Raw genomic sequence first — 55,971 nt, 5'->3', positions numbered from 1 at the left:
GAACCATTCTCGTCGGTGTAGCCGCCTGCGCCCTCTTCGGAGGTCTCACGGGCACGGCTGGGGCGGAGGGGGTTCCACTCACCGCCTCCGAGGTCGACGCGGCCCCCGCCGACGTGCCCGTGACCACCGGTTCGGCGGAGGATCTGGGCAACGCGATCGGCGCGGGCTCGGTGAGCACCGGCAGCACCGCGGCCCAGCTGGGCAGCGCCTTCGGCAACGGGTACTGGGACGGGGTGCTCGGCAGCCTGTCCGCCAGCGCTTCCGCGCGCTGATCCAGGCCGGAACAGGGCAGGGCCCGGCGCTCGCCGGGCCCTCGAGATCCGTACGCGCACGAGGTTTCACACGATCGGAACGATGGTCGAGACGCCGGCGAGCGTCACCGCCGCGAGCATGATCAGCACGACGGCCGAGCCGCTGTCGGTGAGCCGGGAGACGATCAGCGCCGCTCCCACGAAGCACAGTGAGGGCAGGGTGGCGACGGCATAGAGCGTGCGTGCCAGCACCGCCGCGGCCGACACCGCCGCGAACCGAACCCCGTGCGGCGCGGTGAGTTCGCGAAGAAAGCAGTTCTCGTCCGTCCTCTCGGTCGGCTCGGACCGCGCCGCCCGCTCGAGCATCCGGGCGCACAGGCGCAGCACGGCGTCCTCGAGCCCGATGCCCAACTGCGCGGCCCGCATCCGGGCCATCTCCAGAGCGAAGCCGTCCCCGGCGGGAGCGGGATCGCTCAGGAATTCGTCCAGCACCATTCCGCTGATGGCCTGTTCGCGATCCAGAACCCGATCCGGAAGCCAGCTCAAAACCCATTTCCCGCCCGCCGCGGTCGGAATGTAGTGCGCGGTTTCGGGTGTGGTGTCACTGGTGATCAACCACTCGGTTATCTTGAGCGCCATAGTGTTTCACCTCGGTCGTTTCTCGATCGGTACACCTGCAAATCTAAGATCGCGAATCGGTGGCATCCACCGAATTGCCTGCCATCGTGGGGCAATTGCCGGGGCAATCTGCCAATTGTCAGGCGCTGTCCCGAATCATCCGAACCCTGGTGGCATCTCCTGCCACGAACTACGCTCGAATGACACACCGTGGGCATCGGTAAGGGGCCGGGGATGGCACGCGCTGGTTCGGTCGGCGAGCCGATCGGGGAACTGATTCGCAGACTCCGCAGGGAGCGCGGCCTGACGCAGCAGACGCTGGCAGAGCGAGTCCAGTGCTCCCGCAGTCTCATTCAGCAGATCGAGAGCGGCGCCCGGATTCCCCAACTGTCCCTGCGTGAGCGGCTGAGCCTGGTCCTGGGGGTGAGCCTGCCCGCCACCGGCCGCGTCACCCATCCGCCGGACGCCGTGGACGCCGGATTGGACGCTCTCCGAATGCGATTCAACGTCCTGCTCGGGCGAGACCCGGCCGCCGCCACGCGGGCACTCGACATCGCGCAGAGTTTGATCGAGGCCGAGCAGGCGCCCGCACCCCTGCACGCCATCGCCGTCCGGCAGCTGCACCGCGCGGAAGAGGCGCTGGCGCAGGTGCCCTCGAGCAGCGCCACCATCTGGGAATGGAACACCGCCAGCGACTGGCTCACGATTCTCCAGCAGGCGACCCGATCGGTGCACGCGGTCCACGTGGCGGGCCTGCGGTCGATCGGGGGCGAGGTAGGCGACGCCTATCACGCGGCCATGGTCGAGATCGCCTCCCGCAGCGGCGCGGCCCGGGTCGACCTGCGCCGGATCTACGTCCTGGACGCCATCGAGGAACTGTGGCCGTACGAGGACATGCTCTGGCGACTCACCCGCGCCGGCGTGGAGAACCTCATCATCAAGGGCGAGCACGCCCGCGGCGCGACCGGCATGTTGATCGTCGACGACCGCTATCTGGCGCTGGGCGAATACGACCATCGCCGCGAAGGCCGGGTGGCCACCCGCTTTTCGGCGCTACGTCACGATGTCACCTTCGGCAGTCGCCGCTTCGACAAGCTGTACGACCTGAAGCGTTCCGGGGCCGCGCTCTCGGTCGACCGGGTGATCGGCGCGGCGCCCTTCACCAGGTTCGAGCGGCTCGGCGACGCGAACTGTCGCGAACTCTTCCGCGCCGCGCTCACCGAATCGTGGGCGGCCATCCCCGATCTGTGATCGCTACCCGCACTGCCCGGCGTCGGAGAGCCGAATGGCCTCCTGCAGCACGGCTCTGCCCTGACCCGGCGCCAGGGTCCAGTCCGGCTGACTCTCCAGGACCGCGAGCGCCCCATCGGTCCCGTGCTCGCGAACCAGGGTGATGTAGCCGGGGCACTGGGCGCGAGCCATCGAATCGATGTTCTGCGCGACCGGAACATCGGTGGTGGCGGGCGTCGTGGGCTCGGAGGTGGGCGCGACCGTCGGCATCGGCTCGGCGCTGACCGGAACCTCGGTCACCGGCGGCGCTGTCGTCTCGGTGAGAGGCACGGGTGGCAGCGAGGATTCCACGAGCGAGGGCACCGCCTTCGCCGCGTACGCGGCCGACACCGGGGGAGCGGTGGTCGGCTCGACTGCCGCGGGCGCGGTGCTCGAGCTGCTGGTGGGCGTCGCGGACGTGTTCACGGGCTGGGCGACGGCCTGATCCCGCCCCGGATCCATCTCGATGGCGATCAGCACGAGCGTGCCGACGAGCAGGACCGCGCTGCCGGCGGCCGTCAGGATCCGGGTGGTGCGGGAACGCTTGGGCGGGGCGGGGATCGGTTGCCTCGCGGGCTGCGGCGGGGTGTCGCCGGCTGCCGGGGAGGCAACGGGTACGACGGGTGCGTCAATGCTGGGCACCGGTTCGGCGGGGGCCTCGATTGCGGAATCCGCGCCGGCCGCTCCGGAATCGGCGATGGCCACCGGGGCGGGCCGCCACATCGGCGCGGCCGGAGTCAACGTCGCGGACGCGGCCTCGGCGAATGCCCGGCAGGTCGCGAAGCGCTTGCCCGGATCCTTGTCCAGCGCCGTCGCGATCACCGCGTCCAGCCCGGCGGGCACGCCCCGCAGCGTGCTCGGTGGAGCGGGATCCGTGCCCAGGTGGGCGGCCATGACCGCGGCCGGATCGGCGCGCGGGAACGGCGTACTGCCGGTGAGTAATTCGTAGAGCACGCAGGCCAGTGAGTACACCTCGGACCGTTCGTCCGGCACTCCGCCGGAGAATCGCTCGGGCGCCGCGTAGGCGAAGGAGCCCGAGACGTCCCGGGCGGCATCGCCGAAGGCCGCGGCGAGCCCGAACCCCGTCATCGACACCCGATCATCGCGGCCGACAAGCAGATTCGACGGCCGGATGTCCCCGTGCGGAACACCCGCCGACCGGGCGTACCACACCGCCTGCGCCGCCGCCGCGATCAACGCGACCGCACGGCCCGGATCGATGACCCCGCGCGTGAGCAGCTGCCCGGCGCCGACACCCTCGACGAGTTCGCTTGCGATCCACAGCGGTTCATCGACAGGCGTTCCGGTGGCGAGCACCCGCGCGATGTTCGGGTGGTCGAGCCGCGTCGCCGTCCGCGCGTAGCTCGCCCACGCACGCGCGCCGGCAACGGATGCCGCGACCCGCGCAGCGCACACGTCGTCGAACACCTTCAGCGCCACCAGCTGGTCGCCGGCATCGCGGGCCAGATACACCGAACCCGTGCCGCCCACCCCGAGCCGGCGCTCGACGGTGTACCCGGCCACTACATCTCCGCGCAGCAACGGCACGCGAACCTCCTACCGCTCGTCGCCCCGGCAGACTTCACCATGGCATGACGGTGCGCAAGCCTACCGAGCAGTCTGCACAACAGCGAACCTCGATCCCGATCAGCGCGAATGGTCAAGGGGGAATACCGTCTAGCCCTCTATCGGCCGCCGCGAGTCGAGCCGGGCGCGGTCGGCCGCCGCGCGACCGGCGTCCCAGCCCTCCGCGCTGCGAATCGCGATGCCCCGGCTGCGACTGCGCGGGAACAACGCCTCGAACGCGGCGTTCACCGCGACCTCGTGCGAGGCCAGCACCGGCAGGAGTCGTTCGGACTCGGCCGATTCCGCGATGGTCGCCGCGGTGGCGGCGGCGAGCCGCTCGCCGATCCGGGTGGCGTACGAGACCAGGAACGCCTTGCGGAAGGCCCGGCTACGCGCCTGATCGCTGCGGGAATCGGTGTTCCCACTGGCGATCATGGCGCGGGTGGCCTGCACCAGCAGCGAGGTGGACAGCAGTTCCACCGCGTCCAGGTCGGCGTCGTCACCGACTATGGTGACGAATCCCCAGTCCGAGGCGAAGATCGCGCGGCACCGGTTGGCCGTGGCGACGACGTCGATGAGCAGCGCCTTGGCGTCGACGTAGGGCGTATCGAGCCAGATGCGCCGCGCCCCCGGCAGATCCGGCGCCGCGGTGTCGGCGTCGACCAGCACCCGGTCCAGGGCGTACTTGGTCATCAGTTCCTGCGCCTTGGCCGAGAGTGCTTCGGCCTCTTCGGGAAACGACGTCGACTCGGCCTTGGCGAGCAGCCCCCGCACGCGGCTCAGGGCCTTCTCGTCGATGTGGTGCGGCGTCTCGGTCCGCGGCCGCGCCGAACCCGGCAGTGCCCGAATGCGTTCCATCCTCGGCAGCGACACCAGCAGCGCGAGCGCCTCGACGACGGTGGTCAGCGCCTCCTCGCGCGTGAGCATCTGCTCGGCCGTCCACTGCTCGAAATGCGTGTCCGTCCGCGACCACCGGATCCGCGCGTCGATCTCCTCGAGCTGCGCGAGCCAGGTCTCGTCGACGGTCTCGCGCGCGAACGGCTCGCTATACACGGCGATGAAGTCCCGCAGCAGTCCACGCGCGAACTCGTCGACCCGCCGCCGGGCGGCCTGCCACACGTCCGCCGGCAACCAGCCGTTCTCGAAGACCAGGGTGATGACGCGCTGCCCCGCCAGTCCGACCGCGTGCGCGACGTCGTTCGCGAGCTGCTCTTCGCCGGCGAGCTGCGCTCCGAAAGTCCGCGCGAACACCGCCCCCGAGTTCCCGAGCCGAACCACCTGCAAAGCGACCTCGACGAGCGCGTTGGCGAGCTCGGGCGCGGTGGGCGGCCGGTCCTCGCCCCCGTTCAAAATCGCCCAGAATTCCGTCCCGCCCTGCCGGGCGGCCAGCTTGGCGGCCCGATGCTTGCGATTCGGCTTGGCCACGGTCGGGGGTTCCTGTCCTGGTGCGAGCCCGGAATACAAAAAAGACCCGGTGTGAACCGGGTCCTTCTCGCTGTTCTGGTGCGCGATACTGGGATTGAACCAGTGACCTCTTCCGTGTCAGGGAAGCGCTCTCCCGCTGAGCTAATCGCGCTTGCTTGGTGCCTCTTACTAAGAGGCGGCGACGGGAATCGAACCCGTGTGCACGGCTTTGCAGGCCGTTGCCTCACCACTCGGCCACACCGCCAACCCAGGCCGGTTGGCCTTCGAGCGGATGACGGGATTCGAACCCGCGACCCTCACCTTGGCAAGGTGATGCGCTACCACTGCGCTACATCCGCATTCTGTCCCCGGCGCCTCTCGGCTGTCCGGCTGACGAGAAGAACATTAGCCGACGATGGTTGCGGACAACAAATCGCCTGGTGAAAGGGGGTAAATGTGAACTACAGGGGTGTAGTTCGTGACGTGTGGGGGTGGGGTTGGGCCCGCCGGGAATCTGCGGGGGTGGTCGGTGCTTGCGGGTTCTCCCGCCCGCGTGGGCGGAGGCGCGGGTTGCGGCGCGGTCGGCGCCGGCAAACTCGCAGCCGCCGTAGGGGTAGTTCGCCGCCACGGCTCTGTCGCCACAGTTGCTGCTGCCGTGGGCGGCTGGATCGGGCACGGCTATCCCTGTGTCGGGCTGCCCGCTGGAGGGGAGGCTTCGAGGTGGGCACTCCGGACATGCCGCCCTGCCCGGTGTGTCTCCCCGGTAGGAGGTCGGTTTTACGCCGTTGTGCACGCGATTTGGTGTGACGCCGGGGGTGCGTGTTAATGTTCTTTCTCGTTCGGACCGGCACAAACACCGGCCCCGGACACCCGCCACAAGGCACCCGCACGGTCTCATAGCTCAGCGGGAGAGCACTCGCCTCACACGCGAGGGGTCGCTGGTTCGATCCCAGCTGGGACCACAGTAAAAAGCAGGTCAGAGCCCTAAAGGTCTCTGACCTGCTTTTTTTCGTGCCACATAGGTCGGCAAAAACGGGGTCGGCGGCCCCGGGAAGTGATTTCACGGCGGTTCGGTCTCATCGCGGTTTGGGAATCTCCGATCGCGATCTGGGTCTGCCCGCGGAGGCGGTAAGCCCTGAGCTGTGCTGCCGGGCAAACGACACTCGGACACCCCCAGGCACGAAAGCCGTGACCTACTTGTACGTCGTGCTGTCGATCTACCTACCTGCGGGCTCAGTTGCTGATCGCACTTTGGCGCGGCGAGGGAACTGGCGATGATCCGTAGATTTCGAATGCAGACGTAAAGCGCTTCCCCGGGGATGGAGTCTATGGGATCGCTTCCTCGGGAGGCTGGTCGGAACCAGCGACCACGATCGGTCGTTATATGCCTCGAAAAGTTAAGCGAGAGAGGTCAAATGGGCAAGCGGAATACTGAACCAGGCCGGTCGGAGATGTTGGCCGATCGAAAGGCGCGCCGAACCGCACGACGCGAGGCGGAGGGATTGCCGCCGCTAGAGACGATGAGCAAGGGTGCGAAGCGGCGCGAGCGGCAGGAGGCAAGGGCGGCGCAACGCGTAGCCCAAGGGCTACCACCGACGAAGCCGCGCAGCGCGTACGAAACCTACATTGCGTCGTCGTGGTGGGTGAACCGTAGGCGCGACTACTTCACCAAGCATGAGAAGAAGTGTGCGGGATGTGATGCTAGGGAAGGGATTTCGCTTCATCACAAAACCTATGCCAGGAAGGGTGCTGAGTTGGACAGCGACCTAGTGCCGGTCTGTCAGCCATGTCACACTGCAATTGACGCCTACCATAAGGCAAAACAGTCGGGCAGTCTTGCCGTGAACACGGATATCGTTCTCGCACATGTTCGGACCACAGGGGAGCCTGGTGCCCACCCATTGGAGACCCCATCGCAGCGCGAACGCCGACGTAAGAAGGCCGCATCAAAGGCTTTGTCCGGTTCCAAGCCTCGACGTAGCACGCGAGGAGAAGAGTACGACGTATATATTGCATCGGATGTGTGGGCGCAGCGGCGGCGCGAGTATTTCAAAACTCATGAGAAGAAGTGCACCGGGTGCGAAACTACTCTGGATATCACGCTGCATCACAGGACGTATGTCAGGTCCGGTGCTGGTCGCGAACTGGATTCCGACTTGACTCCGGTGTGCCGGGCTTGTCACTCAGCGATTCACTCGTACCACAAGCTGAAGCTCGGACGGTTGGAGGACGCAACGGACACCGTAATTGAGTACATCCGCGTCACAGAGCTGGCGGGCTCGTACCCTGATATCAAACAACAGCGGCGCGTGCGGAACAAGAAGCGCAACAGCAAGACTCGGATCGCTACGGCGAAGAAGGGCTGAACTCCACAGTATCTTTCGTACGGACGAGTGAGGCTTCGCTTCGCACTTTTGGCTTGCACGCCCGTAAGCGCCTGTGGGTAGACTGCTGTGCGACTTCCGCCTGTCGGGCAGCGATCGCGTAGACCTACGCAGCGGGCTCCACCAGCGCCGAAGAAGCTTTCCCGCCTCAGTGACAGCGTTGCGCGGTGCTGGTCACTCCCTGAGCAGTGGTCTGCGCTGTTGTCCAGCAAGGTCGTACACGCCTGGCTGGGACTGGCGGTACGGCGCCGTCACCGCTGTGCCTGCCGTAGCTCGTGACCTCGACTACGACCGGGGTGGGTTCGAATACTGTTTCTATTCTGTTATTCCAGCACCACCCGAGATTGCCGACGCAGCGCCACGCCGAAGGAATGTGCTGGCATGTATGTGCCCGCCATGAGCCCCATCACGGACACTGCCGTGCTATCGGTGCCCCAATTTCGGTGTGTGGTTCGCCGATTGGTGCCCGCTGCAGCGATAGGTAAAATCGAAGGATCTAAAATCGAGAACCTTCGTCCAGGCTCTATGGAATAGCTCACTCGGCATGTGGCACTCGCACCACGATAATGCCTGCGACGTTTTCGGGCATGTTCATTGCGAGGCGGTCCTGATCGTAGCCCCCGCTCATGATACCGAGGACATACGGAGGCGGCGCTTGCAGCAGAGGTTCGAGCGTGTGCGCGAAGTACCTAAGACCCCAGTGTCCAATGTCGTCGGGGAAATCACCGAAGACCGAGCCAAGTCGGTCATGGTCCTCATTGTGGTTCCTTGTGAGACTAGTTGATACTGCGGCGAACTGGTTGTTGCGAGCCCTCAACACTAAGTCGATCATAGAACGAGTGACTGCTCGCGTTCCGTCCTGTTGGGTTCGTAGGAAGTCAGACAGCTCAGGCGGGAGCTGATTTCTGAGCGCGGGGCGGAGCGGTACGCTGGCCGGGGAGCCTGTCCAGAGATCCTCCAACGCCACAGACTGCCTATAAGTCGACGTCGCGTCGTAGACGAACCGTTCGTCGGCAAGTAGTGCCGGCATCAGGGAGACGGTGCGCTTTATACAATGAATGCAGCGCACGCGCCGGTGAATGTCCGTGCAGGACTCCCACTTTCGGTAGTCGCCCGTTCCGAGGTAGAGCGCGTATACCGGCAGGAGACCCAGCGCGGCTGCAGCGGAATGAAGCGCCTCGCGTTGCGAGCTGTAGCCGAAGTCGAAGTTCCATGCGGTGTTGGTCACGGTTACTCGCTTCGCCTGAACGAGCATTCCATAAGCGCCCGTACTATCCACCCACCACCAGACCCAGTCCGCACCACTCAGAGCTTCGGCTGGTTGAGTAAACGGAACAACGTTGACTGCCCGCGCGGTGTGGGCTGTCACGATCTCGGTGATGGTCGTCTCGCCCCACCTCAGATGCGCCCGCTCGCACACCGCCATGTGTCGAACGGCTTGTATACGGGCCCATCTGAACGCTTTTGGGACGGTCGTCATGGTCACATCTTCCTGCGTCAAGCAGCACGGGGTCCGGCGCGCAATGCTCTCTGTGGTGATCGCTTGCCACTTCAACGTAGTGACAGCCCGAGACTGGGACAGGGTCAATCAGTGCCGGATGGAAGATCCGCGCTGCCTTGTAGAGTGCTGCCACCGGCGATGATGGGAAGAAAGCAGTTGGGTTGGAAAGCTGGGCAAACAGTGTTGTTGGCTTCAATTTCATCGATGGGCCGAACCGCATGGACATTTTCGCTGTCGATGCCAGTCGGGATGTCAAGACTGCGGCGAGCTGGGTAGGTTGGGCTGTCTGCGACGAGTTGGCGGCCAGCAATTCCAAGGCAGACGTGACTATCAGTCTGTCTAGGCAGCGCAAAGCCTCCGAGGCCGCGATGTGGGTAGCTTTTGCGGCAGAAGAACTTTGCTCATGCTATAGGTAGCGAACGTAATGAGTGCGGTTCCTGGGACTGATCGGCAGTCATCGGAATTTGTCTAGTTCCCGCCGAAGTATCGACCATCGCTCTGCAAGCACCTGACAAACGAGAGCGTGGTCTCACGCTGTAAGCCAGTCGCGTCGAAAGCGCTCACGATCAGTGATGGGGCAGTGGGACCATACCCATCCTGCAACGCCGGTTGCCATCGCGATCGCATGCTCGGACAAGTTCGACACGGCGGCAATCAGATCGTCTTTCGAATGGTTCTCTACGATCGCCGTCGTGCTCCTGGGAGGGACATGGCGGATGTGGATAATATCACCGATCACCTGGTAGTCGTAGTGGGCAGAAGCATTCCGGAAGATCGGCCGGATGTTCTCAGCCAGCGCCGGACATTCGGATGCCAGTGTGCTCCGAACCATGCTGAACGGAGCTCTTCCTGCGGTGCTGCGGTCGAGTACGGAGATATCGCCGCGTGCTACCTTCAGCGAGTCGAGCACGAGGTTTCCGTAGGCTCGGTAAGGACCTTCAACCAGTTTGGCACCGACATCGAGCAGATCGTCGACCCATCCTAGGCGAGTTCGGTCAGCATCGAGTATTAGTGTCAGTCGCTCGTGCTGCACGATCAATTGGCGCCAGGCAATAGAGCACGTCTCCAAGAATATGTCGAAGTCGCCAATCCAATGGGTGGTTGTGGCGGTGGCATTGTCGAACGCAGTACGAACTGCAATCGATCGGCGTTCGCGCCGCTGTGGATCGTGCATCCCTCGGGCAACAGCCGCGATCGGGATCAGCGGCCGAAGCATTACGGAGTCTCGCTTGGCTACAGTGGCTAGTTCGGGGAACACCGAGACAAGGGCGGATCCGCTCGAAGTGATGTCGATTGGATTCATGAGCTTGAGGCCAGCAACGATCGTCTCTTGTGCCAAGTCTAGCTCCGCTTGGCCGCGGCGCATTCGTTCCTGCGCGACTTCCACGGTTGGTGCGCTCAGCGTTGTGCAGAAACCAACCGCAGCAGCGCCGAAGTGTAAGACTCCACTGGTCAACACGCGGTGTGTGGAGAGGAGAGCTGGCGGAGCCGGAACGGATTTGAGTTCCGCTGCGACATCCAGCATTTCGTTAACCAACGTCAGCAGGTTCGTCCACGCGGAGATTGTCTCGGCGGCATTAGGTTCGTCGAAGTCACCCTCGCCCATGCGTTTCGGAAGTCGATCGGCCCAGTCGAGAGCGGATTCTACGGCCTTCATCTGCCAACGTCGAAAGTCCTCGGTCGCCATGCGATCGCCGCTATCGGTGAACGCCAGAGTCTGTACGTACTCGAGCCGTTCTTGGAGCCGGACCAGGTCATCCCCGTAGTGCTGTGCACGAAGGCTTGCGGCTCGATCAACAAGCTGCAAGTCAGCCCCGCATGCGGTGCACTGGTCTGTCGATCCTCTCGCAGTCCCAACAATCTGCCCGCAGCCGTCACATCCAAAGACGGTGAACCGAATTTGAAACCCGTTGGCAGGCTTAGGCTGCTGACCGGATCGTAGTTCGTTGGAGCCGCAGATTGCGCATTCGCTCAGGTTGTCGCTGGTCAGTCCGCTGCCACATGTTGCGCAGTGCTGCATTCGGTATGCCTCCGGGCAGTCTCGATTTCACAGGATGCCCGCTGTTGTTGATCTGCGCGACAGGCCTCCGATCCAGGTCGCAGTCTAGTCGCATCAACAGCTCGTTTGCGGGCAGTGTCGGCCCAGCGCTGACTACCTGAACCGAAGTCCCGACGACCACCAACGAACTGAGGATGACTCCGAACACCGCGCGGAAGACGTCGTTGAAGTGCGGCGGCGATGAGGACCGGTGTCGCGCGCGGCGCGGGAGACGCCATGCCCGCGGGATACCGCGGTGCCGGCGTGCACTATCCGAGCCCATCGAATATATTGGCGGTAGCTGGTCGAGGTCTGTTCGCCGAACAACCGCAGGAAGTGGGAAGTGGACAGACCCAGTTCCGCCGCATGGGCTGCAGCGTGATGGGACAGCGCCGGATCGAATCAGACCAGCTTCCAACGGGATTCGTGATTATTCATCCTGGATGCGGCCTCGTGGTCGAGTGATCTTCTTCCGGAACAGTTCGATGTCGTCGACATCGCGGAGCGCTACTGGGTCGGCAACGAGAACGCGGTCTGCCTCGGGCAAGTGCGAGATCCGCGCGGAGGCAACGACTGCGGATATCAGTGCTGCATCGAGCGTCCGCAATCGCTCCAGGAGCAGAGTCAGTGCTGCTACATAGTCCGAAATTGCGTGGGCGAGAACTGCCAGTGACTCGCCCGCCTGCGCTCTCCAGAATCAAGCTCAGCTCGCGGCCGTCGGTCTCGATACGGAAGTCCGAGTTCAGTTCGATGCCAGCATCGTCAGTTGCGTGGATCGTCGGGGACGTCAACTCAAGCTCCTGTGTTTCGAATCAGTGTCTGATCGAAACCTGCACTGCGGCAGTGAGACTGGAGTCTTCGAAGATCGCGGGAAGGGGTTGGAATGCTGGCGAAGCAGGGTGAGGCGTACTCGACAGCGGCCCGTTCGGATGCTGCGTGGCCGTGAAATGCGCATTCGCACCGAAGGGACAGCTGGGCCGCGCGCCAGTCAGATTGTCGGATTCAGCCGCCGGTCGAGCCACGTTTGGATGTCATGGACTGCCGCCTGTGCCATCCGGGTCGGGTGGCCTGTGAACCCGTGGGGTGAGCCGGGATAGACACGGAGATCGACATCCGCCCCGGCGGCCGACAATCGAGCAGCCATGGCCAGATTGTCGTGAAGCAGAATGTCCTCGTCTCCGACGACCATGAGGACCGGCGGCAGGCCGGACAGGTCGGCGTAGATCGGGGAGATGTCCGGGTGTGTGCGATCCGGAGCCGAGCCGGAGTAGGCGGCGAGGAAGTACTCATCGGCGATCAGACGTCCTGCCGGTGTCTGTGCACTCAGGTCGTAGGTTCCGAACTGCAGTACGGCGCCGGTGAATTCGTTGACCCCGCGATCGCGCAGGCGCAGCAGAGTCGTCATCGCGAGTGTCGAACCGGCCGAGAACCCGCCGACGGCGAGCTTCGTCGTGCCGAAGCGGTCCTGTGCGTTCTCGACGAGCCAGAGTGCGGCGGTCTCGCAATCGTCCGGAGCGGCCGGCCAGGGATGTTCGGGGGCGAGGTGATAGTCGACGCTGACAACCGCGACGTCGAGGGCGTCGGCGAGGCGGCGGTTCGTGACGTCGCTGCCGGCGGCCGAACCCATGTAGAAGCCGCCGCCGTGGAGTTCCAGGAACACGCCTTTTGGCGCGGCGTCCACCGGAGTGTGGATCCGCACCGGGACGGTGCGTCCGTTTGCGGTGGCGAGCTCCTCCGCGGGCGGCGGACTCGCGAGGGCAGGCTTGGCGGCGCCGGCCCGCATCGCGCGCAACTCCTCCGCGCCATTGGGACCTCTTCCGGCCGTGCGCTTTTCGTAGAACGAGCGTGAGTCGTCAACCAGAGGCAAGAGGCGAGGATCGATCAGATTGGCGAGTCCGAGGTCCATGGATGATCACCGTACGGATCGCCAGGCTCCTCGGCATCGCGGCCCCTTCGGCACGGCCGATTCGGCAGGTTCGCGACGGCCGGGAGTGCGGACTGACACGTCGACGGGCGAACCTCGAAGCCCATGACGCTGATTACCCGAACTGAAGACCCGACCCCACCAACGAACTGAGGGTGACCCCGAACACCGCCCGGAAGACATCGCTGAAATGCGAAGGCGACGAGAACCCGGCATCGCTCGCCGCGCGGGAGAAATCGCAGCCGCGCGATACCGCGGTGGCGGCGTGCACTATCCGAGCCCACTGGATGTATCGGCGGTAGCTGGTCGAGGTCTGTTCGCCGAACAACCTCAGGAAGTGGGAAGTCGACAGACCCAGATCCGCCGCATGGGCCGCAGCGCGATGGGCCAGCGCCGGATCGGCGCGAATCAGACCGGCCACCAACGGTATTCGTGCGTCGATCGGGCGACCGTCCGGCAGACTCGCCAATCCCAGCAAGGTTTCGACGTCGACCGCCCCGCGGGAAACCGCGTCGACCAACAATTCTTCGCGCGGGTGGCCGATTCCCATGGGCCCGTGCATATCCCGCAGACTCGCGAAATCTCGGGCGGACCGGTTCGCTGCGGGATCGAAATAGCAGAGCAGTACGCAATCGCCGAGCGCATGGACCCGATGGGTCGTCCGCGCCGGAATCACCGCGCTGCCGACAGCGATATCCGGCAGTCCGTCGGCCTGCAAAACCACCGGCGCGTCCACACCGACGACGAGCTGCGCGGTCGCGGTGGAATGGAAGTCGCCCCTCGGCGGCGGACCCAGATAGAGGCAGTGCCCGTCCCGCACCCATGCCATGGGTGTCACGACCGACCACACGTTTCTGGAAGCGCCCCACCACCCATGACTGTGACGATACGGGCGCGCCCGACACGGTGTCGTGGGCGGTGGGAGAGGCAGTTGGGAGAGGCAGTGATGGAGTCCGAACCAGATGCGTTGCGCCGATGGCACAACGGCGGCGAGATGATCGAACTGACTGTTCGCGGGGCACGGCGGCGAGTATTCGTCCGTGTCTCGGGCAGCGGGCCCGCGCTACTGCTGATGCACGGTTTTCCGGCGTCGTCGTTCGAATGGGCGGAGCTGGAACCGGAGTTGGCCCGGCGGCACACCGTCGTGGCCTTCGACTTCCTCGGCTACGGCGCGACCGAGAAACCGGCCGATCACCGGTACAGCATTTTCGAGCAGGCGGACCTGGTCGAGGCTCTCCTGGCCAAGCTCGAAATCCAGGACACGTCGGTGGTCGCTTACGACTATGGCGGGATCGTCGCCGCCGAGTTTGTGGCCCGCACCGTCAAGACATTCACGATCACGCGGTGTGTGCTCTTGAACCACGGGTTGTATGCCCGGCTGTACCGCCCGCGACCCATTCAGAAGCTGACCCTTTTACCCGGCATCGGCAAATTGCTCGCATACGCGCTCAACGAGCGACTGTTCATCCGGTCGTGGAGCGAGGTGTTCTCGGATTCGCACCCGTTGGACCCCGCCGTTGCGGCGCTGCACTACCGAGCATTGCGCGCCGGTGCTCCCGGCCGGGACATTCACCGTCGCCTGCTGCGGTACATCCCGGAACGCGCGGCGAACCGTGAGCGCCTCGAAACCGCTATGGCCACCACCGATGTCCCGCTCTCGTTCCTGTGGGGGATGCGAGATCCGGTCTCCGGCGCGGCGATCGCCACCGAACTACGGCGCGAGCGACCCGATACCGACTTGGTCGAATACGCCGACGCAGGTCATTGCCCGCACCTCGAAATTCCCGACCGCGTCGCCGCGGACATCATCGCGCGGACGGCGCCCGCTCGACCCTAACGGCGCCTGAACCACGAGACCACTTGCTACTCAGGACAATCGCTCGGTCAGCCGCACGGTGACCTCATCCCCGTCACCCTTCCCGATCTGCTGTCGAATAGCGGCGGCGACAGGAAGTTTGTGGGTGCCGTCGCCGAGCGCCATGAACGAGGAGGTGAATGCGACACCGTCCACCGTCCCTTTCACTTTGACCAACCCTCGGGTCCCGAATATGCGGGCCGAGTCGGGGAGTTGCACACACGTCCACGTGTCGCCCGCTCGAACCTTTCCGAGGACGGCGTTGAAGGTGATGTCGAGTGGTCCGGGTGCGGTGGTCATGATGCTCCTGTCGAGTTCGGCTCAGATGAACAGTCCGAGTACCGCGCCGCTGATGACGAGCTTGAGGATCCAGTCGGACATGTGAACGAGCGCGGTCGGGATGGGAACGTTCTCGTGGACGACGGCGCCGCTGAGGATGGTCACCGGCAGGACCGCGACCAGGGCGCCCAGCGCGGCCCCGGACCCGACGCCGTGCCGGTCACCGGCGATGAGCAACGCCGCGAGTACCGCGGCCGCGGCGAGCCCGCGCAGCAGGCCGAACGCGATCTGCGCCGGCATCGCGATTCCGGGCCGTGGAGTGCTCGTTCGCGAGATCAGCGCGGCCACGGGTGGTGCCGCGTACAGCATCGCGCTGACCAGGAACGAGACGATCGCTGCGGTTACCACGCCGGCTACGACGTTCATGGCGGCACTCCTTAGTACTGGATAGTACTAAAATAGAATTCCTTCTGAGTACTGTCAAGTACTAAAATGCCCGTCATGAGCAGTGCACGCCGTGGCCGGCCGTCCGGAAAATCCGGCACCGAACTATTGGCCGTGGCCCGTGAGGTGTTCCTGGAATTCGGGTTCGCGGGCGCGTCGATGGACGAGATCGCTTCCCGTGCAGGTATTTCCAAGGCATCGCTCTACCGCGAGCACCCGTCCAAGGCCGGGCTGTTCGCCGCGGTCGTCCAGGACTGGGCGGCCGCCGGCCGTCACGCGATGCGACCCGCGCTGACCGCGCTGGAGTCCGCCGAGGACATCCGCGCGGGCCTGCTCGCCTGGGCGCGAACGCTGCTGGCGGGCGTGCTCTCGCCGGTGGTGGTCGAAATGCGCCGCCTGGTCACCGCAGAGGCCGCCCGCAGACCCGAGATCGGGCAGACCTATCTGCACGAGAGCTGGGGCAGGAACCTCACCGACCTCGCGGCGACGCTACGTGCACTGAACGCGCGCGGAAAGCTGCGGATCTCCGACCCCGGGACGGCAGCGGAACAGCTCACCTGGCTGGTCGTGGGAGCGCCCTTGAACGCCCGGATCCTCGATGCCGATGCCCCGCCCGCCGACACGGCCGACGCCGCGATCGATCTCTTTCTGGCCGCCTACGGTCCGGTTGAGCCACGCCGGAGCTCGTGAAGTCCTGTCGGCACAACGTCTTCCGGCCGACCGGAGTCAAGCCCCCGAACCCGACTCGATTCCGTGAGAGCGCGTGCCGTCGGTGACGAAGGGCGAGCGCTCGAGCCAGGCGCAGCGCCGCGTACTGTGCGACACGGGCGCGGTCTTCGAACACGCGGACGTGTCCACACATCGTGCGCGTGACAGCGCCGTGAGCGGTCGGAGGCCCAGTTGGAGCGTGAGATCACCGCGCCGGTCGACCTCTGTCGACTCGACGGCGGCCTGAACCCGGCGGCAGTCGGGTGGACGCGGCAGCCGTTGCACCGGGCCAACCTGCGGGGCTGGGGGCGGTGCAAACGGTGGGAGTACTGGGGGATCGTCACGCCGAGCCACATCATCGGCATTGTCGTGTCCTCGCTGGATTACGCGGGGGTGCACGGGATTTACGTGCTGGACCGGGAGACCGGCGAGGAGACCGTGCGGGACGCGGTGGTGCCGCTGGCCCGGGGCACGGTGCTGGCCGAACGCAGTGGCGTGGGGGTGACGTCCGCGCGCGGTGGCGGGGTCGAGATCGAACTGCGGGAGGACGAGGCGGGCAGCGCCATCGAAGCGAGGGCCCGCGGCGTGCGGGTCTCGGTGTGGGTGCCGCGGCCGGCCGGTCACGAGTCGCTGGGTGTGGTGGTGCCGTGGAGCGAGCGGCGTTTCCAGTACACCGTCAAGGATGTCGGGCGGCCCGCGTCCGGGTCGCTGACCCTCGGGTCGGAGGTGTATCCGATCGAGGAGGCTTTCGCGGTGCTCGACCACGGCCGCGGGAAGTGGCCGTACTCGATGACGTGGAACTGGGCGGCGGGCTGGCGGCCCGGATTGGGAATCCAGTTCGGCGGCAAGTGGACCGGGGGGACGGGCAGCACCGAGAACGCGATCATGGTCGACGGTCGCGTCCAGAAGATCGGTGAGGAGCTGCGCTGGGAGTACGACACCTCGAACTGGCTGGCGCCGTGGTCGATCACGGGGGAGCGGGTCGAGGTGGAGTTCCGGCCGTTCCACGAGCGGGTCGCGACGTCGAACCTGATCGTTGTCGCGGGCGAGACGCACCAGTGCTTCGGCCATTTCGCCGGCCGGGTGCGCGCGGACGCCGGGTGGCTGGATCTATCCGATGTCGTCGGCTGGGCGGAGGAAGCGCGCAACCGCTGGTGATCGGGTGCTGCTGGATCGGTACCGATGCATCAGTCACGATTATCGTTGCGCACCAGCATCATTGCGTGCTGCGGTCTTCGCGCTACCTATCGAACTCCGAACGCCTGGAGGTGCGGTGGCGTCTGCCTCCGGCCGCAGACTGCCGAGCCTGGGGTGCGGTTCGCCGTGACAGCGAGCATGATCGTCGTGGGGACGGCTCGACGGTCGAATCCGGCCCCGGGGGAGATGTCTATATGGTCGTGAGGAATTCTCGGACAGCGGCTCTGGGAACGCCGGTCGGAGTGCGACAGCTGTTGCGCGAGCTTCCGGTACTCAAAGGCGAAGCGCCACCGTTCGATACGTCCGCCGCTCCCGCCGACCCGGCGGAGCTGTTCGTCGAATGGCTCAGGACCGCAATTGAATCCGGTGTAGCCGAGCCGCACGCGATGACCCTGTCCACGGTGACCGAGCAGGGTTCACCCTCGGCCCGTGTGCTGATCCTGAAGGATCTCGACGGCGCGGGCTGGCATTTCGCGGTGCATGGCGAGAGCCGCAAGGGCCGCGAACTCGCCGCGAGTCCGGTGGCGTCCCTGACCTTCTACTGGCCACAGCTGGTGCGGCAGGTCCGGGTGTCGGGGCCGGTGGTGGCCGACGGCAGGGATGTCGCGGAGGCGGATTTCCGGGCGCGGCCGATCGGCTCCCGGGCGATGGCGCTGACCGGACGGCAGAGCGGGCCGATGACCGATCCGAGTGAACTGGACAACGCACTCGCCGTCGCCGCGCTAGCTCTCGCGGGTTCGCCCGGTCATGTTCCCGCGCAGTGGATCTCGTACGCGTTGCAGGCGACCGAGGTGGAGTTCTGGCAGGGTGATCCCGCGCGCCGTCACCATCGCCTGTCCTATCGCCTCGTGGATGGCGTGTGGTCGCGAGAGCGGCTGTGGCCCTGAGTTACAGCCCGCCGGCGGCGGTGGCGAGGATGTACACCCACGCCTTGCGGCCGGACCGCAGCGGCAGCAGCACCCGCGTATAGTCCGCGACCTCGTAGGCATCGGCGGCCGCGAGGTCCGCTTCCGACACCGCGAACACGGTTCCCGCGACCCCGGGAGAGTCGGGTGCGGGCAACAGGATCGGATGCACGTCGCTGCCGCTGGTGGCGATGACCGCGGGGTCGGTGATGACGAGTTCGCCGAGCTCGTACCCGACGATCTCGTCGGACTGCCCGTCGAGTTCGCGCCCGAAGATCGTGCGCTGGACCTCGGGCAGCCGCAGGGTTCCGTAGGAGAACAGGAAGATGTCGGTCATGGCTGCCACTCATACACCGCCGACGCGACCGGGCCGATCGAGGGGTCAGCGAGCGGGAAAACGGTCCGACACTATCGCCACCGTCGTCATGACACCGCGGTCGTGACCATCGCGATCAGAACGGCGACCAGGAGGGCCGGGTAGCCGATCTCGTGCAAACGATCTGGGATCTCGAGCGGCGAGCGCTCGACCACCACATGTGTCGGCAGCGCGCCGAGCCAGGAGTGCCTCGGCTTGCGTGCCTGTAGGTCTATATGCGCATCTAGGCATCGAATCCGGGTGGGTTCAAACCCGCCCACTGCGGAGCACGAACACCGCCGTCCGCTCAGTACGCCGCACGATCCCGCCAGCCATTGAACAGGCGATTTGCACCGTTGACAGCCCCGCTACCCGATGGTCTCATTAGTGATAGCAGGGAGTTTGCCATGAGATCTTCCGACGTGAATCCGATCCCCACGCACTCCTGCGACGTGTGCGTCGTCGGCGCCGGGATCGCGGGACTCAACGCACTGTTCGTCGCGAGCCGATATTTGAGCCGCGACCAGAAAATCATCCTGGTCGACCGGCATCCGCGAGCCGGTGGGATGTGGGTCGACGCCTACCCGTACGTCCGGCTGCATCAGCCGCATCCGCTGTTCACCGCAGGGGATATCAAGTGGACTCTCCACGAGGATCGGTCCTACCTGGCCAGCAGGAGCGAGGTTCTGGACCATCTCGCGTACTGCGTCGATGTCATCAGGCAGCGGGTGCGCGTCGAGGAGTTCTTCGGGTGTGACTACCTGTCGCACGAGGAGACCGGGGACGGCGTGCGGGTCAGCTGCACCGGGCCCGACGGGCTGCCGCTGGAGATCAGGGCCACCAAGCTGATCAAGGCCTTCGGGGTGAATGTCGCGCCGATGGACCCGTTGACCGTGTCGAGCGAAAAGGTGCGGTCGGTGTCGCCCAACTATTGCGACGTGCGCGCCGGCGAGATCGCGGACAGCGATACGCCCGTCTGGATCATCGGTGGCGGCAAGACCGCCATGGACACGGCGGCCGCGCTGATCGCGGCCTGTCCCACCCGGGACGTCAACCTGATCGCCGGGCCCGGGACAGCGTTCGTGAATCGAGATCGCGTCGTGCCGCCGGGCGCACGCCGATGGTGGGGCGGGGTCATGCCGAACCGCGTATTCATGGACATCGCAAGGCAATTCGACGGCACCAACGAAGCCGAGGTTCAAGACTGGCTCCTGGCTCACGTCGGGCTGTCGGTGACCCCGCAGGCGGACAACTTCTTCGCCGGAATGCTGTCGGAAGCGGAACAGCGGGCTATCCGCGCGGGGCTGCACACGGTGGTCATGGGGCACCTGCGGGACGCGGTCGACAGTGCGAACGGCGTCGAGCTCGAGTTCCGCAACGGCGACACCGTCACGACTCCGCCGGGTAGCTGGATCGTGAACTGCACCGGTTATCTACTGCACACCGATACCCCTTACGAACCGTACGTGTCGCCGAGCGGATCCGTGCTCTCGATTCAAACGCGTTCGGCGACTTTCGGATTCCTCTCCTTCGGCGGATACTTCTTGACCCACTTGATGTTCCGGGACAAGCTCCGCGAAGTGCCGCTGTACGCGGTCGACGCGGACGAGATGCGGGCCAGGACCCGCACCGCGGCGCCGCTCGCGTACGCCGCCCTGGCGCTGCACCTGCACAATCTGAGCCTGATCTACGACGCGCTCGGTGCGTCCGTGTTCCTGCGGTGCGGGCTCGATTTCGACCGGTGGTACCCGATGCACCGGCGCATGGCCGACACGGCGCACTTCGTACGGACGCATCGGCGCGACCGCGAACACAACCGGCGGACTCTCGAAACGATGGGCGAGCGCTTCGGCGTGCCCTGCGGGCCGGTCGTCTGACCCGGCCGGTCGACGGACGTTCGAGTGCGCGACTCCGCCAAGGCTGTTCGACGAGAACTCAGAGCTGCGTTTTCCCGGACCCGCTGAGTATGAACAACGGCATCAGCAAAGCCCCGAGAGCACTGTTCCCCGTGCACTGGGCCGAGGCGGTGAATTGAAATGTCAACGCTTCAACTTGCGATCCGGATCTGTTCATTCGCGGATCACGCGGAGATCATCTCGATACTATGGGCTCGTTTTCGGCGCTGGACGCACGACCAGTCCGGCTGTCGAACCGCTCCATCAGCAGGAACTCCAACGTCGCAAGGGTCTGCCAGATATGCAGCAAGCACACAACTCCACCGCCCTCGGTCCGAACATGGGTCGCCGCGAACTGCTGGCCGGTGCGGCCGGGGTCGCCGGGCTGGTGGCGGGAGCGTCACTACTGGGTCTGAGTCCCGCGCAGGCGGTGCCGGTCGCGGCCGGTGTCACCAAGTTTCCGCTACCGGGGCCGGGCAGTGCCCGGATTCTGGTCACCGGGGACGCGGGCACCGGGTCCTCCACCCAGCTCGCGGTCGCCAACGCCGCTCGCGAATTCCATGCGCGCGAACCATTTTCGATGGCGGTCGGACTCGGCGACAACATCTACGACAGCGGGCCCAACGACGATCAGGACGTTCAGTTCGCGACGAAGTTCGAAAACCCCAACGCGGGACTGGATTTCCCGTGGGCCATGGCGCTCGGTAACCACGACACCAGTTCGGTGTTCCCCGGCGACGGGAGTTGGCTGGCGCGCGGCAACTTCGAGGTCGCCTACCACGCGTTCTCGCCGCGCTGGTGGATGCCGAGCCGCTATTACACGCTGCGCATAGATCCCGTCGTGGAGTTCTTCGTCCTGGACCTCACCCCGCTCGCGGCCATCATTCCGCCGGTGCTGGACCCGCAGTTCAACGTCGACGGCCCGTACATGAACGCCCAGCGCGCCTGGCTCGACGGGGCGCTGGCCGCGTCGACCGCCAAGTGGAAGATCGTCTGCACCCACCACCCCTACCTCAGCAATGGCGGGCACGGGAACGCGGGCAGCTACGACGGCTTGCCCGCGCCGTTCTCCGGCGCCGCGGTCAAGACGTTCTTCGAGCAGCACGTCGTCGGCAAGGTCAACTTCATCCTGTCCGGCCACGACCATTCGCTCCAGGTGCTCGAGCCGACCACCGCTACCAAGGGCACCCGCCAGATCGTCTCGGGCGCGGCCGCGAAGACCTCGGGTGCGGGCGGCAGCGGCAGCAGCGGCAGCGGCGCGCGCAATCGCACCAAGGCGCTGTACGAGAGCCAGGACAAACTCGGGTTCATGGTGCTGGACCTCACCCCGAGCGCCGCGAATCTTCGTGTGGTGACGGTGGATCCGGCTACCGGCCGCGGCACGCAGGTGTTCGAACAGCAGCTCGGCTGAGCCGTTGTCCCGCAACGGCTCTCACGCCGAAGCCGTTGCGGGTTGCGCGGGAACCGTCGAGTGTTCCGCCGGGTCCGGCTGCGCCGAACCGGCGAGCAGGCGTTGCCGGGCGATCTGCGCGTCGAGGGTCGCGCCGAGCAGAATCGCGAAGTTCACCAACCACATCCAGACGAGCACGACCACCGCGGCGGCCAGGGTGCCGTACAGGCGGTTGAACGACCCGACGTGCGCGACATACTGCGACAGGCCCGTCGACCCGATGATCCCGACGCCGACCGCGAACAGACTGCCCGCGGTCACCGCGCGGAAGCGCTGCCCGGTCACGTTGGGCGCCAGCCAATACAGGATCGCCAGCACCACGCTCATCGCGGCGGCCAGCGCGGGCCATCGGCACCACCGCCAGATCTCCCCGACGGTGATGCCGGTCGCGCCGAACTCACCCCACCGCGTGATGAACCCGTTGGTCAGGGCGAAACCGATGACGGCCGCGACGATCGCACCGACCACGACACCGGTCAGCACCAGCCGCAGGGTGAGTGTCGATCGCGCCGAGCGGCTCTCGCGCACCCCGTAGAGATCGTTCGTCGCGCGGATGAACGCCCCGAGGTAGCTCGACACGGTCCAGATCGCCGATGCGACACCCACGATGATCGCGGGCAGCGACCACGCCTGTGCGGCCTGCAGCTTCTCCAGCGACTCCGTCAGGGCCGTCTGGGCCTCGTCGGGCCCGAGGTGTCCGGGCACCGACGCCAGGTTCCCGGACGCGGTTCCGAGCATCCCCAGGATGACCACCGCGATCAGGACCGCGGGGAACAACGCGAGCATGCTGTAGAAGGTCAGGCTCGCCGCCCAGTCCGACAGGCGGTCGGACCACGCAGCTCGCAGGGTGTACACCGCCAGCCGGAACCGTGTGCCGCGAAGTAGCCGGAACCACAGCCGTTGTCGTCGATCGTCGACAATCATTGTTCACATTTACCCCGGACGAGGGTCGCAAAACGTCTTCGCCGCGTGCTGCGGCGCAAGGCACATTCGGGCCGCGCTTCGCCCGCGCGAACTCTGTGTCGCTGTCCACGGACGATCCGATGATCGAATCGCGGTCGCGGGCAATGCGGTGTCGCGGAGTGATTGCTGGATGGTGTGGAATGTCGGCGGGCTACACCGGCGCGCACCTCCGGAATTCCCGGTCGCCGACACCGGTGCATCCCTGTCACTCGAGAACCGTCCCGAAATCCGCTGTGTCCGTGCTCTACGAACCCGGCTACACGGTCGCCGTCGTGAGGGGGCGTGGCCGCTCGCGGGAACCGGTCGTGCGCCGCATGCGGGTAGGGTCCCCACAGCGTCGGCCGCCCGGGCGGCGCCCCAGGGATTGGCGGATGAGGGCGGCGTGCTGTACCTCTTGCCTGACCAGCCTCGGCACGAGAAGAGCAGCCAATGAGCACACCCGCGACACCCGCGAACCGAATTCGGCGTTGGAGGGTGCAGTCGTGGTTCGGGCTGGTGCTGCTGGCGATGGTGTTGGTCGTGGGCACCGGCGCGGCGTTGTCGGCTGTCGCCACCTCGCACACCGCGCGGGTATCGGACCGGCTCAACAAGCAGATCCAGCCGGCGGTCACCGAGGCCTATCGACTCCAGGGCGCGCTGGTGAATCAGCAGACCGGGGTCCGCGGCTACATTCTGGGCGCGGACCCGACCTTCCTCGAGCCCTTCACCCTCGGCACCCAGGAGCAGACGCGGGCGACCGAGCGACTGCGAAACCTGTTGCGGGACAAACCGGATCTGCTCGCCGACCTCGACGCCGTGGAACGATCCGCGACCACCTGGCGGCGTGACTACGCCGAACCCCGTGTCGCCGCGGTGACACCCGGGACGCCGCGGCCGGTCAACATCGCGATCATCAACCAGGGCCAAGCGGCGTTCGACAAACTGCGCGCCGACTTCGCCACCCAGAACACCCATCTCGCCGCCACCGCGCAGGCCGATCGCGCCGAGCTGTTGCACAAGCGCGGCCAGCGCGACGCCGCGCTCGCCGGGATGCTCGTCGCCTTCCTGATCACCGCGGTGATGCTGACGATCCTGGTGCGGAGGCTGGTGGTGCGCCCGCTGACCGCGCTGGAAAAGGCGTCGCGCCGGGTCGCCGACGGCGACTTCGGTCATCGGATCTCCGTGCAGGGGCCCGCGGAGGTGTCGAACGTGGCCGGGGCGGTGGAATCCATGCGCGAGCGCATCGTCACCGAGCTCGAATCCGCGCGGGTGAAGGAACTCGTGCTGGCGGGCCAGGCCGCCGACCTGGACGCGCAGGCGGCGGAGTTGCGGCGCTCCAACGTCGAACTCGAGCAGTTCGCGTACGTCGCCTCCCACGACCTACAGGAGCCGCTGCGCAAGGTCGCCTCGTTCTGCCAGCTGCTGGAGAAGCGGTACGGCGACCAGCTCGATGATCGGGCCAGGCAGTACATCGGTTTCGCGGTCGACGGCGCGAAGCGGATGCAGGTGCTGATCAACGATCTGCTCACCTTCTCCCGCGTCGGACGCGTGAACGAGCACATGGTGCCGACCGAGCTGGACCGCGCCCTGGACAAGGCCCTCGCGAACGTCTCGACCGCCGCCGACGAGGCCGGGGTACACCTGCACCGTCCCGAGCGGCTGCCCGAACTGGTCGGCGACCCGACCCTGCTGATCATGCTGTGGCAGAACCTGCTCACGAACGCCATCAAGTTCCGCCGGCCCGACCGGGAACCCACGATAACGATCGAGTGCGAACCCGAAACGGAAGACGCCCCCGGCTGGCGGGTGCGCTTCTCCGACAACGGAATCGGCATCGCCCCCGAGTTCGCGGACAAGGTGTTCGTGATCTTCCAGCGGCTGCACAGCCGGGAGGAGTACTCCGGCACCGGCATCGGGTTGTCGCTGTGCCGCAAGATCGTGGAGTTCCACGGCGGGAAGATGTGGATCGATACCGACTACACCGACGGCACGCGGTTCGTGTTCACCCTCGCCGCGCCGGATCGGCCGCAGCCGGTCGGTGCGGCGGATGGCGAAGCTCGATCCTGAGGCACCTGCTATCGCGGGCACCCCTCGAGGGTGATGTGCTCGAGCTCGGTGGTGAGCCGGGAGATGTCGCCGTTGTCGCCGAACACCGCCCGCTGCCGTCGTGCACCGTTTCCGGTGCGCAGGACCGTGTGCAAGGCCTCGTGGACGAATGCCTGTGCGCCAAGGACTTCCAGGGCGGGGCTCACGTGTTCGATCAGGCCGGACACGAGCGAGCGAGCGGAGGTGACATGTCGGGTGCGGGGGTCGAGTCCCACGCCGTCGAGGCCGTAGCGCGCGGCGTTCCAATACGCGGCACGGAGCACCTCGGCGGACACCTCCGGCACCCCGCGGCCCGCATCCAGATCGGCGAGGGCGGTCATGACCGACGCTCGAATCAGGGTGGCCAGCAGCGTCGATTCGGTGACGGTGGCGGGGACGTCGCTGATCCGTACCTCGATCGTGGGGTAGGTCTCGGACGGGCGAATATCCCAATACACCATCTTCCTGTCGAGAATGCTGCCGCTGGTGACCATCAGATCCACCATGGCGTCGTAGTCGGCGACCGATTCGAAATACGGTGGGGGACCCGCGCTGGGCCAGCGATGCCACAGGACGCTGCGCCAGCTCGCGTACCCCGTGTCGGCGCCGCGATAGATCGAGGAGTTGGCGGTCAAGGCCAGGAACACCGGCAGCCACGGGCGCAGCTGGTTGCTGACCCGCAGCGCGGTCTCGCGGTCCGGCACGCCCGCGTGGACGTGGCAGCCGCACAGTCCCTGCTCGCGGGCGAGCATTCCGAACCGGTCGGCGATGCGCTGATATCGCGGGGTGTCGGTGACGGGAAACCGGTCCGGGATGCTCGGTGGCACCGCCACGGCGAGCAACCGCGCGTCGTTCTGCTTCGCGCATTCGGCGACCGCGCGACGCAGCGAACCCAGTTCCGCGAGCAGTTCGGACGTGCTCGTGTGGATGCCGGTGCTGATTTCCACTTGGCAACTGGTCAATTCGAGCTGCAACTCGACCCCGGATTCCTTCGCGGTGCGGGCGACGTCGGTGTTCTTGGCGACCGGCGCGCCCGTGGCCGGGTCGGTCAGCAGGAACTCCTCTTCGACGCCGACGGTCACCGTTTCCATGGTCGTCATCGGGACGCCTCCCCTCGGAGTTCGCCGATCGCGGTCGCGACCCGTTTCAGGTCCGTCACGAAATCCTCGAAGGCCGCGGCGCGGTCGGTGGCGCGCAGGACGGCGGAGGGATGGACCGTGGCGATCACCGAGAACCCGTCGTGGTCCAGGAGCCGGCCGCGGACGACGGTCACCTTGAACGAGGGCCCGAGGACGGCGTGCGCGGCCACCGCTCCCAGGCACACCACCAGTGTCGGGCGAACGGCCTCGAGTTCGGCGTCGAACCAGGCCGAGCACGCCACGATTTCGGTCCGGCCGGGCTGCTGATGAATACGCCGCTTCCCGCGTTCGACGAATTTGAAGTGTTTGACCACGTTCGTCAGGTAGAGCCGGTCGCGGTCTATCCCGGCCTCGGCCAATGCCCGGTCCAGCAGCCGTCCGGCGGGCCCGACGAACGGATGCCCCGCCACGTCTTCCTGATCGCCGGGCTGCTCGCCGACCATGACGACCTCGGCCGAGGACGGGCCCTCGCCGAAGACGGTCTGCGTCGCGGGCCCGTAGAGATCGCAGCCCCGGCAGCGGCGGGCCGCCGTGCGCAAGGCCGCCACGTCGGCATCGGCCGGGACGAACGGGGCTGCACCCGGTGCCTTCATCGCGATCTCCTTACGACTCGTTGTCGTGGTGAGTACCGGTGAACTACCCGCTATCCGCTCGGGTCAAGCGCTCGGCTCCCGCGGCGATTCGTCCCCGCGTCCCGGGCAGCCCGCGGTGCGGGCTGCGGCGCCGGGCCCCGATATGGACCGACCTGCGCGCGGTGGTTCGACTTCGACGCCGGGGGTAGAGCCCCTGCGTGAACCGGTGCCTCGACGCCGGCGCGGCACGGTCTCGCAGCAGTCGTTCCTCCGCTGGACGGAGCAGTCATGAAACAGCGCAAATCGGGACGGGTCGAAGCGGACGGCGCGAAGGTCCTCGCCGGGCGTCTGGGGCAACCGTGGGGCGACCGAACGCCCTATGCCCGCGGAGCCCAGTGGCCCGTGCGGGTCGACCTGCAACTCGCCGACGGTGTCGGTGTCGAGGACGTGGAGCGCTGGGTCCCGTCCGCGTCGGTGCTGCATTCCAACGGCGATGCCTTCGATATCGCCGTGCGCGGGGACCGCATCGTGGGAGTGCGCGGGCGCGGCCACGATCGTGTCAATCGCGGCCGGCTCGATCCGAAGGACCTGCTCGGGTGGCAGGCAACCGCGTCGCCGGACCGGCTCAGCACACCGCTGCTTCGCGCGGACGGCCGCCTGGTCCCCGTGGACTGGGACACCGCCATGGACCGAATCGTCAGCCGCACAAGGGAATTACTGAGCGGGCCCGGGCCGGACGCGATCGGCTTCTATACCAGCGGGCAGCTGTTCCTCGAGGAGTACTACACGCTCGCGACCATCGCCCGCGGCGGGATCGGCACCAATCATCTGGACGGAAACACCAGGCTGTGCACCGCCACCGCGGGTGAGAGCCTCGAGGAGTCGTTCGGCTGCGACGGCCAGCCCGTCTGCGGCATAGATGCCGAGACCTTGCGCCGGGCGGCTCACATGCTGGGCACCGCCGAGTATCTGGTCTCCACCGTGCTGCAGGGGTTCTACCAGTCGCACCAGGCCACGGCCGCGGCGGTGCAGGTCGACAACATTCACCTGCTGCGGGGAATGCTCGGCGCACCCGGTCGCGGGGTGCTGCAGATGAACGGCCAGCCGACCGCGCAGAACACCCGTGAGTGCGGCGCGAACGGGGATCTGCCCGGGTTCCGTAACTGGGCCAATCGGGCGCATATCGAGGAACTCGCGCGGTTGTGGAACGTCGATCCCGACACGCTCGACCACGACGGTCCGCCGACGGACGCGATGAAGATGATCCGGCTGGCCGAGACGGGGCAGCTGCGCATGCTCTGGGTGTCCGCCACCAATCCCGCTGTGTCGCTGCCGGACCTGGCGCGCATCCGCCGAATCCTGGGCGCTGACAGCCTGTTTCTCATCGTTCAGGACATCTTTCCCACGGAGACCACGGAACTGGCCGATGTCGTCCTACCAGCAGCGGCTTGGGGCGAGAAGACGGGGGCCTTCACCAATGCCGATCGCACGGTGCATCTGTCCGAGCGCGCGGTGTCGCCGCCGGGAGCGGCGCGCTCGGATCTCGCGATCTTCCTGGATTTCGCGCGCCGGCTGGATCTGCGCGACCGTGACGGTTCGCCGCTGCCGCCGTGGACCGATGAAGAGGGCGCCTTCGCGGCGTGGCAGCGATGCAGCGCCGGCCGCCCGTGCGACTACACCGGTTTGAGCTATGCCGCGCTGCGGCAGCAAGGAATCCAATGGCCCTGTGCGACAGGAAATTCCGTCGGTGTCGAGCGACTGTATCGAGACGGCCGCTTCTTCGCGGATCCGGACACCTGCGAGACCTTCGGCAAGGACCTGTGCACCGGCGACCCGATCGGCGAGGACGAATACCGCGCCTGGAATCCGGACGGCCGCGCCATGCTCAAACCGGCTCCCTATCTCGAGCCGGCCGAAGCGCCCTCGCCGCACTATCCGCTGGCACTGATCACCGGCCGCACCATCTATCACTTTCACACGCGAACCAAGACCGGGCGCGTACCGCGGCTGCGGGAAGCGGCGCCGGAGGTATGGGTCGAAATCTCCGAGGTCGATGCCGGCGCCTACCGGATCCGCGACGGGGACCGCGTGCGCGTCAAGACACGGCGCGGCAGCGTCGAGGCCCGAGCTCGGCTCACCGCCATCCGGCCGGGAGTCGTCTTCATCCCGTTCCACTACGGCTATTGGGACGCGGGGGATCGCGCGCATACCCGCGCGGCCAACGAACTCACTCCGACCGAGTGGGACCCGGTCTCCAAACAACCCCTGTTCAAGTCCGGTGCCGCTCGCCTGACGAAAATCACCGAATGAAGCGATGCGCGGCGGCGTAGAGGGTCTGGCGGTGACGCGGGGTCGTGCGCGTCAGCGGGCGGTATCCGGGGACACCAGCATCGCCGGATCGAGTTTCAATACTTCCCACACCCGCCGCACGACCGGTTGCGGGTTGATCATTCGCAACCGAGGGCGATTCGCTGTGCCGGGAGCGCCCCCAGCTTCGGCGAGTACGGTCGCGCCGCGCGCGCCCAGGAACGACAGCTCGCTCACATCGAGGTCCAGCCCGTCCGGCGCCAGCGCGTCGAGGACCTCCGCGAGCGTGTCGGTGTCGTAGGCGTCGATCTCGCCGTCCAGGATCCGCCGGCCCGCATCCCAGTACAGGCCGAACTGGGACACCGTGGTGGGTGGTCCGTATCGGAGCGGGTGCACGGCCATCACCGACTGGACGCCCCGGCCCAGGTCGCCGACGTCGTAGGCGCACATGGGTGCCAGGGGGTTGCCCGCGGCGATCCACGCGTCCGCGGCGTGCTCCCACCGGACGTGTCCGGCACGCCTGGCCGGGTCGGAGATCAGCGCGGTCACATCGGCGAAGACGCGGAGCCCGCGAAAGCCGTCGGTGACCGCCTGCGCGACCTGACCGGAGTACCGCGCCAGTTGGGCGCGGGCGTCGATCGGGCCGGAGAGCTCGTAGACGTCCGCGATACCGAGGTTGACGATGCTCGCGGCCAGGGCCGCGTCTCGGGCGGCGACGGTGGCGATCAGCCCTGCGGCCCGGTCGGTGTCCGCGGTGACGATGAGCAGCCGTTGCCCGGCTTCGGCGCCCGCGATCAGCCACTGCACGGCCGCGGTATCGCGCTCGGCTTTGGAGGAGTACGCCCAGCACAGATGGTCGGTGCAGCCAGGCGCCCGGGCGTCGAGCACGGTCCCCGCGGACCGCGGCGTGGGCCCGGGCCGTGGATGGGAGGTGAAGGGCTCCAGCTCCATTCGCTACTTCTCCCCGTTTGTGGCGGTGTCGGAGATTTCGCTCCACACGACTTTGCCGTTCGGTCCCGCGCGGGTGCCCCAGCGCCTGCTGAGCGCGTCGACGAGCACCATGCCGCGCCCGCCCGGTCGCGTGTGGTCGGCCGAGCCGAGCAGGGGCTGCTCGCGGCTCAGATCTTCGACGGTGATCGTGAACTCCGACCCGGACTGTGCGAGCGCCACCCGAAACGCGGTGCGCGCGTGCACAACCGCGTTCGCTGCGAGCTCGGACACCACCAGGGCGGCATCGTCCAGGATCTGCCCGTGCCTGCCCCGGGAGCGGAGCCGGTCGACTACGAATCGGCGCGCGGCCGTCACCGCGGTCGGAACCGGGAGGTAGATCTCGGTGTCCGCCTCGCTGCTCGCGCGGTGCCCACCGGCGCCGTTGCGCAGGTAGCCGCGTGGCGCAAGCACCTGCGAGTGATGTCCGCACACCTCCTGGACGTGTGTGAGTTCATCAGCGGCGGTGAGTATTTCGGCAGGATACGCGCAATACAGGGAGAAACTTCGGGTGTGGGCGAGCTCGTTCCACAGGACTTCGAGCGCGAGCGCTTCGGTGACCCGCCCCTCGGCCCACAGCGGGATCATCATCTCGCCGAAGGCCAGCACCGGCCGGCCGCTCTCGCGCAGCGCGCCGAACCGGGCATCGATCATGTCCTGGAACTTCTTCCGGTTCGGCGCTCCGGCCACCATCACGTGCCCCAGCGCCTCGGCGGCGTCCAGATACGCGTAGCGGTCGGCGGCCGCCGCTGCGGGCAGGTCGATGCCGTGTTCGTGCAGCCGGTGTGCCCAAGCGGCCCGATGCGGGCCGGTCGCGATGATCACGACCGCCGCGTCGTCGGCCAGTCCGTTGGCCAGGAAGGAGCCGACGTCGTCGATGAGGTCCTGCTCGGCATCGTAGACATTCACTACATGATTGCGGGGTCCGGCGGCACTCTCGACGAGCTGCATGGGGCGACAATACGTGGACGTTTGCCGAAAGCCCGGTATCTGCGATTCAGCGATCCGACTCGGGCCCCTGCCTCGCGGCCGGAAATCATGTTTGCCCGGAGTGATCCGGGTAATGACGTCACTGACCCGACAGCGAAGGAGCGATGTGATGACCCGTCCCGGACCCCACGACCACTCGCCCGACGGCATTCCCGATCAGGCTCGGACCACGAGAAGTCACGCCGGTGAGAGCATCGAGGACGGCTACAACATCCCCGGCATCCTGCTCTGGATGCTGGGAATCGCGGCGCTCGGCGCGACGCTCACGGCGGCCGCGTACGGGTTCATGGGCTGGGCGCTGATCGGCGCCATCGTGTGCGCGGTCGGCATCGTGGGCGGGACGATCTGGCTCCTGCTCGAGCACCGCCGGATCAAGGCCAGGGAAGGGCTTTCCCTGACGGATCAGAGGGGGCACTGACCGACGTCGTTCGTGGGGTTCCTGACCCCTGTCCACCACGCAAGCCTCAATGGCGGGGCTACTGACGGGGCGTGCGCGTGGGCATCGAGGCGGCTGCCTCGAGGATCTGGGCGGCGCGCAGGCGGGTGGTGCACGCGGCCGGGTCGCAGTCGTGGTGGGCGGTGCGGGCGTGCTGGGCCTGCGGGACGCTCATGTACGCGTCGGTGGGGAAATCGCACCGGAGTGTTCGGGGGTCCTGCGGGGCGCTGGATTCGATCATGAGTCAGCCCATTGCCTTTCATATCGCATGATCTCTGGCCAGGAACTGGTGGTGGACAGCTGTTTTCACGGGGTGGGTCGTGCGTCCGGGTGGGTGGGGCCGGCGAGCCGGAGGCGGCAGTGGGGGAGGAAGGGGTTCTGGCGGGTGAAGACCACGTGCCCGGTCGTGATCGAGATGTGCATCGTCGCGATGCGATAGCGGTAGCCGCCGCGCAGCACGATCTCGGTGTCGGTGATCTCCTCGATCGTGAGGCGCGACAGCACGATTCCCCGCGTCTGCGACAGCTCGACCACCTGCCCGCCGGGTTTCACCCAGTCCGGCAGGGCGAACCCGAGCGGCGTCGGCTCGAGTCCGTTCGGACTCGCGGCCAGCACCGCCTTCGCCTGCGCGCGGCGTCGGCAGACGGTGGTCGGGCAGTCGCGATGGGTTGCCAGTTCCGCTAGCGCGCGGCCGGTGGTCATCTCCGTGTCGGGCAGGGCATCGTGGTCGAACTGCGAAGCGACGGCGCTCATTCGGCATCTCCAGTCGGCAGGACACATCGGTGGGTGAGGATCCGGCGTCCGGGTTGCGTGTAGACGGCGCAGCCATCTGGCTTGTCGCGCTACCCGGGACGCTGCGGTCATTGCTTGTCGGAGCTGGGATTTCGGCTACCGGATACGACAAGTACACAGCAGAACTTCTTCTGCTGAAACGTTCACGGGGAAATCAACGGCGAATATGCTGAACGTTCACGCAGACCCATTTCACGCAGAACTACACCCAGGTAGCGAGGCTAACGAGATGGCCGGATCGACACTTCCCAGACGAGCGCTCGGCAGGCTGCTCCGGCAGCTTCGCCTCGAAGCCCGAAAGTCGCAATTGGCAGCGGGTTTGGCGATCGAGATGTCACCCCCCAGTATCAACCGCCTCGAAGCCGGGCGGATCGTCAGGGTCAGTACGCCGCAGTTCAACGCCCTGCTGGATCTGTACGAGGCCGGGGCGGACGATCGCGCGCAGGTGCTAGCCCTGGTGCAGGAAGCCAAGGCGGCCAAGGGTGATCCGAAGGGCGGATGGTGGCGTGCGTACTCGGACGTGGTCGGCACCCATTTCGATCACTACATGGGCCTCGAAGAAGCCTGCAATCGCTTCACGACGTTTCAGTTGACGTTGCTTCCCGGACTGCTTCAGACCCGCGAGTACCGTCGGTCCATTGCCGTGACCAGCGATCCGGACATGTCCGCGGTCGACATCGAAAGACGGATCGAGCTCGCGGCGCGCAGACAGGCCAGACTTCGGGACAACGACCACTTCACGATTGACGTCCTGCTGTCGGAATCTGTTCTCCGACACCGAGTCGGCGGCCCCCGGGTGATGGCCGAACAGCTGGAACACCTGGCCGAAGTCGGTCGTCTGCCGAACGTTTCCATCCGGGTGGTGCCCCACGATGTCGGTAGCCACCTCGGTCTGATCGCTCAATCGTTCATCCTGCTCGAGTTTCCGTCCCTGCGTGACCGCGGTGTGGTCGAGCCCCCGGTCGTCTACATCGAGGAGTGGGAGGGCGCGCTCTTCCTCGAGGACGGCAAGGCTGTGCAGCGTCATCGAAAAGCTGTCGCGGATATCAGCGGGGTAGCGTTGAGTGAGGAAGCCAGCAGGCTGGTTTTCGAAGATTTCGCGAAGGAGTACTCGACGTGAGCATGCCCCTGACCGGCGCGCATTGGTTCAAGAGCAGCTACAGCCGACCGAACGGGGAATGCGTCGAGGCCGCTCACCTCGCGGAAGGCTCTGTCGGAGTGCGGGATTCGAAGAATCCCGCCGGGCCCGCGCTGGTGTTCGACGGATCGGCGTGGGACGACTTCCTGGGTCGTGTGTGCTCGGGCGCGTTCGACCGGTAGCGATCCGCATCAGGGGATGGGGCCACCGGTCCCCACGGGCCCGCTGATCAGTCGGGCGGTTCCTGGGCGTGCTCCTCGGTGCCGAGATCGTCGGCGACCTCCCGCGTAGCCATGCCGCCCTGGTGTCCGTGGTCTTTCGGTCCGGGGGGCTCGGTTTTCGGGTCGCCGGTGCCGGGCTCGTCGGTGTTCTTCGGCTTCGCCACGAGGACGTCCTTTCGTCGGTCGCGCGGTTGCTCGAGCGTCTGGTGGGGATGGGCCGTCCGCCGGTCAGCGCCGGGTGTGCGACCCGGCGTAACCGCCGGCGTCGGTAGGCAACCGGTGGCGCCGCCGGCTACCGATACAGCGGCGCTACCCGGCGAGCCCCCGGGCAAACCGTTTCCCGACCGCGGAGGCGAGGACGCTCGCGTGAGGTGGCGTTGCGCCGGGGAACCGTCGCCGCCGACGACACGATGAGCTTCGACGAGGTGGTGTGCCGACCCGTTGCTCGTGGTCGGTTCGAGGGCGGGCCGGCGGGTATGTGATCGGTATGCCCACTCCGCTGAACCGAGCCGTGAGCACCCGGCTGCTGTACTTCTTCATCCTGGGCGATGTGCTCGGGGCCGGGGTGTACGTGCTGGTCGGGTCGGTGGCAGAGGTATCCGGAGGGGCGGTTTGGGTGCCCCTGCTGCTCGCGCTGGTGCTCGCGACGCTCAGCGCGGGTTCGTACGCGGAGCTGGCGACGAAGTATCCGCGAGCGGGCGGATCGGCGCACTACGCGACGCGGGCGCTCGGCCCGGCAGCGGGGTCGCTGGTCGGGTTCTGCATGCTCGCCGGCGGTGTGGTGTCGGTGGCGGCGCTCGCGCGCGCGTTCGCGGGCGACTATCTCCAGACCCTGGTCACGGTGCCGATGCTGGCGGTGGTGGTCGTGTTTCTCGTCGCGCTGGCAGCGCTCAACATCCGCGGCATCAAGGAATCCTTGCGCGCCAACGTCTTCGCGACCCTCATCGAACTCGGCGGCCTGCTGCTGATCATCGGGCTCGGCGGGTGGATCATCGCGCGCGGCGACGCGGACCTGGATCGGCTGACCGAAGTGGGCACCGCCGATCGCGGTGTGGTCTCGGCGGTGCTCGCGGGCACGGTGCTGGCCTTCTACTCCTTCGTGGGATTCGAGACCTCGGTGAATCTCGCCGAGGAGGTTCGCGATCCGCGGCGGTCGTATCCGATGGCGCTGTTCGGGGCGCTGTGCACCGCCGGTGTCGTCTACGTCCTGATCGGCATCGTCGCCAGTGCGGCCGTGCCCACCGCCGAACTCGCCCGGTCCAGCGGGCCGCTGCTGGAGGTCGTGCGGATCGCCGGCGGGGTGCCCGAGTGGCTGTTCAGCGTGATCGCGCTGGTCGCGGTCGCCAACGGTGCGCTGCTGACGGGAATCATGGCCTCCCGCTTGACCTACGGCATGGCGCGCGACGGACTACTGCCCGCCGCACTGGCCCGGGTCCTGCCCGGCCGCCGCACGCCGTGGGTGGCGGCGCTGGCCACCTCGGCGATCTCGCTGGTGTTGGCGTTGACCGGGGAGGTCGCGGCTCTGGCCGAGACGCTGGTTCTGCTGCTGCTCGTGGTGTTCGCCGCGGTGAACTGCTCGGTCCTGATCCTGCGCCGCGAGCCCGGGGAGCCCGGGCACTTCCGCATCCCGACCGTCATTCCCTGGCTCGGGCTGGCGTCCTGCCTGTTCCTGGCCACCCGCGTAGCCGGCGAGATCTGGGTGCGCGGGCTGATCCTGGTGGGACTCGGCGTGCTGCTGGCCCTGGTGAACGGTCTGCGCGCGCGGCGCACCGGCGCTCGACGAGAATGACCGGGATCCATGGTCGCCCGCGCAATCCCGATCGCGGCTACGCGCTCTTGACCAGGTTCGAGACCGCGCCACCGATGGTCGTCGGGGCATCGGTCATGGTGCGCAGGAAGGTCGCGTTCTCGCGCTCACCACGGGCGGCGGCGCGTTCCATGCCGCCGGGAACCACCTGTGAGGTAACGGATCTGGTGAGATTGATGGGAATCCGGACCAGCGGATACCAGGGCGGGACAGCCTTCGGCAGGCCCAGTGCGCGCATGGCGCGCGGCCCGAGGAAGGCGCTCGTGACCGACAGGTGTGCCGATCGCGCCAGTTTCCTTCGCAGCTGCGGGAATCGGCTGTAATTCCAGGACAGCGGATCGTCCACCATGGGCGCGGCAAGCTGTTTGGTGGTCTCGTCGGGCGTCGCGAGGGCCGTCATCGTGTGGTACAGCACGCGGACGCCATCGCGGAACGAGCGCGGCAGGAACTCCTCCCGCACGCCGAGCAGCCAACCGGTGTAGCGGGTCAGATGGGCGATCGCGTCGAGATCGGAGGGCGGCAGCAGCATGCCCATGCCCAGCCCGCCCGTCGTCGGGGCGATGAACGAGCCCACCAGCGTTGCGGCCATATCGGTTTGGTTGATCGGCAGCCCCCAGCGCTGCGGTTCCCAGTCCGGCATCGCGACCACGTGCCGGCGCACGAAAGAGTGAATCATCCGGACCCGCACCGTGGATCGATACCCGGTGGTGCCGGGCAGCAGACCGTCGGCCGAGATGACGTCCATCGCCCACTTCATCGTCTCGGCGAAGCGGGTATTGGAGCCCTTCTCCAAAGCGCCTGTCCGCAAGAGGGTCTGGTTGAATCCGGCGAACTGGTAGCCGCCCAGCAGCGAGACATCCCGCGCGAGGTACATCCCGTCCGATCCACCGCCGCGCAGCACCAGCGCGGCCCGGGTGAGCGTGTCCGGATCGACCCAGGCGGGGATCGCTTCGATGTCGGCGAAGAACGCGCGCAGTGGTTCCGGCGGCGATTGCAGACTCGCGATGCCGTCGGCCAGCGCCCGCTCGAACAGCGGCCGGGCGGTGCTCATGCCGACGGAGTACATCCACTCGACCAGCTGATCCATGGGCTCGTCGCCCACCGTCAGGCACTCACCGAGATGGCGGAACTGGCCGGGGTCGGGCTTGCGCAGCCCCAGGGCGAGTGCGAAACCTCGAATGACCCCCGGTACCGGCAGGGGTCCGGCGGGATGACGCGACGGTATGGCCTGGGACATCAGCACTCCTCATTGAGTCGCGGCCGTATTGGATAACGGCCGTGTTCCAAATGTAGGTTCGCGGTATGGTGATGTCAATGTCGAGATCGGATGTAGTGCGTGACTACGGCGGAGTCAGCGCGGAAACGCGCCGTGCGGACCGCCGAACCAAGCTGCTCGCCGCGGGTCGGCAGGTCTGGGGCGAATCGGGCGTCGCCGAGGTGTCCGTGCGCGGGGTGTGCGCCGCGTCGGGGCTCACCCCGCGCTACTTCTACGAGCACTTTCCCAATCGCGAGGCGTTGATCGGCGAGGTCGCCCTCGGGGTACGAGCCCAGGTGACGGACCTGATGGTCGCCACCAGCCTGGCGACCCCCGGCGGTCTCGAGCTCAAACTTCGGGCCGCGCTCACCGCGTTCTTCGAACTTCTCACCGAGGATCGCCACGTGCATCGCATGGTGTCCGACGTCGCCACCGCCGGTTCCCTGGTGCAGTACCGCACCGAAACGCACGACCTGATAACGGAATTGGTCCTGCACTACGGTCCAGACCTCATCGACGCGGACCTGTCCGACGCCGCGGAGGTGCGGCGCAGCGCGCTGTTCGTGGTCGGCGGGGTCAATATGGTTCTGGAGGCCTGGCTCCGCGAGCCCACGCAGTCGGCGGCCGAACTGGCGGCCGCGTGCACCCGTCTGTGTCTCGCCGCGATCGGCGCCGGGGGATCGAGCGAGCACTGAAGGCGTTCCCGTGGTGCGGGAATCGCTCCGGTGCCCGGGTGCGCAGCGCATCGGGGGAGCGCGGGGTCAGGCTTTCGGCGCGCCGTACAACGCCAATGTGTTGTCGATGCATCGGCCGATGAACTCGTCATCGATCGCCCTGTCCCCGACGAGAAGCCGGAAATACAAAGGCGCGGAAACGTTCTCGATGACTTCTCGCGGCTCCGCTCCCGCCCGCAGCTCCCCGCGTTCGACGGCCCGGACGACGATCTCGGAACTGCGTTCGAAACGATCGTTCCAGAACCGGCGCCGCGCGGCATCGACGTCCGGATCGGTGGAGAGCGCGATCGCGGTTCCGACCAGCCGCGCGATGCCCGGGCGGACCAGCAGGTGCGACACCTGCTCGGCGAGTACGCGCAGGTCGGTCCGGACCGCGCCGGTGTCGGGCACGGGGTTGCCGTCCGCGGCCAGTTGCGCGATCGCGTCGGCGATCAGCGCGGTGCGCGTGCCCCAGCGCCGGTAGATCGTCGTCTCCGCGACGCCGGCCCGGGCCGCGACGTCCCCGATGCTCAGTCCTTCGATACCGTGCTCGGCGACCTGTTCGAGGGTGGCCGACAGCACCGATTCCCGCACCCGCGCCGACCGGCCGCCCGTGCGCTTGCGCGGCGCCGGGGCTGCCGTCGGCTGCTCGTCGTCGGTATCGCGATCGGGTTCGGCCATGGTCCAGTTCTACTCGACGCCGCTGCTCGACAGGAACGTGCGGCCCCCGGGCACGCCGATCGTTCGAACGGGCGTGGTGGTCAACCCGTCGGCCGGTGAGCGCCTGTTCTCGTCGGCGCGGGCGCGGTCGATCCGAACCTCGACGCGGCGCCGGGCGGCGGACCGGCGACGCCCCGATGTGTTGTACGTCGTAATTACAGTGTGTAACAACAATTTCCGATGCGCGAATAGACAGTCATGAGTCGTACGACAACGCGATCGCGCAGCGCCGCGACGATAGCCCTGGGTACCGTGCTGCTGCTCGCCGGGTGCGGTACAGCCTCGAACGACGGAGATTCAGCGACCGGTACCGCGACCACGTCGGCCGCCGCGGTCACCACGACCACATCCACCGGCGCCGGCAGTGCGACCACGTCGGCGTCGGCATCGGGCCCGGTGACCACCGCCGAGCCCGAGTCCACGACAAAGGCGCCCGGCACCGACACCGACCGGCCCGCGGGCAGCTGGAACCCCTGCGACACCCCCGATGCCGCGCTCGCGGCTGCGGGTCTGAACGCGGCCAGCGGGCAGGCGGTCCCGAATTCCGCTGTCCCCGGCGAGAAGTCCTGCAAGTGGAAGACCGCCGACGACGTGCTCGAGTTCTACGTCATGGCGTACGGCCAACCGGTCAGCGAGCTACGCCAGTCCGGCAAGTACGTCGACTTCAGCACGGTGACGGTGGCGGGCAGGCAATCTCAGCAGTTCCGCGCGGCGCAGGACACTCACAAGCTCGGCTGCTACATCGCGGTCCCGGCGTCCTTCGGCGGCGACATCCTGCTCCTGGCGTCCCGGGTCTGGAAGCCCCAGGGCGGCACCGACGGATTCAACTCCTGCGACGACGCCCAGCGCATCGCGAACTCCCTGGTCAACCACATACCCTGAGGCGCTGCACACGGCCCGGTCCATCGAAACCCCTGTGTATCAGGGTGTTCCATCGACCCGGATCACGATGGCGGAGGCGTTGTCGTTGCCCCCGGCCGACTCGCACGCGGCCAACAGGGCACTCACGACGGACCGCGGCGAGGTATCGCTGCCGAGCAGCATCCGGAGATCCTCGTAACCGACCTGCTCCGATACGCCGTCGGTGCACAGCAGGTAGCGGTCACCGGGCCGCATCGTCACGCTGAGCACATCGGGCTCGGGTGCGGACCCGTGGCCGATGTAGCGCGTGAGCTGGTATCGAGCCGCCGCGGCCTGTGGCGAGTCGAACGGGTACCAGCCGTGGACCGCGCCGAGCCACGCCACCGTGTGATCGGTGGTCAGCAGCTCGAGCAGGCCCGCCCGCCAGCGGTACACGCGCGAGTCGCCGAGCTGTACGAGCCAGAAGCCCTGGGGCCCGGCGGCAATGGCGGTCAGGGTGCATCCGGCGAGGGCTTGAAGTTCCCGCCCTACGCGACTCACCGCGGCGTGCGCGGCGGCCACGGCGTCGCGAAAACTGTCCGGCTCCGCCGCGCGTGTGGCGTACTCGACGAGGGTGTCGACGGCGATTCGCCCCGCGGCCGCGCTACCCGGCCCGTCTCCCATGCCGTCGGCCACCACCGCGAGCAGCGGCTGCCGAACCAGGTGGGTGACATCGAAGTTGGCCGAGTAGCGAGTGCCCGTGTCGCTGCCGACGGCGGTGTCTATGCGGAGGCCGTTCACGGCGTCAACACTAGCCACGGTCAGGTCGCGGAGGACGCCTGAACCACCTCGCGATCCCGCCGGTCCGATGCCTCGTCCTCGGGGGCGTGCGCGTTCTCCTCGTGTGTCCCTTCGATATTCAGGTTCGGCAGCACTCGGTCCAGGCTGCGCGGCAGCCACCAGGCGCGGTGGCCCAGCAGGGCGAGGACGGCCGGTACGAGGGTGAGCCGGATGGCGAACGCGTCGATCAGGACGCCGACGGCCAGCGCGAAGGCGATGGCTTTCACCTGCGCGTCTTCGATGGGAACGAAGGAGGCGAAGACGACGACCATGATGGTCGCGGCGGCCGTCACCACGCGCACGTTGTGCCGGGCGCCCTCGGTGATGGAGCGCTGGGCATCGCCGGTGCGCGACCACTCCTCGCGGATGCCCGAGACCAGGAAGACCTGGTAGTCCATGGCGAGGCCGAACAGCACGCCCATCACCATGATCGGCAGGAAGCTGACGATCGGTCCGGTGCGGGCGATGCCGAACAGGTCCGCGGCCCAACCCCATTGGAACACGGCCACGGTTGTGCCGAGGGTCGCCGCCAGCGACAGCAGGAAGGTGACGGTGGCCTTGATCGGGACCGCGATCGAGCGGAACACCAGGATCAGCAGGATCAGGCTCAGCCCGACGACGATGCCCAGGAACGGCAGCAGTGAGGCGGCCAGTCGCTGGGACACGTCGATCGATACCGCGGTGTAGCCGGTCACCGCGATGTCGCCGCCGGGGATCTGCGCCGGGACCTCGTCGCGGATCGCGGTGACCAGGTCCGCGGTCCGCTGGTCCTCGGGAGCCGTTTCCGGAAACACCGTGACGATCGATTGCCCGGCCGCGCTCGTCGGCTGCGGCGGAGCGACCAGGGCGACGCCGGGGAGCCGCTGGACGGCGGCGGCCACCTGCTGGGCGGTGCGCGTGTCACCCGCGGGGGCGTCGACGACGACCAGCAGCGGGCCGTTGAGGCCGGGCCCGAACTTGTCCGCGATGGTGTCATAGGCCATCCGCTCGCCGGTTCCGCGCGCGGCGAATCCGTTGTCGGGCAGCGACATCTGGATGGACGCGGCGGGGACGGCGAGCAGTCCGAGGGTGGCGGTTACCAGGGCGATAGTGATCACCGGACGTTTAGTGACAAGCGTGATCCAGCGAGCGCCCATGGTGCGCGCACCGCCGTCGGCACCCGTCGCTGTCGCGCGCCGATGCGCCCGTGAGCCGCCGCGCGGTGCCAGCCGAGTGCCGGCGAAACCGGCCAGGGCCGGGAGCAGCGTGACCGCCACCGCGACGGCGACGAGCACCGCGCCCGAGGCGGCCAAGCCCATGACGGTCAGGAACGGGATGCCGATGACGCTCAGCGCGGCCAGGGCGATGATGACCGTCGTGCCGGCGAAGACCACGGCGCTGCCCGCGGTCGCGTTCGCCTGTGACACCGACTCGCGCGGTGTCATTCCGGCGGCCAGCTGGGCGCGGTGCCGCGTCAGGATGAACAGCGCGTAGTCGATGCCGACGGCCAGGCCCAGCATCACCGCGAGGGTGAGCGCGGTGGAGGACACGGACGTCAGGGAGGTGACCGCGAAGAGTCCGGCGACCGTGACGCCGATGCCGAAAAGTGCGGACAGCAAAGGCATTCCGGCTGCCAGCAGCGAGCCGAAGGTGATGAGGAGAACGGCCATGGCCACCACCAGGCCCAGGACTTCCGCGATGCCCGGCTTCAGTTCGTGCAGGCTGAACGCGGTGCCGCCCACCGCGACCTCGAGCCCGGCCGCTCGCGCCGGTTCGGCCGAGTCGGTCAGAGCCTGCCGGGTGTCCTCGGTGACCAGGGGCGGGTCGTCGGCGAGGCTGACGATCCCGACCGCGGTGGTTCGATCCTGGGAGATGGCCCCGGTCTGCTGGGGCGTGACCACACCGATGGCGTGCGGAGCGGTCCCGGCCTTGTCGAGCACCTGCTGGATCGCGGTGACGTAGGCGGGCTCGGTGATGACGTGCCCGTCCGGCGCCGTGAAGACGAATTGCGCGTTCGCGCCGGCGGATTCGGGCGCGGTGTCGGCCAGCACGTCGAGTGCCCGCTGCGATTCCGTGCCGGGCACGGTGAATTGGTCGTTGAGGCGGTCGCCGACCATGCCCACCGCGCCGACGAGCGCGATCAGCACGGCGATCCAGATGGTCGTGACCAGTCGGCGCCGCCGGTACGCGACATCGCCGAGCCGTCGAAGTAGCCCGCTCATGGAGGTCCTTTCGGGCGAACATGATGTTTGTGGCTGTAAACTTTGCGAGTGTTAACTTGTCATCGATCTGTACGGGCGTCAACATTGGCGGGGTGAGCAGTGTGGAAGGTCATACGGACGGCGCGGCCCCCGCGCCCGCGCGGCAGACCCCCTACCACCACGGTGACCTGCGCAACGCGCTCGTGAGCGCGTCCGCCGAGCTGGCCGAGCTCGGCGGCCCGGCGGCGGTGACGGTCCGGGCCGCCGCCCGCGCGACCGGCGTCACCGCCACGGCCGCGTACCGCCACTTCAGCGGACACGAGGAGCTGCTCGCGGCGGTCTGCGATCTGGCCGGGCAGGTGCTGTTCGAGGCCATGAACTCCGCCATGCGGGAGGTGGCCGACCGGTCGGATCCGGTGACGACCGCGATAGCCCGCCTGGCGACCGCGGGCCGCGCCTACATAGCGTTCGCCGAGCGCGAGCCCGGCCTGTTCCGGACCGCGTTCTCCCCGACCGAGGCCACACCCCACAAGGACGTGGTCGACGACCCGATCTTCGCGCTCATCGGCGAGAACCTGGACATCCTGTCGGACTCCGGCTTCATGGACCCGCGCCAGCGCACGGGCGCCGAGTTCACCGTCTGGGCGGCGGTGCACGGCCTGGCGACCCTGATGGTCGACGGGCCGCTGTCCGATCTCGACGCGGACGAGCGCGAAAGCGCGGTGCGGCGCATGGTCGCCGCGGTGTTCCGCGGGTGCGCGACCGGTCCGAACGCCGGCCGATATCTCACGGATCCGCATATGGCCCTGGAGGTCTGAGCGCGGGCGGGCTGCGCATATGCTCACCCCATGACCCGCACCCCTCGGGACCCGGGTGTTTCCCTGGCCGCGCTGCTGGCCGCGTTCTCCTTCGCGATGGACCTCGGCCTGGGCCAGCCCATGGCGCACGTGCTGCGGTCGTGGCGGTTGGCGGCGCGGCTCGGGGAGCAGGTCGGGCTCGGGCCCGGGGAGCGGTCCGACCTGTACTACACCGCGGTGCTGGCGTGGGCCGGATGCGTGGCGGACGGGCCCGAGGTGGCCGCGTGGTTCGGGGACGACATCGCTTTCCGCTCGGACACCTACGGGGTGGACCTGCGCGGAATGAGCGGCGCGGCCTTCTTCCTGCGGCACGCGGGGTCGTCGGGGCCGCTCGCGCAGCGGGTGCGCAAGACGGTGACCATCGCGGCTACGGGTGGTCGCGACATCGAGCGAGGGCTGATGGCGCACTGCCTGGCCACCTCCACCATGGCCGAACGGCTCGGGCTGGACCCGGCGGTGGGGGATTCGCTGCGGCAGTTCTTCGCGCGCTGGGACGGCAGGGGTGTGCCCGGCGGTATCGGCGGAGACCGAATCGGGCTGGGAATGCGGCTCTTTCATCTCGCCGACGTCGTGGAGGTCATGCACCGCACCGCCGGCATCGACGCCGCGATCGAGGTCGCCCGGGCGCGGCGCGGGACGCAGTTCGATCCGGTGGTGGTGGACGCCTTCTGCGCGTCGGCCCGCGAGCTGCTCGCTGACTCCGACGTCGAACCCGACCACGAGGAGCTCATCGCCGCCGATCCGGGACTGCGGCGCAATCTCACCGGCGCGGAACTGGATTCGGCGCTCGAGGTGATCGCCGACTTCACCGATCTGCGGTCGCCGTACCGGGCCGGGCATTCGCGCGGGGTGGCCGATCTCGGTGGCCGGGCAGCGGCCGTCGCCGGGCTCCCCGAGGCCGATATCACCCTGGTGCGGCACGCGGCCCTGCTGCACGACATCGGGCTGCACGGGGTCCCGGCGAGCATTCTGGACAAGCCCGCGGGGCTGAGTGTGACCGAGCGCGAACGGCTTCGGATGAACTCGTACTACACCGAGCGGGTGCTGGCCCGGCCGGCCGGGCTCGCCCGGATCGGGGCGGTCGCCGCGCTGGCCTACGAGCGCCTGGACGGGTCGGGTGCGCATCGCGGACTGACCGGGTCGGCGATTCCGATGACCGCGCGACTGCTGGCCGCGGCCGATGTCTACCGAGCCATGACCGAACCGCGTGCCTACCGAGATGCCTTGCCGTCCAAGCGGATTCTCGCCGAGATGCGCGCGGAGGTCCGTGGCGGCCGACTCGACGCGGCCGCGGTCGACGCGGTTCTCGAAGCGGCGGGACAACCCCGGGGGCGACGGGTCTCGGGTCCGGACGGCCTCACCCCGCGCGAGCTCGAGGTGCTCGGACTGATCGCCCGGGGCGCTTCCACTCGGGATGTGGCGCGCGCCCTGGGCATCACGCCCAAAACCGCGGGCACCCATATCGAACGCATCTACACCAAGACGGGGTCCTCGAGCCGATCCACCGTCACGCTCTACGCGGTTCAGCACGGTTTGCTGGACACTCTCGCCGTCGATTCGTAGGGAGAACACCCGACGACACGCGCTCACCGCGCGCCTAACGTTCGCTGCACACACCGTTCCGCCGTCCCGGCGGCAGTGCACGAAGTGAGGTTCCGCGATGCCGGCGGCGGCCGGCGGAAGCGATACCGGAGATGAGAAATCATGCTTGATCTGGCGTCGAGATTGACCGGTCTGCCGGAAACGGTCGGCCACGCGGCGTGGCCGGACCACGAATACGTCAAGGGCTGGGGCGTATTCGGGCTGCCCTTCGACAGCGGTCACGTACTCGCCCTGCGCGTCTTCCCCGAGAACGATTTCGGACCGTACAAGACCGTGTGGCACCGCGACCCCGAGCGCCGCTGGTCGATCTTCGTCGACGGCGACCGGCTCGAGACGGCGTGCCCGCGCTACTACGGAAGTGCTTGTGTCTATACGGGTTTCGCCTCGATTCGACTGGAATGGACCGGTCCGGCAACCCTGCGGATCACGGTGGACGAACCCGCGCTGGAGTGGACGCTGACCGCCCACGACACCCCGGCGCTGCGCGTGCTCAACGCGGTCGGGGGACGGCTGCCGCTGGGTACCTGGCGCGTGCCCGCGCTCGTGCGGGCACGGGAGCGAATCGCCGCCGCGCTGGGCATGGGTCGGCTGCGGATGGCGGGCACCATGCCCAGCGGCCACACCGGGATCCTCATGCCCGAGCGCATGTACCTGATCTCCGAGTCGACGGCCTCGCTCGACGGACTGGACTTCGGAAGCCCGGCTCGCCTGGCGGTGAACCCGGTCATCGGTGCGGTGGCCCTGCCCGCCCGGGGCGTGCTCGCCATCGGCCAGGCGATGTGGGAAGCCCTCGATCCGCTGAGCGACGGGCCGAACACCGGGGGACTCACCCACACCGTCGACCCTCGATAACCGGTGCGCGGCTATCGCGCTGATGATCGCCGCGCACCGCGGGCTGCTACTGTCGGCATCGTGCCCATCGCCGCTCGTCTCGCCCCCGGTTGCCGCCCGCGCGGCTGCCGCGCGCCGGCGCGCCGGGTACACGGGCGCCGGGTGCGCTGGGTGATCGGCTCCGAGCCGGGCCAGGTCAATGGGATGCGATGGCTGTGCGCGCCGCGCGTCGAGCGAGGTAACCGCTAGTCATCCGGCCGTGTTCGGCCGGGTTCTTCGCTGCGCGCGTGCGCGTGCGCCGACCTCACCCAGCCATCGCACCGGAACGCGTGTTCCGGCTCAGGAGCGACCACATGATCAGCCAACTCTTCATCCCCGCCCCCGACAGGCAGAATCCCAGCGCCGCGGGCTATTTCGGCGACTACGGCGGAAAGTTCATACCGGAGGCGCTCGTCGCCGCGGTGGAAGACGTCGCCGTCGAGTACGACCGGGCCCTGCGCGATCCGGGGTTCGCCGCCGAGTTCTCGGAGCTGCTCGCCCACTACGCGGGGCGGCCGACGGCCCTGACCGAGGTGTCGCGCTTCGCCGAACATGCCGGTGGCGCAACGATTTTCCTCAAGCGGGAGGATCTGAACCACACCGGTTCTCACAAGATCAACAACGTGCTGGGGCAGGCGCTGCTCACCAAGCGCATGGGCAAGACCCGCGTCATCGCCGAGACCGGCGCGGGTTCGCACGGGGTGGCGACCGCGACCGCGTGCGCGCTGTTCGGCCTCGAATGCGTCGTGTACATGGGCGAAGTCGACATGCGGCGGCAGGCGCTCAACGTGGCGCGCATGACGATGCTGGGCGCCCGGGTCGTTCCGGTGACGTCCGGATCGCGCACGCTGAAGGACGCGATCAACGAGACGTTCCGGGACTGGGTCGCGAACGCGGAGGACACCCACTACATCTTCGGGACGGTGGCCGGGCCGCATCCGTTCCCGGCGATGATCCGCGACTTCCAGCGCGTGATCGGCATGGAGGCACGCGCGCAGCTGCTCGAACGAACCGGACGACTGCCGGACGCCGCGGTGGCGTGCGTCGGCGGCGGGTCGAACGCCATCGGGCTGTTCCACCCCTTTCTCGACGATCCGGCCGTGCGGCTGATCGGGTGCGAAGCCGCCGGGCACGGCATCGAGAGCGGGCGGCACGCGGCCACGCTGTCGGCCGGTGAGCCCGGCATCCTGCACGGTTCGCGGTCCTACGTGCTGCAGGACGACGAAGGGCAGATCACCGAGGCGCATTCGATCTCGGCCGGATTGGACTATCCGGGAATCGGTCCCGAGCACGCGTTCCTGCACGACAGCGGCCGTGGCGAGTACCGCCCGATCACCGACGACGCCGCGATGCGGGCGCTGCGGCTGCTGTCGTCGACCGAGGGCATCATCCCGGCGATCGAGAGCGCACACGCGCTTGCGGGCGCTCTCGACCTCGGCTGCGAGCTGGGGCCGGACGCCCTGATCCTGGTCAGCCTGTCCGGGCGCGGGGACAAGGACATGGCCACCGCGGTCGACTATTTCGGCCTGGAGACCGGCGCGGCCGGATCGGAGGAGAACCGGTGAGCGGAAACATCACACTGCTCGAGAACACCCTGGCCGCGGCGAAACGAGAGGGCCGCGCGGCGCTGGTCGCCTACCTGCCCGCCGGTTTCCCGACCGTCGAGGGCGGCATCGCCGCGATGCGGTCGGTCCTCGATGCCGGCGCCGACATTCTCGAAGTCGGCCTGCCACACAGTGATCCGGTACTCGACGGCCCGGTGATCCAGACCGCCGCGGATATCGCTCTGCGTTCCGGTACCCGGATTCGGGACGTGCTACGCGCCGTGCGCGAGGTCCATCGCGCCACCGGCAAACCCGTCCTGGTGATGACGTACTGGAATCCCTTGTCCCGCTACGGGATAGAACGCTTTGCCGCCGAACTGGCCGACGCGGGCGGTGCGGGCTGCATCCTCCCCGATCTCCCCGTCCAGGAGTCCGCTCCCTGGCGTGCGCAGGCGGCCGCCCACGACCTCGCCACCGTGTTCGTGGCCGCGCCGAGCACGACGAGTGAGCGACTGCGCGAGATAACCTCCGCCTGTTCAGGATTCGTCTACGCCGCCGCGCAGATGGGCGTGACAGGCGCCCGGGAGTCGATCGGAGGGTCGCCCGAGGCCCTGGTCCGCCGTGTCCGGGCGATCACCGACCTCCCGATCTGCGTCGGGATCGGCATATCGACCCCGGCCCAGGCCGCGGCGGTGGCGAGCTACGCCGACGGGGTCATCGTCGGTTCGGCGCTGGTCGCGGCGATACTCGACGCGCCCGAAACAGGGAGCGGTCCGGAAGCGGCTCGAACGCTGGCGAGTTCGCTCGCCGGTGCGCTACGGGCCTGATCGTGATGTGTTCCGTCGGCCGGAGATCAACGACCTTCCGGTCGGCGGGGCATGGGAATCGGCGGACGTGGCTGCGGCCGTACCTATGCGGTGCTGCGTGTCAGGCCGAGCCGCCTCTGCTGCTCGTAGGCATGGGTTCGATCGACAACGGATCGTGGACAGCCTGCGGGAACGAATCAGCGCCTGTCCGACCGATATTCGAGTACGGGGTTGTCCGACCGTGTACGGACCTTGCCGATTCGGCTCTCGTAGCATGTCCGAAATGCGTAGGTGGATTGTGGTGCTCTCGGCACTGGCCGTATCGGGGTGCGGGTTGTTCGGGCCGGACGAGATCAGTGGCGGGGACGTGGCTAAAGACGTCGGGCAGTTCTTTCGGTCGGCTTCCGGAGACGACGCCAAGAGTCTGAAGTGCGATGCCGTCGACGCCGAGGTCGGTGCGAAGACCAGCTGCACCGCCATCGATCGTTACGACGAGAAATGGTTGATGAGCGTCGTCGTGCAGACCGTGGACGGTGAACAGGTCACGTACGACAGCACGTTCGATGATTCGCTCGCGGACAACGCCGAAGTGCAGAAGGCTCTCGCTCTCGCTCTGCAGAACAAGACCGGGCGCGCGGTGGGAACCGTGCAATGCGCCGGTATCCAGAAGGCGAAAGTCCATGCTTCGCGCACCTGTACGGTCGTCGAATCCAACGGTGCGCGCTGGGAGGTCGACGCGGGTATCTCCAGTCCGAGCAGTGTCGTGTCGGCCACGTTCAAGGACACGCTGCTGTACGCGACGACGGTCGAGAACATCGTCGCCAGTCTGGCCCACAACCTCTCCCGGCACTACGGCTTCGCCTCGTTCACCGATTTGAAAAGTTGTATGGCGAGCAAGGGGAGCTGCGCGAACATGTTGCGCGGCAACCCCGGCGACACCATTCATTGCCGAGCGATCCTCGCGGACAACAGCACCACCGACGTCACCGTCCGCACCACCAAATCCGAGGAGGGCAGGATCTATTTCGAGCTCTTCCCCGACAACGCCCCGGATCTCAGCATGAGCGGCTGGCAGTTGGCCGACCCCAGTTGACCGCGGGGGTCCCGAACGCCGAGGGCGGCCTGCTCAGCGGCGCCAGAAGAAGTGGTGTACCACGCCGCTCGGGCTCGGGACCTGCTCCAGGTGGAAGCGGTCGGTGAGGTCTTCGGGGCCGTCCCACAACTTCTCGCCGCGGCCCAGTTCGACCGGTGCTACGGCGACGTGCATCGTGTCGATCAGGTCGGCGTCGAGGAACTGGCGGACCGTCGCGACACCGCCGCCTATGCGCACATCCTTGCCGGCGGCGGCCTCGAGGGCCTGGGCCAGGGCGTCTTTCGGGGACGCGTCGATGAAGTGGAACGTCGTGTCGGACAGGGAGAAGGACGGGCGGGGGTGGTGGGTCAGCACGAACACCGGGGTGCGGAACGGGGGCTCGTCGCCCCACCAGCCCTGCCAGTCCTCGTTCTGCCACGGGCCGCGCAGGGGACCGAACTTGTTGCGGCCCATGATCTCGGCGCCGATGTTGTTCGCGTAGTCGCGGGTGATGTAGTCGTCCAGGCCGTAGGTGCCGCCGGGCTCGGTGCGATTGGGCCAGTGCGCGGTCGCCCCGGCCCAGGACATCAGGGCTGCCGGATCGGCGTGACCGAACGGGCGGTCGAGGCTCTGCCCGGCGCCCGCGCCGTACCCGTCGGTGGACACGGCGAAGTTCTGAACCCGAACCAGAGGCGTCATCGGAACCCTTTCAGCGAACCATGGTCGAGCTCCGCCGACCGACGCCGACGGCAGCTATGGGTGCGCCCAACGTACCGGGAGGGTCCGACAAATCCTGGGACGCGATCATGTCGTACCGATGCTCGCGGCGCTGCGGTAGCGCCCGGTGAGCCAGGAAAGGCGCTTCGTGCACGGTCCACCGCTACACGGATCCGAGAGCCTCGGCAGATCAGTTTGCGAACGGCACGCGCGCCGCGGCAGCGCTGTCGGCGTTCCGGAACGGATGCCGCCACAACCCTTTCCGGCTCAGTATCGGCAGCACACCCTCGCCGAACCAATACGCCTCCTCGAGATGCGGGTGGCCGGACAGGATGAACTCGTCGATCCCGAGGGCGTGGTACTCCTCGATACGCTCGGCGACCTCGGTGTGGCTGCCGACCAGGGCGGTGCCCGCGCCGCCGCGTACGAGACCGACCCCGGCCCAGAGGTTGGGGGAGACCTCCAGGTCGGCGGTGGTGCCGCCGTGCAGGGCGCGCATCCGGCGCTGGCCCTCGGAACCGCTGCGGGACAGGCCCGCCTGGACCGCGGCGATGGCCGCGGGGTCCAGGGCCGAGACGAGGCGGTCGGCCTCGGCCCAGGCCTGGGCCGCGGTGTCGCGGCTGATGACGTGCAGGCGGATGCCGAAACGCGGCGGGGTGCGGCCCGCCGCGGCGGCTTGCGCGCGGATCCAGTCGAGTTTGGCGGCGACGGCTTCCGGGGGCTCGCCCCAGGTCAGGTAGACGTCGCTGTGCCGTACGGCGACCCCGCCCGCGGCGGGGGAGGAACCGCCGAAATAGATGTCCGGGATGGGGTGCGGGACCCGGTCCAGGGCCGCGTCGACCACGTGAATGTGCTCGCCCGCCAACGTCACTCGCTCACCGGCCCACAGTCGGCGGACCACGGTGAGGAACTCGTCGGTGCGCCGATAGCGCTGATCCTTGTCCAGATGGTCGCCGTAGGCGCGCTGTTCGTGATCCTCGCCGCCGGTGACCACGTTGAGCAGCAGTCGCCCGCCGGTGTGCCGCTGGTAGGTGGCGGCCATCTGGGCGGCCAGGGTCGGCGACACCAGACCCGGCCGGAAGGCGACCAGGAACTTCAGATGCTCGGATTCGCGGGCCAGGATGGCCGTGGTGAGCCAGGCGTCCTCGCACCACGCGCCGGTCGGAGTCAGGGCCGCCTCGAAGCCCAATTGCTCGGCGCCGCGCGCGATTTGGGACAGATAACCGATATCGGCGGGGCGGTCGCCGCTCGCCGCCGTGACGGCCGTACCGTGACCGCCGCCGACGAGATAGCGACTGTCGCCGTAGGTGGGCAGGAACCAGTGGAACCGCAACATGTTTCGTCCGTTCTGAGCGTCGGGGAGGCAGCCCGGATCGAGCCCGCCACCGCCGACCGGGGGTCGGGGCCGCGGAGCGGACGCGCCTCCGGGGCGAGCTCCCTCAGAGCACGCCGTGGCGCGGCGGCGGCGTGCCGGTGAGCAGGTAGCGACCGATGTGCTGGATCTTCCAGCGCACCGGATCGTGCAGGGTATGGGTGCGGGCGTTGCGCCAATGCCGGTGCAGATTCAGCGAATCCAGCGCCGACCGCGTGCCCGCGACCTCGAACAGGGCGTTGGTCACCTCGAGGGCGGCCCGATCGGCGGCGGCCTTGGCGGTGGCCACCGCGATGGACGCGGCCGCCGCGGTGCTGTCGTCCAGATCGGCCTGCGCCCGGTCGACGGCCGCACCCGCCACGGCCAGCAGCGCCTCCGCCGCGCGCACGCTCACCTCCAGTTCGCCGAAGCGCTGCACCGTGAGCGGATCCTCGGCCGCGCTCTCCACCCCGGCCTCGAACCACGGCCGGCTGCGGGTGCGGACGAACTCGGCCGCCTCGGTGAGCGCCCCGCGCGCGATACCGGCGTCGATCGCGGTGTGCAGGATCTGGGCGCGGGCCCCGTAGAGCTGCGGCCCCGTGAAGGTGAGGTGGTGTGGAACGACGTTCTCGGCGGGCACCCGGACGCCCTCGAGCCGCACCGTGCCGCTGGCGGTGGTGCGCTGGCCCATGCCGTCCCAGTCGTCGACGACGGTGAGCCCGCCGGCGTCGGCGGGGACGTAGGCCACCACGATCCGATCCTCGTCGTCCTTGGCCAGCACCGGAATCCAGTGCGCGAACAGGGCGCCGGTCGAGTAGTGCTTGACCCCGTCCAGGACATATCCGCCCTCGGCGTGCGCCCGCAGCCGCGTGCGGTAGTCCTGTACGTGCTTGGTGCCCGCTTCGGACTGTGCGTTGCCGAATCGCTTGCCCGCCAGCACCTCCGCGAACAGCCGCCGCTGCAGCTCCGCGGTCCCGTTCTGGCGCAGCGCGTTCACGTACACGAAGTGACTGTGCGGAATCTGCGCCACATTCGGGTCACCGGAGGCCAGGAGCCGGAACACCTCCGCGACAACGGCTGTCGAGACCTCCGCCCCGCCGAACTCCCGGGGCACCGTGATGCCGAACAGCCCGCTGGCAGACAGCTCGTCCAGCTCGGCGCGCGGCAGTTCGCGCCGGGCGTCGCGATCCGCGGCACCGGCGGCAAGGCGGATCGCGAACCGGGCCGCGACCGCCAGCGCCTCCTCGGCGTCGGCGATCACCCGCGCGGTCAACGGTCGTTCGGCGATCTCGGTCATGATGTGCCCCAGGTGTTCTCGGTGATCGCCACGGCGGGTGCGTGACGGTGTCGGGTGCGGATCAGGCGGTGGTGAGGCCGCCCGCGTAGGCCGAACGGCCGAACCGCCCGGCGGGTTCGAAACGGGCGAGAATCGCGTCGGCGTCCTCGCCGGTCGTATCGGTGATGAACCGCTTCGCCGCGTCGAGGGAATCCACCGGCAGGAACGGTTTGGGCAGATGCAGCAGCCCGACCAGCGCCGAGGCGAAGACCGGGTCCACCGCCGCGGCGGCGAAGAGCGTTCCGCCGATCTCGGCGAATTCCGGATCGCCCAGGAACAGCCGCGTCACCCGGTTCGCCGCGTCACCGCGCGCGGCCAGGAAGGACCGGTACTGCCGGGTGATCCATTCCGCGTCGAAGGGTCCGTCGTGCACGGCCGCGGCCGCGACCAGCCGCTGCGCCTGGATCAGCCCGCTCTGCGCGCCCTGTCCCGCGATCGGATCGTAGGCGGCGGCGGTATCGCCGAGCGCGGCCACCGCGTGCCCGCCCGACGTATGACCGACCCCGGCCCGGACCACCGGTCGCACAGCGCCTTTCAGCCACGAGTGCGGATCCTCGGAGATCACCTGCGCGGCCAGCACCTCGGGCAGATCCCAGTCGATGTGATCGCGGTAGAGATCCTGAACGACCCGCAGCGCCGACTCCGCGGACTCCGCGGTGGCGAAACGCTGCTCCCACTCGCTGCCGGGACGCGCCCAGCCCAGGAACGCCCAGCTGGGACCGGCGTCCTTGTGCAGGTACGGCCCCCACCAGCCCTCGCCCTGGTCGGCCAGGATGGAGAAGCCGCTGTGCGCGCCGCCCGCGCGGCTGCGGTGCGCGAACACGCTCTCATCGTGCCCGAGGCCGGTGACCGTGACCGTCAGCAGCGAGCGCTGCGGGGCGGCGTAGGGGCTGCGTGATGCGTCCACGGGGAACAGCTCGGACAGTCCGCCGCGCCCGGTGGCGACCAGGGTCAGATCGGCCGCGGCGGCGATGGCGTCGAGGGTCTCCGGGGTCACCTGCTCCACGACGAAGCGGCCGCCGCGTTCCAGGAACGCGGTCAACCGCTCGTCGGCCTTGAGCCGGGTGTCGACGGCGACGCCGGCGTACCCCTCGAAATGCCCGTCGAACTGGATCAGTTCCTCGCGCTCGGGTCCGGCGATACGCACGCTCAGGCCGGTGTGGCGGGGTGCGCGGGCGGTGTAGGTGTCCAGGCCGAGGGCGGCTTCGGCCTGCTGGGTTTCGCCGAACTCGAGGGCGGTACCGGTGGCCGGGACGTCGTCGCGCAGTGCGCGCTGATCACGGTCGCTGTAGAGGGTGACCTCGAATCCGGCGTCGAGCAGTCCCAGCGCAGCGGTGACGCCGGTCTGCCCGGCCCCGATCACGGCGGCCGAGCGGGTGGAGGTGTGCGAGGTGGTCATGCGTGAATCTCCCGTCCTGTCGGGGAAGGTGCGATGGCGGATTCGGTGCGGGACACCGATGGGGGCAGGGCGGTGGAGCCCGGCCCGCCGAGGCGGTAGCGTGCGCCCCGATGCTCGGGCGGCAGTCGATCGCCCGCCTCGAACAGTGCGTTGCGCAGGGTGCCCGGGACGTAGTCGGTGGCGTACGCACCGCGTTCGGTCAGTGCCGGAACCACGTGCTGGACAATGTCTTCGAAGCTGCCGGGGGTGATGGCGTAGGCCAGGTTGAACCCGTCCAGGTCGGTGTCGGCCACCCAGTCCTGCAGCTGGTCGGCGACCGTTTCCCCAGAGCCGACGAAAACCGGTCCCATACCGCCGATTCCGGCCCAGCGGCCGATATCGCGAACGGTCCACTCGCGGCCGTCGTCGTCGAACTCCTGGAAGGCCGCCACTGCGGATCGGATGGCGTTGCTCTCGACCTGCCCGATCGGATCGTCCAGGTCGTAGGTGGACAGGTCGATGCCCATCCAGCCGGACATGAACACCAGCCCGCCCTCCACGCTGGCGTAGGACTGGTATTCCCGGTGTTTGCGGTGCGCCGCCGCGTCCGTGGCGTCGGTGATGATGGTCGCCAGCGCGTAGACGCGGGCCGAATAGCGGTCCCGGCCCGCGGCTTCCAGGGCGTCGCGGATGCGGGACACCGTCTGCGCGAGCACCCGTTTGGAGGGGCCGGCCACGAAGATCGCCTCGGCGTTCTCGGCGGCGAACCGGACCCCGCGCGGGGAGGCGCCCGCCTGGTAGATGACCGGGGTGCGCTGGGGCGAAGGTTCGGACAGGTGGATGCCGGGCACGGTGTAGTGCTCGCCTTTATGTCCGATGTGATGCACCTTCGCCGGATCCACGTAGACCCCGCGGACGGCGTCGCGCACCACCGCGTCGTCCTCCCAGGAGCCCTCCCACAGCTTGTACAGCACCTCGAGGTACTCGTCCGCTCGGTCGTAGCGCTCGTCGTGGTCCAGCTGATCGTCCGCGCCGAAATTCCTTGCGGCGGAAGGCAGGTACCCGGTCACGACGTTCCAGCCCACCCGGCCCTTCGTCAGATGATCGAGGGTCGACAGGCGGCGCGCGAACGGATACGGGTGCTCGAAACCGGTGCCGGTGGTGATGCCGAAGCCGAGATGTTCGGTCACCGCCGCCATGGCCGAGACCAGCAGCAGCGGATCGGCCACCGGGATCTGCGCACCCTGGCGCAGGGCCGCGACATCGTCGCTGCCGTACACGTCGTAGGTGCCGAGCACATCGGCGATGAAGATGCCGTCGAACCGCCCGCGCTCGAGCAGTTTCGCCAGCTCGGTCCAGTAGGCGAGGTCGGTGTACCGGTGCGATTGATCCTCGGGATGGCGCCACAGGCCGGGGGACTGGTGCGCGACGCAGTTCATGTCGAAGGCGTTGAACCGGATTCGGCGCGTCATGACGGGGCCTCGGTGGACGGCGTGCGGTCCCCGGCGCTCCAGGCGAACGGCAGGTCCGTGCCGTTGAGGAGGTGATCGCCGATGGCGCGGGCCTTCTGGATGGCCGGATTGTGCACCGAGATGGTGCGGGCGTTGCGCCAGTGCCGGTCCAGGCGCAGACCCTCCGACACCGACGACGCGCCGCCGACCTCGAACAGCAGCGTGGTCGCGGGCAGGACCAGGTCGATGACCGCCAGCTGGGCCCGGGCGGCGGCGAGTTCGGCTGCCACGACCAGGCTTTCGTCCCGCGCGCCGTCCGCGAGGACCTCGTCGAGCACGTCGGCCACCGCCAGCACGCTCGCCTCGGCCGCGAACGCGGCGGCGGACAGTCGCCCGATCACCTGCTGCACCAGGGGATCCCGGCGGGGCAGGTCCGCGGCGGAATGGGTATAGCCGCGAGTGCGGGCCGACACCCATTCGCGGGTATCGCGTTCCGCGCGCCGGGCGATGCCGGCCAGCACCGCCAGCTGCACGAGCTGGAGGTAGGACGTGGCGTAGGTGGGGCCGGGCGCGCCGTACCCGGGACCGAGAATGCGGTCCTCGGTCACCGCCACCGCGGTGAACTCCGTGGTGCCGCTGGCGGTGAGCCGCTGGCCGAACCCGTCCCAATCATCGTGCTGGCGTACACCTTCGGCGTTCGCGTCGACCAGCACGCCGACTCGCTCGCCGTCCCGATCCGCCGCCACCAGAATCTGATCGGCGTACAGCGAACCGGTGCTGTAGAACTTCGTACCGTCGAGCCGCCAGTGCTCCCCGTCGCGGGTCAGCCGGGTCCGGTAGCGGTCGACCGCGCCGACGCCCGGCTCGGTGATGGCGTTGCCGACCAGCGTGCCGTCGGCCACCGCCCGCAGCCAGTGCTCGCGCACCGGTCCGGGGGCGGCCAGCAGTTGATCCTCGACGAATGCGAACTGCACTCGAAG

At 68.0% G+C, this 55,971-nt stretch carries 51 protein-coding genes and 4 tRNA genes (2 of these 55 only partly in view); 24 read left to right on the top strand and 31 right to left on the bottom strand.

Features of this window, described 5'->3' with window-relative positions; all coding sequences use genetic code 11:
• Positions 1-272 carry the 3' portion of a hypothetical protein gene (locus tag ACWDOP_RS24885; RefSeq protein ID WP_454202003.1) on the top strand. The gene continues 7 nt to the left of window position 1, outside the view, so the window shows 272 of its 279 coding nt (coding positions 8-279); the start codon falls outside the window, past its left edge; the stop codon is at positions 270-272.
• A gap of 66 nt (positions 273-338) precedes the next feature.
• Here the strand turns inward: ACWDOP_RS24885 and ACWDOP_RS24880 are convergent, their stop codons facing one another.
• The gene (locus ACWDOP_RS24880; protein ID WP_456346986.1) at positions 339-890 is read right to left on the bottom strand and encodes a hypothetical protein; all 552 of its coding nucleotides are present in this window, start codon (positions 888-890) and stop codon (positions 339-341) included.
• A 213-nt stretch (positions 891-1,103) separates the two neighbouring features.
• Here ACWDOP_RS24880 and ACWDOP_RS24875 point away from each other — a divergent pair, with 213 nt between their 5' ends.
• Positions 1,104-2,120 (top strand): helix-turn-helix domain-containing protein, encoded by a 1,017-nt coding sequence (locus ACWDOP_RS24875; protein ID WP_456346985.1) that lies wholly within the window; start codon positions 1,104-1,106, stop codon positions 2,118-2,120.
• A 3-nt stretch (positions 2,121-2,123) separates the two neighbouring features.
• Here the strand turns inward: ACWDOP_RS24875 and ACWDOP_RS24870 are convergent, their stop codons facing one another.
• From ACWDOP_RS24870 to ACWDOP_RS24850, 5 genes are all read right to left on the bottom strand, one after another.
• Positions 2,124-3,686 carry a protein kinase domain-containing protein gene (locus ACWDOP_RS24870; protein ID WP_456346984.1) on the bottom strand — a complete coding sequence of 521 codons (1,563 nt, stop codon included), beginning with the start codon at positions 3,684-3,686 and terminating at the stop codon, positions 2,124-2,126.
• A gap of 129 nt (positions 3,687-3,815) precedes the next feature.
• Positions 3,816-5,129 carry a DUF2786 domain-containing protein gene (locus tag ACWDOP_RS24865; protein WP_456346983.1) on the bottom strand — a complete coding sequence of 438 codons (1,314 nt, stop codon included), beginning with the start codon at positions 5,127-5,129 and terminating at the stop codon, positions 3,816-3,818.
• Positions 5,130-5,205: 76 nt separating this feature from the next.
• Positions 5,206-5,280: transfer RNA gene (locus tag ACWDOP_RS24860), tRNA-Val, on the bottom strand.
• Positions 5,281-5,302: 22 nt separating this feature from the next.
• Positions 5,303-5,373, bottom strand: a tRNA-Cys gene (locus tag ACWDOP_RS24855).
• Between the two features lie 22 nt (positions 5,374-5,395).
• Positions 5,396-5,467, bottom strand: a tRNA-Gly gene (locus tag ACWDOP_RS24850).
• A gap of 531 nt (positions 5,468-5,998) precedes the next feature.
• Between ACWDOP_RS24850 and ACWDOP_RS24845 the strand changes: the two genes are divergently transcribed.
• A tRNA-Val gene (locus tag ACWDOP_RS24845) sits at positions 5,999-6,070 on the top strand.
• Positions 6,071-8,027: 1,957 nt separating this feature from the next.
• Here the strand turns inward: ACWDOP_RS24845 and ACWDOP_RS24840 are convergent.
• The 4 genes from ACWDOP_RS24840 to ACWDOP_RS24825 form a co-directional block, all read right to left on the bottom strand.
• The gene (locus tag ACWDOP_RS24840) at positions 8,028-8,972 is read right to left on the bottom strand and encodes a hypothetical protein (RefSeq protein WP_456346982.1); all 945 of its coding nucleotides are present in this window, start codon (positions 8,970-8,972) and stop codon (positions 8,028-8,030) included.
• Positions 8,973-9,522: 550 nt separating this feature from the next.
• Complete coding sequence (locus ACWDOP_RS24835) at positions 9,523-10,680, bottom strand: hypothetical protein (RefSeq protein ID WP_456346981.1); 1,158 nt, start codon at positions 10,678-10,680, stop codon at positions 9,523-9,525.
• Between the two features lie 1,339 nt (positions 10,681-12,019).
• Positions 12,020-12,937 (bottom strand): alpha/beta hydrolase, encoded by a 918-nt coding sequence (locus ACWDOP_RS24830; protein ID WP_456346980.1) that lies wholly within the window; start codon positions 12,935-12,937, stop codon positions 12,020-12,022.
• Positions 12,938-13,070: 133 nt separating this feature from the next.
• Positions 13,071-13,505 (bottom strand): helix-turn-helix transcriptional regulator, encoded by a 435-nt coding sequence (locus tag ACWDOP_RS24825; RefSeq protein ID WP_456346979.1) that lies wholly within the window; start codon positions 13,503-13,505, stop codon positions 13,071-13,073.
• 6 nt (positions 13,506-13,511) lie between these two features.
• Here ACWDOP_RS24825 and ACWDOP_RS24820 point away from each other — a divergent pair, with 6 nt between their 5' ends.
• Entirely contained in the window at positions 13,512-14,792 is a 1,281-nt protein-coding gene (locus ACWDOP_RS24820; protein ID WP_456346978.1) for an alpha/beta fold hydrolase, read from the top strand.
• 30 nt (positions 14,793-14,822) lie between these two features.
• Here ACWDOP_RS24820 and ACWDOP_RS24815 read toward each other — a convergent pair whose 3' ends face one another.
• Together ACWDOP_RS24815 and ACWDOP_RS24810 are read right to left on the bottom strand one after the other, a co-directional pair.
• Positions 14,823-15,110: a DUF1905 domain-containing protein gene (locus tag ACWDOP_RS24815; protein WP_456346977.1), complete on the bottom strand. Its 288-nt coding sequence runs from the start codon at positions 15,108-15,110 to the stop codon at positions 14,823-14,825.
• A 21-nt stretch (positions 15,111-15,131) separates the two neighbouring features.
• On the bottom strand, positions 15,132-15,515 hold the full coding sequence (locus ACWDOP_RS24810; protein WP_456346976.1) for a DUF1761 family protein: 384 nt from the start codon (positions 15,513-15,515) through the stop codon (positions 15,132-15,134).
• A 75-nt stretch (positions 15,516-15,590) separates the two neighbouring features.
• On the opposite strand from ACWDOP_RS24810, the gene ACWDOP_RS24805 reads away from it, so the two are divergent.
• The 3 genes from ACWDOP_RS24805 to ACWDOP_RS24795 all read left to right on the top strand — a co-directional run bounded on the left by ACWDOP_RS24805 (position 15,591) and on the right by ACWDOP_RS24795 (position 18,325).
• Positions 15,591-16,223 (top strand): TetR/AcrR family transcriptional regulator, encoded by a 633-nt coding sequence (locus ACWDOP_RS24805; protein ID WP_456346975.1) that lies wholly within the window; start codon positions 15,591-15,593, stop codon positions 16,221-16,223.
• A 210-nt stretch (positions 16,224-16,433) separates the two neighbouring features.
• Positions 16,434-17,399, top strand: coding sequence for a DUF2804 domain-containing protein (locus tag ACWDOP_RS24800; protein ID WP_456346974.1), 966 nt, complete (start codon positions 16,434-16,436; stop codon positions 17,397-17,399).
• 233 nt (positions 17,400-17,632) lie between these two features.
• Positions 17,633-18,325: a pyridoxine/pyridoxamine 5'-phosphate oxidase gene (locus ACWDOP_RS24795; RefSeq protein ID WP_456346998.1), complete on the top strand. Its 693-nt coding sequence runs from the start codon at positions 17,633-17,635 to the stop codon at positions 18,323-18,325.
• A gap of 1 nt (position 18,326) precedes the next feature.
• Here the strand turns inward: ACWDOP_RS24795 and ACWDOP_RS24790 are convergent, their stop codons facing one another.
• Positions 18,327-18,680, bottom strand: coding sequence for a gamma-glutamylcyclotransferase family protein (locus ACWDOP_RS24790; protein ID WP_456346973.1), 354 nt, complete (start codon positions 18,678-18,680; stop codon positions 18,327-18,329).
• Positions 18,681-19,105: 425 nt separating this feature from the next.
• On the opposite strand from ACWDOP_RS24790, the gene ACWDOP_RS24785 reads away from it, so the two are divergent.
• Positions 19,106-20,575, top strand: a complete 1,470-nt coding sequence (locus ACWDOP_RS24785) for an FAD-dependent oxidoreductase (RefSeq protein ID WP_456346972.1) — start codon at positions 19,106-19,108, stop codon at positions 20,573-20,575.
• Between the two features lie 319 nt (positions 20,576-20,894).
• Positions 20,895-22,004 carry a metallophosphoesterase gene (locus ACWDOP_RS24780; RefSeq protein ID WP_456346971.1) on the top strand — a complete coding sequence of 370 codons (1,110 nt, stop codon included), beginning with the start codon at positions 20,895-20,897 and terminating at the stop codon, positions 22,002-22,004.
• Positions 22,005-22,025: 21 nt separating this feature from the next.
• On the opposite strand, the gene ACWDOP_RS24775 is transcribed toward ACWDOP_RS24780, so the two are convergent.
• Positions 22,026-22,967 carry a YihY/virulence factor BrkB family protein gene (locus tag ACWDOP_RS24775; RefSeq protein ID WP_456346970.1) on the bottom strand — a complete coding sequence of 314 codons (942 nt, stop codon included), beginning with the start codon at positions 22,965-22,967 and terminating at the stop codon, positions 22,026-22,028.
• 513 nt (positions 22,968-23,480) lie between these two features.
• On the opposite strand from ACWDOP_RS24775, the gene ACWDOP_RS24770 reads away from it, so the two are divergent.
• Positions 23,481-25,052, top strand: a complete 1,572-nt coding sequence (locus ACWDOP_RS24770) for a sensor histidine kinase (protein ID WP_456346969.1) — start codon at positions 23,481-23,483, stop codon at positions 25,050-25,052.
• An 8-nt stretch (positions 25,053-25,060) separates the two neighbouring features.
• Here ACWDOP_RS24770 and ACWDOP_RS24765 read toward each other — a convergent pair whose 3' ends face one another.
• Both ACWDOP_RS24765 and ACWDOP_RS24760 read right to left on the bottom strand, forming a co-directional pair.
• Positions 25,061-26,161: a carboxylate-amine ligase gene (locus tag ACWDOP_RS24765; RefSeq protein ID WP_456346997.1), complete on the bottom strand. Its 1,101-nt coding sequence runs from the start codon at positions 26,159-26,161 to the stop codon at positions 25,061-25,063.
• A 5-nt stretch (positions 26,162-26,166) separates the two neighbouring features.
• On the bottom strand, positions 26,167-26,802 hold the full coding sequence (locus tag ACWDOP_RS24760) for a UdgX family uracil-DNA binding protein (RefSeq protein ID WP_456346968.1): 636 nt from the start codon (positions 26,800-26,802) through the stop codon (positions 26,167-26,169).
• Between the two features lie 267 nt (positions 26,803-27,069).
• Here ACWDOP_RS24760 and ACWDOP_RS24755 point away from each other — a divergent pair, with 267 nt between their 5' ends.
• A complete protein-coding gene (locus ACWDOP_RS24755; RefSeq protein ID WP_456346967.1) occupies positions 27,070-29,091 on the top strand; it encodes a molybdopterin oxidoreductase family protein in 2,022 nt (673 codons plus the stop codon).
• Between the two features lie 51 nt (positions 29,092-29,142).
• Here ACWDOP_RS24755 and ACWDOP_RS24750 read toward each other — a convergent pair whose 3' ends face one another.
• Both ACWDOP_RS24750 and ACWDOP_RS24745 read right to left on the bottom strand, forming a co-directional pair.
• Positions 29,143-30,039 carry an MEDS domain-containing protein gene (locus tag ACWDOP_RS24750; RefSeq protein ID WP_456346966.1) on the bottom strand — a complete coding sequence of 299 codons (897 nt, stop codon included), beginning with the start codon at positions 30,037-30,039 and terminating at the stop codon, positions 29,143-29,145.
• A 3-nt stretch (positions 30,040-30,042) separates the two neighbouring features.
• On the bottom strand, positions 30,043-31,026 hold the full coding sequence (locus ACWDOP_RS24745) for an MEDS domain-containing protein (RefSeq protein WP_456346965.1): 984 nt from the start codon (positions 31,024-31,026) through the stop codon (positions 30,043-30,045).
• A gap of 148 nt (positions 31,027-31,174) precedes the next feature.
• On the opposite strand from ACWDOP_RS24745, the gene ACWDOP_RS24740 reads away from it, so the two are divergent.
• Complete coding sequence (locus ACWDOP_RS24740; RefSeq protein ID WP_456346964.1) at positions 31,175-31,483, top strand: hypothetical protein; 309 nt, start codon at positions 31,175-31,177, stop codon at positions 31,481-31,483.
• 58 nt (positions 31,484-31,541) lie between these two features.
• On the opposite strand, the gene ACWDOP_RS24735 is transcribed toward ACWDOP_RS24740, so the two are convergent.
• Positions 31,542-31,742 (bottom strand): hypothetical protein, encoded by a 201-nt coding sequence (locus tag ACWDOP_RS24735; protein ID WP_456346963.1) that lies wholly within the window; start codon positions 31,740-31,742, stop codon positions 31,542-31,544.
• Between the two features lie 65 nt (positions 31,743-31,807).
• Entirely contained in the window at positions 31,808-32,254 is a 447-nt protein-coding gene (locus ACWDOP_RS24730) for a hypothetical protein (protein ID WP_456346962.1), read from the bottom strand.
• A 268-nt stretch (positions 32,255-32,522) separates the two neighbouring features.
• On the opposite strand from ACWDOP_RS24730, the gene ACWDOP_RS24725 reads away from it, so the two are divergent.
• A complete protein-coding gene (locus tag ACWDOP_RS24725) occupies positions 32,523-33,413 on the top strand; it encodes a DUF5753 domain-containing protein (RefSeq protein WP_456346961.1) in 891 nt (296 codons plus the stop codon).
• A gap of 2 nt (positions 33,414-33,415) precedes the next feature.
• On the top strand, positions 33,416-33,613 hold the full coding sequence (locus ACWDOP_RS24720; RefSeq protein WP_456346996.1) for a DUF397 domain-containing protein: 198 nt from the start codon (positions 33,416-33,418) through the stop codon (positions 33,611-33,613).
• A gap of 47 nt (positions 33,614-33,660) precedes the next feature.
• On the opposite strand, the gene ACWDOP_RS24715 is transcribed toward ACWDOP_RS24720, so the two are convergent.
• Positions 33,661-33,816 carry a hypothetical protein gene (locus tag ACWDOP_RS24715; RefSeq protein WP_456346960.1) on the bottom strand — a complete coding sequence of 52 codons (156 nt, stop codon included), beginning with the start codon at positions 33,814-33,816 and terminating at the stop codon, positions 33,661-33,663.
• Positions 33,817-34,139: 323 nt separating this feature from the next.
• On the opposite strand from ACWDOP_RS24715, the gene ACWDOP_RS24710 reads away from it, so the two are divergent.
• The gene (locus tag ACWDOP_RS24710) at positions 34,140-35,441 is read left to right on the top strand and encodes an APC family permease (protein ID WP_456346959.1); all 1,302 of its coding nucleotides are present in this window, start codon (positions 34,140-34,142) and stop codon (positions 35,439-35,441) included.
• A gap of 37 nt (positions 35,442-35,478) precedes the next feature.
• Here the strand turns inward: ACWDOP_RS24710 and ACWDOP_RS24705 are convergent, their stop codons facing one another.
• Positions 35,479-36,696, bottom strand: a complete 1,218-nt coding sequence (locus tag ACWDOP_RS24705; RefSeq protein WP_456346958.1) for an oxygenase MpaB family protein — start codon at positions 36,694-36,696, stop codon at positions 35,479-35,481.
• A 77-nt stretch (positions 36,697-36,773) separates the two neighbouring features.
• On the opposite strand from ACWDOP_RS24705, the gene ACWDOP_RS24700 reads away from it, so the two are divergent.
• Entirely contained in the window at positions 36,774-37,409 is a 636-nt protein-coding gene (locus tag ACWDOP_RS24700; RefSeq protein ID WP_456346957.1) for a TetR/AcrR family transcriptional regulator, read from the top strand.
• Between the two features lie 66 nt (positions 37,410-37,475).
• Here ACWDOP_RS24700 and ACWDOP_RS24695 read toward each other — a convergent pair whose 3' ends face one another.
• Positions 37,476-38,108, bottom strand: coding sequence for a TetR/AcrR family transcriptional regulator (locus ACWDOP_RS24695; RefSeq protein WP_456346956.1), 633 nt, complete (start codon positions 38,106-38,108; stop codon positions 37,476-37,478).
• Positions 38,109-38,345: 237 nt separating this feature from the next.
• On the opposite strand from ACWDOP_RS24695, the gene ACWDOP_RS24690 reads away from it, so the two are divergent.
• A complete protein-coding gene (locus ACWDOP_RS24690) occupies positions 38,346-39,029 on the top strand; it encodes a DUF3558 family protein (protein ID WP_456346955.1) in 684 nt (227 codons plus the stop codon).
• A gap of 39 nt (positions 39,030-39,068) precedes the next feature.
• Here ACWDOP_RS24690 and ACWDOP_RS24685 read toward each other — a convergent pair whose 3' ends face one another.
• Positions 39,069-39,788, bottom strand: a complete 720-nt coding sequence (locus tag ACWDOP_RS24685) for a PP2C family protein-serine/threonine phosphatase (protein WP_456346954.1) — start codon at positions 39,786-39,788, stop codon at positions 39,069-39,071.
• 20 nt (positions 39,789-39,808) lie between these two features.
• The gene (locus tag ACWDOP_RS24680; protein WP_456346953.1) at positions 39,809-42,028 is read right to left on the bottom strand and encodes an MMPL family transporter; all 2,220 of its coding nucleotides are present in this window, start codon (positions 42,026-42,028) and stop codon (positions 39,809-39,811) included.
• Positions 42,029-42,120: 92 nt separating this feature from the next.
• Between ACWDOP_RS24680 and ACWDOP_RS24675 the strand changes: the two genes are divergently transcribed.
• The 7 genes from ACWDOP_RS24675 to ACWDOP_RS24645 all read left to right on the top strand — a co-directional run bounded on the left by ACWDOP_RS24675 (position 42,121) and on the right by ACWDOP_RS24645 (position 48,779).
• Positions 42,121-42,825 carry a TetR/AcrR family transcriptional regulator gene (locus tag ACWDOP_RS24675; RefSeq protein WP_456346952.1) on the top strand — a complete coding sequence of 235 codons (705 nt, stop codon included), beginning with the start codon at positions 42,121-42,123 and terminating at the stop codon, positions 42,823-42,825.
• Positions 42,826-42,855: 30 nt separating this feature from the next.
• A complete protein-coding gene (locus ACWDOP_RS24670; protein ID WP_456346951.1) occupies positions 42,856-44,427 on the top strand; it encodes an HD domain-containing phosphohydrolase in 1,572 nt (523 codons plus the stop codon).
• Positions 44,428-44,568: 141 nt separating this feature from the next.
• Positions 44,569-45,318, top strand: coding sequence for a hypothetical protein (locus ACWDOP_RS24665; protein ID WP_456346950.1), 750 nt, complete (start codon positions 44,569-44,571; stop codon positions 45,316-45,318).
• Positions 45,319-45,321: 3 nt separating this feature from the next.
• Entirely contained in the window at positions 45,322-45,546 is a 225-nt protein-coding gene (gene trpM / locus ACWDOP_RS24660) for a tryptophan biosynthesis modulator TrpM (protein WP_456346949.1), read from the top strand.
• Between the two features lie 104 nt (positions 45,547-45,650).
• Complete coding sequence (trpB, locus tag ACWDOP_RS24655; RefSeq protein ID WP_456346948.1) at positions 45,651-46,901, top strand: tryptophan synthase subunit beta; 1,251 nt, start codon at positions 45,651-45,653, stop codon at positions 46,899-46,901.
• Positions 46,898-47,707 (top strand): tryptophan synthase subunit alpha, encoded by an 810-nt coding sequence (trpA, locus tag ACWDOP_RS24650; protein ID WP_456346947.1) that lies wholly within the window; start codon positions 46,898-46,900, stop codon positions 47,705-47,707. The genes trpB and trpA overlap by 4 nt, the downstream gene beginning before the upstream one ends.
• 262 nt (positions 47,708-47,969) lie before the next feature.
• Positions 47,970-48,779, top strand: coding sequence for a DUF4333 domain-containing protein (locus ACWDOP_RS24645; protein WP_456346946.1), 810 nt, complete (start codon positions 47,970-47,972; stop codon positions 48,777-48,779).
• A gap of 33 nt (positions 48,780-48,812) precedes the next feature.
• On the opposite strand, the gene ACWDOP_RS24640 is transcribed toward ACWDOP_RS24645, so the two are convergent.
• The 6 genes from ACWDOP_RS24640 to ACWDOP_RS24615 form a co-directional block, all read right to left on the bottom strand.
• Positions 48,813-49,457 (bottom strand): dihydrofolate reductase family protein, encoded by a 645-nt coding sequence (locus tag ACWDOP_RS24640; protein ID WP_456346945.1) that lies wholly within the window; start codon positions 49,455-49,457, stop codon positions 48,813-48,815.
• A gap of 208 nt (positions 49,458-49,665) precedes the next feature.
• Positions 49,666-50,811 (bottom strand): LLM class flavin-dependent oxidoreductase, encoded by a 1,146-nt coding sequence (locus ACWDOP_RS24635; RefSeq protein WP_456346944.1) that lies wholly within the window; start codon positions 50,809-50,811, stop codon positions 49,666-49,668.
• A gap of 103 nt (positions 50,812-50,914) precedes the next feature.
• Positions 50,915-52,123 carry an SfnB family sulfur acquisition oxidoreductase gene (locus ACWDOP_RS24630; protein ID WP_456346943.1) on the bottom strand — a complete coding sequence of 403 codons (1,209 nt, stop codon included), beginning with the start codon at positions 52,121-52,123 and terminating at the stop codon, positions 50,915-50,917.
• Positions 52,124-52,184: 61 nt separating this feature from the next.
• Positions 52,185-53,561, bottom strand: a complete 1,377-nt coding sequence (locus ACWDOP_RS24625; RefSeq protein ID WP_456346942.1) for a styrene monooxygenase/indole monooxygenase family protein — start codon at positions 53,559-53,561, stop codon at positions 52,185-52,187.
• The gene (locus tag ACWDOP_RS24620) at positions 53,558-55,012 is read right to left on the bottom strand and encodes an LLM class flavin-dependent oxidoreductase (RefSeq protein WP_456346941.1); all 1,455 of its coding nucleotides are present in this window, start codon (positions 55,010-55,012) and stop codon (positions 53,558-53,560) included. The genes ACWDOP_RS24625 and ACWDOP_RS24620 overlap by 4 nt, the downstream gene beginning before the upstream one ends.
• On the bottom strand, positions 55,009-55,971 hold the 3' portion of the coding sequence (locus ACWDOP_RS24615; RefSeq protein ID WP_456346940.1) for an acyl-CoA dehydrogenase family protein. Its footprint extends 261 nt past the window's final position; only the last 963 of its 1,224 coding nucleotides appear in the window; its start codon lies beyond the right edge, outside the window — the gene reads right to left on this strand; it ends in the stop codon at positions 55,009-55,011. The genes ACWDOP_RS24620 and ACWDOP_RS24615 overlap by 4 nt, the downstream gene beginning before the upstream one ends.

The sequence above is a fragment of the Nocardia sp. NPDC003693 genome (genome assembly GCF_053981095.1).
The sequence above is the reverse complement of the archived record's forward strand: the minus strand, read 5'-3'. Positions and strand labels throughout refer to the sequence as shown.

Coding starts and splice junctions, on each gene's coding strand:
- ACWDOP_RS24880 (WP_456346986.1), bottom strand. CDS start 890: ATGGCGCTCAAGATAACCGAGTGGTTGATCACCAGTGACACCACACCC.
- ACWDOP_RS24875 (WP_456346985.1), top strand. CDS start 1,104: ATGGCACGCGCTGGTTCGGTCGGCGAGCCGATCGGGGAACTGATTCGC.
- ACWDOP_RS24840 (WP_456346982.1), bottom strand. CDS start 8,972: ATGACGACCGTCCCAAAAGCGTTCAGATGGGCCCGTATACAAGCCGTT.
- ACWDOP_RS24835 (WP_456346981.1), bottom strand. CDS start 10,680: ATGGCGACCGAGGACTTTCGACGTTGGCAGATGAAGGCCGTAGAATCC.
- ACWDOP_RS24830 (WP_456346980.1), bottom strand. CDS start 12,937: ATGGACCTCGGACTCGCCAATCTGATCGATCCTCGCCTCTTGCCTCTG.
- ACWDOP_RS24825 (WP_456346979.1), bottom strand. CDS start 13,505: ATGGGAATCGGCCACCCGCGCGAAGAATTGTTGGTCGACGCGGTTTCC.
- ACWDOP_RS24815 (WP_456346977.1), bottom strand. CDS start 15,110: ATGACCACCGCACCCGGACCACTCGACATCACCTTCAACGCCGTCCTC.
- ACWDOP_RS24810 (WP_456346976.1), bottom strand. CDS start 15,515: ATGAACGTCGTAGCCGGCGTGGTAACCGCAGCGATCGTCTCGTTCCTG.
- ACWDOP_RS24805 (WP_456346975.1), top strand. CDS start 15,591: ATGAGCAGTGCACGCCGTGGCCGGCCGTCCGGAAAATCCGGCACCGAA.
- ACWDOP_RS24795 (WP_456346998.1), top strand. CDS start 17,633: ATGGTCGTGAGGAATTCTCGGACAGCGGCTCTGGGAACGCCGGTCGGA.
- ACWDOP_RS24790 (WP_456346973.1), bottom strand. CDS start 18,680: ATGACCGACATCTTCCTGTTCTCCTACGGAACCCTGCGGCTGCCCGAG.
- ACWDOP_RS24785 (WP_456346972.1), top strand. CDS start 19,106: ATGAGATCTTCCGACGTGAATCCGATCCCCACGCACTCCTGCGACGTG.
- ACWDOP_RS24780 (WP_456346971.1), top strand. CDS start 20,895: ATGCAGCAAGCACACAACTCCACCGCCCTCGGTCCGAACATGGGTCGC.
- ACWDOP_RS24775 (WP_456346970.1), bottom strand. CDS start 22,967: ATGATTGTCGACGATCGACGACAACGGCTGTGGTTCCGGCTACTTCGC.
- ACWDOP_RS24765 (WP_456346997.1), bottom strand. CDS start 26,161: ATGGAAACGGTGACCGTCGGCGTCGAAGAGGAGTTCCTGCTGACCGAC.
- ACWDOP_RS24760 (WP_456346968.1), bottom strand. CDS start 26,802: ATGAAGGCACCGGGTGCAGCCCCGTTCGTCCCGGCCGATGCCGACGTG.
- ACWDOP_RS24755 (WP_456346967.1), top strand. CDS start 27,070: ATGAAACAGCGCAAATCGGGACGGGTCGAAGCGGACGGCGCGAAGGTC.
- ACWDOP_RS24750 (WP_456346966.1), bottom strand. CDS start 30,039: ATGGAGCTGGAGCCCTTCACCTCCCATCCACGGCCCGGGCCCACGCCG.
- ACWDOP_RS24745 (WP_456346965.1), bottom strand. CDS start 31,026: ATGCAGCTCGTCGAGAGTGCCGCCGGACCCCGCAATCATGTAGTGAAT.
- ACWDOP_RS24740 (WP_456346964.1), top strand. CDS start 31,175: ATGACCCGTCCCGGACCCCACGACCACTCGCCCGACGGCATTCCCGAT.
- ACWDOP_RS24735 (WP_456346963.1), bottom strand. CDS start 31,742: ATGATCGAATCCAGCGCCCCGCAGGACCCCCGAACACTCCGGTGCGAT.
- ACWDOP_RS24730 (WP_456346962.1), bottom strand. CDS start 32,254: ATGAGCGCCGTCGCTTCGCAGTTCGACCACGATGCCCTGCCCGACACG.
- ACWDOP_RS24725 (WP_456346961.1), top strand. CDS start 32,523: ATGGCCGGATCGACACTTCCCAGACGAGCGCTCGGCAGGCTGCTCCGG.
- ACWDOP_RS24720 (WP_456346996.1), top strand. CDS start 33,416: ATGCCCCTGACCGGCGCGCATTGGTTCAAGAGCAGCTACAGCCGACCG.
- ACWDOP_RS24710 (WP_456346959.1), top strand. CDS start 34,140: ATGCCCACTCCGCTGAACCGAGCCGTGAGCACCCGGCTGCTGTACTTC.
- ACWDOP_RS24705 (WP_456346958.1), bottom strand. CDS start 36,696: ATGTCCCAGGCCATACCGTCGCGTCATCCCGCCGGACCCCTGCCGGTA.
- ACWDOP_RS24700 (WP_456346957.1), top strand. CDS start 36,774: ATGTCGAGATCGGATGTAGTGCGTGACTACGGCGGAGTCAGCGCGGAA.
- ACWDOP_RS24695 (WP_456346956.1), bottom strand. CDS start 38,108: ATGGCCGAACCCGATCGCGATACCGACGACGAGCAGCCGACGGCAGCC.
- ACWDOP_RS24690 (WP_456346955.1), top strand. CDS start 38,346: ATGAGTCGTACGACAACGCGATCGCGCAGCGCCGCGACGATAGCCCTG.
- ACWDOP_RS24680 (WP_456346953.1), bottom strand. CDS start 42,028: ATGAGCGGGCTACTTCGACGGCTCGGCGATGTCGCGTACCGGCGGCGC.
- ACWDOP_RS24670 (WP_456346951.1), top strand. CDS start 42,856: ATGACCCGCACCCCTCGGGACCCGGGTGTTTCCCTGGCCGCGCTGCTG.
- ACWDOP_RS24665 (WP_456346950.1), top strand. CDS start 44,569: ATGCTTGATCTGGCGTCGAGATTGACCGGTCTGCCGGAAACGGTCGGC.
- trpB (WP_456346948.1), top strand. CDS start 45,651: ATGATCAGCCAACTCTTCATCCCCGCCCCCGACAGGCAGAATCCCAGC.
- ACWDOP_RS24645 (WP_456346946.1), top strand. CDS start 47,970: ATGCGTAGGTGGATTGTGGTGCTCTCGGCACTGGCCGTATCGGGGTGC.
- ACWDOP_RS24640 (WP_456346945.1), bottom strand. CDS start 49,457: ATGACGCCTCTGGTTCGGGTTCAGAACTTCGCCGTGTCCACCGACGGG.
- ACWDOP_RS24635 (WP_456346944.1), bottom strand. CDS start 50,811: ATGTTGCGGTTCCACTGGTTCCTGCCCACCTACGGCGACAGTCGCTAT.
- ACWDOP_RS24630 (WP_456346943.1), bottom strand. CDS start 52,123: ATGACCGAGATCGCCGAACGACCGTTGACCGCGCGGGTGATCGCCGAC.
- ACWDOP_RS24625 (WP_456346942.1), bottom strand. CDS start 53,561: ATGACCACCTCGCACACCTCCACCCGCTCGGCCGCCGTGATCGGGGCC.
- ACWDOP_RS24620 (WP_456346941.1), bottom strand. CDS start 55,012: ATGACGCGCCGAATCCGGTTCAACGCCTTCGACATGAACTGCGTCGCG.